The organism is Cellulomonas sp. PhB150, assembly GCF_003755175.1.
In the GTDB taxonomy this organism is placed as follows: Bacteria; Actinomycetota; Actinomycetes; order Actinomycetales; family Cellulomonadaceae; genus Cellulomonas.
This window is the reverse complement of record NZ_RKHX01000003.1, coordinates 512,176-569,846: the sequence shown is the minus strand read 5'-3', so window position 1 is coordinate 569,846 and position 57,671 is coordinate 512,176. Positions and strand designations below refer to the sequence as shown.

The 57,671-nt window shown below is 70.6% G+C and carries 49 protein-coding genes and 2 tRNA genes (2 of these 51 only partly in view); 33 read left to right on the top strand and 18 right to left on the bottom strand.

The window, feature by feature from the left end; genetic code table 11:
• A protein-coding gene (locus EDF34_RS12930; RefSeq protein ID WP_123371870.1) for a cation-translocating P-type ATPase crosses the window boundary here: on the bottom strand, positions 1 to 1,238 show its 5' portion. The gene continues 730 nt to the left of window position 1, outside the view; the window shows 1,238 of its 1,968 coding nt (coding positions 1–1,238); its start codon is at positions 1,236 to 1,238; the stop codon falls past the left edge of the window.
• Complete coding sequence (locus tag EDF34_RS12925) at positions 1,235 to 1,636, bottom strand: helix-turn-helix transcriptional regulator (RefSeq protein ID WP_123371869.1); 402 nt, start codon at positions 1,634 to 1,636, stop codon at positions 1,235 to 1,237. The genes EDF34_RS12930 and EDF34_RS12925 overlap by 4 nt, the downstream gene beginning before the upstream one ends.
• A 71-nt stretch (positions 1,637 to 1,707) precedes the next feature.
• On the opposite strand from EDF34_RS12925, the gene EDF34_RS12920 reads away from it, so the two are divergent.
• The 3 genes from EDF34_RS12920 to EDF34_RS12910 are packed head-to-tail and all read left to right on the top strand — an operon-like array spanning position 1,708 to position 3,586.
• A complete protein-coding gene (locus EDF34_RS12920; protein ID WP_233575383.1) occupies positions 1,708 to 2,325 on the top strand; it encodes a class I SAM-dependent methyltransferase in 618 nt (205 codons plus the stop codon).
• A complete protein-coding gene (locus EDF34_RS12915; RefSeq protein ID WP_199737874.1) occupies positions 2,322 to 2,936 on the top strand; it encodes an isoprenylcysteine carboxylmethyltransferase family protein in 615 nt (204 codons plus the stop codon). Before EDF34_RS12920 ends, EDF34_RS12915 begins: the two co-directional genes overlap by 4 nt.
• 56 nt (positions 2,937 to 2,992) lie before the next feature.
• Positions 2,993 to 3,586: a cadmium resistance transporter gene (locus tag EDF34_RS12910; RefSeq protein ID WP_123371867.1), complete on the top strand. Its 594-nt coding sequence runs from the start codon at positions 2,993 to 2,995 to the stop codon at positions 3,584 to 3,586.
• 734 nt (positions 3,587 to 4,320) lie between these two features.
• Here EDF34_RS12910 and EDF34_RS17420 read toward each other — a convergent pair.
• Both EDF34_RS17420 and dnaB read right to left on the bottom strand, forming a co-directional pair.
• A complete protein-coding gene (locus EDF34_RS17420) occupies positions 4,321 to 4,545 on the bottom strand; it encodes a hypothetical protein (protein ID WP_148076626.1) in 225 nt (74 codons plus the stop codon).
• A 147-nt stretch (positions 4,546 to 4,692) separates the two neighbouring features.
• The gene (gene dnaB / locus EDF34_RS12905) at positions 4,693 to 7,011 is read right to left on the bottom strand and encodes a replicative DNA helicase (RefSeq protein ID WP_123371946.1); all 2,319 of its coding nucleotides are present in this window, start codon (positions 7,009 to 7,011) and stop codon (positions 4,693 to 4,695) included.
• A gap of 378 nt (positions 7,012 to 7,389) precedes the next feature.
• On the opposite strand from dnaB, the gene EDF34_RS12900 reads away from it, so the two are divergent.
• The 6 genes from EDF34_RS12900 (at position 7,390) to EDF34_RS12875 (ending at position 14,299) form a co-directional block, all read left to right on the top strand.
• A complete protein-coding gene (locus EDF34_RS12900) occupies positions 7,390 to 8,733 on the top strand; it encodes an MATE family efflux transporter (RefSeq protein WP_123371945.1) in 1,344 nt (447 codons plus the stop codon).
• 274 nt (positions 8,734 to 9,007) lie between these two features.
• The gene (locus EDF34_RS12895) at positions 9,008 to 10,246 is read left to right on the top strand and encodes a branched-chain amino acid ABC transporter substrate-binding protein (protein WP_233575372.1); all 1,239 of its coding nucleotides are present in this window, start codon (positions 9,008 to 9,010) and stop codon (positions 10,244 to 10,246) included.
• Between the two features lie 76 nt (positions 10,247 to 10,322).
• Positions 10,323 to 11,360, top strand: a complete 1,038-nt coding sequence (locus tag EDF34_RS12890; RefSeq protein ID WP_123371865.1) for a branched-chain amino acid ABC transporter permease — start codon at positions 10,323 to 10,325, stop codon at positions 11,358 to 11,360.
• Positions 11,357 to 12,601, top strand: coding sequence for a branched-chain amino acid ABC transporter permease (locus tag EDF34_RS12885; RefSeq protein WP_123371864.1), 1,245 nt, complete (start codon positions 11,357 to 11,359; stop codon positions 12,599 to 12,601). Before EDF34_RS12890 ends, EDF34_RS12885 begins: the two co-directional genes overlap by 4 nt.
• The gene (locus EDF34_RS12880) at positions 12,598 to 13,593 is read left to right on the top strand and encodes an ABC transporter ATP-binding protein (protein WP_123371863.1); all 996 of its coding nucleotides are present in this window, start codon (positions 12,598 to 12,600) and stop codon (positions 13,591 to 13,593) included. Before EDF34_RS12885 ends, EDF34_RS12880 begins: the two co-directional genes overlap by 4 nt.
• Positions 13,580 to 14,299, top strand: a complete 720-nt coding sequence (locus EDF34_RS12875) for an ABC transporter ATP-binding protein (protein ID WP_123371862.1) — start codon at positions 13,580 to 13,582, stop codon at positions 14,297 to 14,299. Before EDF34_RS12880 ends, EDF34_RS12875 begins: the two co-directional genes overlap by 14 nt.
• A gap of 76 nt (positions 14,300 to 14,375) precedes the next feature.
• Here the strand turns inward: EDF34_RS12875 and rplI are convergent, their stop codons facing one another.
• From rplI to EDF34_RS12850, 5 genes are all read right to left on the bottom strand, one after another.
• Positions 14,376 to 14,825 (bottom strand): 50S ribosomal protein L9, encoded by a 450-nt coding sequence (gene rplI / locus EDF34_RS12870; protein WP_123371861.1) that lies wholly within the window; start codon positions 14,823 to 14,825, stop codon positions 14,376 to 14,378.
• 14 nt (positions 14,826 to 14,839) lie between these two features.
• Positions 14,840 to 15,076, bottom strand: coding sequence for a 30S ribosomal protein S18 (rpsR, locus tag EDF34_RS12865; RefSeq protein WP_123371860.1), 237 nt, complete (start codon positions 15,074 to 15,076; stop codon positions 14,840 to 14,842).
• An 80-nt stretch (positions 15,077 to 15,156) separates the two neighbouring features.
• The gene (locus tag EDF34_RS12860) at positions 15,157 to 15,681 is read right to left on the bottom strand and encodes a single-stranded DNA-binding protein (protein WP_123371859.1); all 525 of its coding nucleotides are present in this window, start codon (positions 15,679 to 15,681) and stop codon (positions 15,157 to 15,159) included.
• Positions 15,682 to 15,771: 90 nt separating this feature from the next.
• Positions 15,772 to 16,065 (bottom strand): 30S ribosomal protein S6, encoded by a 294-nt coding sequence (gene rpsF, locus EDF34_RS12855; RefSeq protein ID WP_123371858.1) that lies wholly within the window; start codon positions 16,063 to 16,065, stop codon positions 15,772 to 15,774.
• A 178-nt stretch (positions 16,066 to 16,243) separates the two neighbouring features.
• Entirely contained in the window at positions 16,244 to 18,724 is a 2,481-nt protein-coding gene (locus tag EDF34_RS12850; protein WP_123371857.1) for a penicillin-binding protein, read from the bottom strand.
• Positions 18,725 to 19,088: 364 nt separating this feature from the next.
• On the opposite strand from EDF34_RS12850, the gene EDF34_RS12845 reads away from it, so the two are divergent.
• From EDF34_RS12845 to EDF34_RS12825, 5 genes are all read left to right on the top strand, one after another.
• Complete coding sequence (locus EDF34_RS12845; protein ID WP_123371856.1) at positions 19,089 to 19,736, top strand: PadR family transcriptional regulator; 648 nt, start codon at positions 19,089 to 19,091, stop codon at positions 19,734 to 19,736.
• Positions 19,733 to 20,824, top strand: coding sequence for an inositol-3-phosphate synthase (locus EDF34_RS12840; protein ID WP_123371855.1), 1,092 nt, complete (start codon positions 19,733 to 19,735; stop codon positions 20,822 to 20,824). Before EDF34_RS12845 ends, EDF34_RS12840 begins: the two co-directional genes overlap by 4 nt.
• A gap of 225 nt (positions 20,825 to 21,049) precedes the next feature.
• On the top strand, positions 21,050 to 22,045 hold the full coding sequence (locus EDF34_RS12835) for a type IV toxin-antitoxin system AbiEi family antitoxin domain-containing protein (protein WP_370450069.1): 996 nt from the start codon (positions 21,050 to 21,052) through the stop codon (positions 22,043 to 22,045).
• A gap of 100 nt (positions 22,046 to 22,145) precedes the next feature.
• Complete coding sequence (locus EDF34_RS12830; RefSeq protein ID WP_123371853.1) at positions 22,146 to 23,453, top strand: MFS transporter; 1,308 nt, start codon at positions 22,146 to 22,148, stop codon at positions 23,451 to 23,453.
• Positions 23,450 to 25,186, top strand: coding sequence for a SpoIIE family protein phosphatase (locus tag EDF34_RS12825; RefSeq protein WP_123371852.1), 1,737 nt, complete (start codon positions 23,450 to 23,452; stop codon positions 25,184 to 25,186). The genes EDF34_RS12830 and EDF34_RS12825 overlap by 4 nt, the downstream gene beginning before the upstream one ends.
• Here EDF34_RS12825 and EDF34_RS12820 read toward each other — a convergent pair.
• Positions 25,075 to 26,490, bottom strand: coding sequence for a CCA tRNA nucleotidyltransferase (locus tag EDF34_RS12820; RefSeq protein WP_233575382.1), 1,416 nt, complete (start codon positions 26,488 to 26,490; stop codon positions 25,075 to 25,077). The two genes, EDF34_RS12825 and EDF34_RS12820, sit on opposite strands and share 112 nt — an antisense overlap.
• A gap of 167 nt (positions 26,491 to 26,657) precedes the next feature.
• Between EDF34_RS12820 and EDF34_RS12815 the strand changes: the two genes are divergently transcribed.
• The 7 genes from EDF34_RS12815 (at position 26,658) to EDF34_RS12785 (ending at position 36,489) form a co-directional block, all read left to right on the top strand.
• A complete protein-coding gene (locus EDF34_RS12815; protein WP_123371850.1) occupies positions 26,658 to 27,212 on the top strand; it encodes an NUDIX hydrolase in 555 nt (184 codons plus the stop codon).
• Positions 27,209 to 29,254 (top strand): DUF6049 family protein, encoded by a 2,046-nt coding sequence (locus EDF34_RS12810; RefSeq protein WP_148076625.1) that lies wholly within the window; start codon positions 27,209 to 27,211, stop codon positions 29,252 to 29,254. Before EDF34_RS12815 ends, EDF34_RS12810 begins: the two co-directional genes overlap by 4 nt.
• Positions 29,251 to 32,739 carry a murein biosynthesis integral membrane protein MurJ gene (gene murJ, locus EDF34_RS17890; RefSeq protein ID WP_233575370.1) on the top strand — a complete coding sequence of 1,163 codons (3,489 nt, stop codon included), beginning with the start codon at positions 29,251 to 29,253 and terminating at the stop codon, positions 32,737 to 32,739. Before EDF34_RS12810 ends, murJ begins: the two co-directional genes overlap by 4 nt.
• 86 nt (positions 32,740 to 32,825) lie before the next feature.
• On the top strand, positions 32,826 to 33,827 hold the full coding sequence (gene trxB / locus EDF34_RS12800) for a thioredoxin-disulfide reductase (RefSeq protein WP_123371848.1): 1,002 nt from the start codon (positions 32,826 to 32,828) through the stop codon (positions 33,825 to 33,827).
• Positions 33,824 to 34,156: a thioredoxin gene (trxA, locus tag EDF34_RS12795; protein ID WP_123371847.1), complete on the top strand. Its 333-nt coding sequence runs from the start codon at positions 33,824 to 33,826 to the stop codon at positions 34,154 to 34,156. Before trxB ends, trxA begins: the two co-directional genes overlap by 4 nt.
• A gap of 42 nt (positions 34,157 to 34,198) precedes the next feature.
• Positions 34,199 to 35,542 carry a PLP-dependent aminotransferase family protein gene (locus tag EDF34_RS12790; protein ID WP_123371846.1) on the top strand — a complete coding sequence of 448 codons (1,344 nt, stop codon included), beginning with the start codon at positions 34,199 to 34,201 and terminating at the stop codon, positions 35,540 to 35,542.
• Complete coding sequence (locus EDF34_RS12785; protein ID WP_123371845.1) at positions 35,542 to 36,489, top strand: D-alanine--D-alanine ligase; 948 nt, start codon at positions 35,542 to 35,544, stop codon at positions 36,487 to 36,489. Before EDF34_RS12790 ends, EDF34_RS12785 begins: the two co-directional genes overlap by 1 nt.
• A 92-nt stretch (positions 36,490 to 36,581) precedes the next feature.
• Here the strand turns inward: EDF34_RS12785 and EDF34_RS12780 are convergent, their stop codons facing one another.
• From EDF34_RS12780 to rpmH, 8 genes are all read right to left on the bottom strand, one after another.
• Entirely contained in the window at positions 36,582 to 37,631 is a 1,050-nt protein-coding gene (locus tag EDF34_RS12780; protein ID WP_123371844.1) for a ParB/RepB/Spo0J family partition protein, read from the bottom strand.
• Positions 37,628 to 38,620, bottom strand: coding sequence for a ParA family protein (locus EDF34_RS12775; RefSeq protein ID WP_233575369.1), 993 nt, complete (start codon positions 38,618 to 38,620; stop codon positions 37,628 to 37,630). The genes EDF34_RS12780 and EDF34_RS12775 overlap by 4 nt, the downstream gene beginning before the upstream one ends.
• A 904-nt stretch (positions 38,621 to 39,524) precedes the next feature.
• Positions 39,525 to 40,091 carry a 16S rRNA (guanine(527)-N(7))-methyltransferase RsmG gene (rsmG, locus tag EDF34_RS12770; protein ID WP_233575381.1) on the bottom strand — a complete coding sequence of 189 codons (567 nt, stop codon included), beginning with the start codon at positions 40,089 to 40,091 and terminating at the stop codon, positions 39,525 to 39,527.
• Positions 40,092 to 41,889: 1,798 nt separating this feature from the next.
• Complete coding sequence (locus tag EDF34_RS12765; protein ID WP_123371841.1) at positions 41,890 to 42,399, bottom strand: R3H domain-containing nucleic acid-binding protein; 510 nt, start codon at positions 42,397 to 42,399, stop codon at positions 41,890 to 41,892.
• A gap of 31 nt (positions 42,400 to 42,430) precedes the next feature.
• The gene (yidC, locus tag EDF34_RS12760; RefSeq protein WP_123371840.1) at positions 42,431 to 43,507 is read right to left on the bottom strand and encodes a membrane protein insertase YidC; all 1,077 of its coding nucleotides are present in this window, start codon (positions 43,505 to 43,507) and stop codon (positions 42,431 to 42,433) included.
• 23 nt (positions 43,508 to 43,530) lie between these two features.
• On the bottom strand, positions 43,531 to 43,809 hold the full coding sequence (gene yidD / locus EDF34_RS12755; RefSeq protein ID WP_370450068.1) for a membrane protein insertion efficiency factor YidD: 279 nt from the start codon (positions 43,807 to 43,809) through the stop codon (positions 43,531 to 43,533).
• A gap of 17 nt (positions 43,810 to 43,826) precedes the next feature.
• The gene (gene rnpA, locus EDF34_RS12750; RefSeq protein WP_123371838.1) at positions 43,827 to 44,186 is read right to left on the bottom strand and encodes a ribonuclease P protein component; all 360 of its coding nucleotides are present in this window, start codon (positions 44,184 to 44,186) and stop codon (positions 43,827 to 43,829) included.
• An 11-nt stretch (positions 44,187 to 44,197) separates the two neighbouring features.
• Positions 44,198 to 44,335 carry a 50S ribosomal protein L34 gene (rpmH, locus tag EDF34_RS12745; protein WP_010849920.1) on the bottom strand — a complete coding sequence of 46 codons (138 nt, stop codon included), beginning with the start codon at positions 44,333 to 44,335 and terminating at the stop codon, positions 44,198 to 44,200.
• 492 nt (positions 44,336 to 44,827) lie between these two features.
• Between rpmH and dnaA the strand changes: the two genes are divergently transcribed.
• The 12 genes from dnaA to EDF34_RS12690 form a co-directional block, all read left to right on the top strand.
• Complete coding sequence (gene dnaA, locus EDF34_RS12740) at positions 44,828 to 46,261, top strand: chromosomal replication initiator protein DnaA (protein WP_123371837.1); 1,434 nt, start codon at positions 44,828 to 44,830, stop codon at positions 46,259 to 46,261.
• Between the two features lie 720 nt (positions 46,262 to 46,981).
• On the top strand, positions 46,982 to 48,112 hold the full coding sequence (gene dnaN / locus EDF34_RS12735) for a DNA polymerase III subunit beta (RefSeq protein ID WP_123371836.1): 1,131 nt from the start codon (positions 46,982 to 46,984) through the stop codon (positions 48,110 to 48,112).
• A gap of 106 nt (positions 48,113 to 48,218) precedes the next feature.
• On the top strand, positions 48,219 to 49,166 hold the full coding sequence (gene gnd, locus EDF34_RS12730) for a phosphogluconate dehydrogenase (NAD(+)-dependent, decarboxylating) (protein WP_123371835.1): 948 nt from the start codon (positions 48,219 to 48,221) through the stop codon (positions 49,164 to 49,166).
• A gap of 7 nt (positions 49,167 to 49,173) precedes the next feature.
• Positions 49,174 to 50,352 (top strand): DNA replication/repair protein RecF, encoded by a 1,179-nt coding sequence (gene recF / locus EDF34_RS12725; RefSeq protein WP_123371834.1) that lies wholly within the window; start codon positions 49,174 to 49,176, stop codon positions 50,350 to 50,352.
• Positions 50,342 to 50,902, top strand: coding sequence for a DUF721 domain-containing protein (locus EDF34_RS12720; RefSeq protein WP_123371833.1), 561 nt, complete (start codon positions 50,342 to 50,344; stop codon positions 50,900 to 50,902). Before recF ends, EDF34_RS12720 begins: the two co-directional genes overlap by 11 nt.
• A 183-nt stretch (positions 50,903 to 51,085) precedes the next feature.
• On the top strand, positions 51,086 to 53,098 hold the full coding sequence (gene gyrB, locus EDF34_RS12715; RefSeq protein WP_123371832.1) for a DNA topoisomerase (ATP-hydrolyzing) subunit B: 2,013 nt from the start codon (positions 51,086 to 51,088) through the stop codon (positions 53,096 to 53,098).
• A gap of 41 nt (positions 53,099 to 53,139) precedes the next feature.
• On the top strand, positions 53,140 to 55,716 hold the full coding sequence (gyrA, locus tag EDF34_RS12710) for a DNA gyrase subunit A (RefSeq protein WP_123371831.1): 2,577 nt from the start codon (positions 53,140 to 53,142) through the stop codon (positions 55,714 to 55,716).
• Complete coding sequence (locus EDF34_RS12705; protein WP_123371830.1) at positions 55,713 to 56,786, top strand: DUF3566 domain-containing protein; 1,074 nt, start codon at positions 55,713 to 55,715, stop codon at positions 56,784 to 56,786. Before gyrA ends, EDF34_RS12705 begins: the two co-directional genes overlap by 4 nt.
• Before the next feature lie 82 nt (positions 56,787 to 56,868).
• Positions 56,869 to 56,942 (top strand) — tRNA-Ile (locus tag EDF34_RS12700).
• Positions 56,943 to 56,954: 12 nt separating this feature from the next.
• Entirely contained in the window at positions 56,955 to 57,086 is a 132-nt protein-coding gene (locus tag EDF34_RS17885; RefSeq protein ID WP_370450066.1) for a DLW-39 family protein, read from the top strand.
• 33 nt (positions 57,087 to 57,119) lie between these two features.
• Positions 57,120 to 57,195: transfer RNA gene (locus EDF34_RS12695), tRNA-Ala, on the top strand.
• Between the two features lie 102 nt (positions 57,196 to 57,297).
• Positions 57,298 to 57,671: the 5' portion of a hypothetical protein gene (locus EDF34_RS12690; protein WP_123371829.1), read on the top strand. The gene runs 58 nt beyond the window's last position; the window shows 374 of its 432 coding nt (coding positions 1–374); it begins with the start codon at positions 57,298 to 57,300; its stop codon lies off the right edge, out of view.

Genomic DNA, 57,671 nt, shown 5'->3' with positions numbered 1-57,671 from the left:
GGCCGGCCCTCGAACGTTCCGGTGAGCCCGGCGCCGGGCACGGCCTCCACGTCGCTCGCCGGAGTGACCGCGGGCACCGCCGCCAGGATTGCCCTGGCCAGGGGGTGCTCGCTACGGGCCTCGAGGGCAGCAGCGACCTCCAGAACGTCCTCCCTGGTGCGTCCCGGGGCGGGGACGACAGCGACGACCTCGGGGTCGTTGCGGGTCAGCGTTCCGGTCTTGTCGAGGGCGACACCGCGGATCGCCCCGAGGGCCTCCATGGCCGCGCCGCCCTTGATGAGGACGCCCTGCTTGGAGGCGGCACCGATGGCGGCGACCACAGTCACGGGGACAGAGATCGCCAGGGCGCACGGCGAGGCAGCGACCAGCACGACCAGGGCGCGCTCGATCCATGTTCCGGGGTCGCCCAGCAGGCTGCCGGCCACGGCGATGAGTGCGGCGGCGATCATCACACCGGGCACCAGTGGCTTGGCGATGCGGTCCGCCAGGCGCTGGGCTTCGCCCTTGCGGGACTGCTCGGCCTCGACGATCCGCACGATGCGCGCCAGGGAGTTGTCCTCGGCCGTGGTGGTGACCTCGACCTCCAGGACCCCTGATCCGTTGATCGACCCCGCATAGATGCTCTGCCCGGGTCCGGCCTCCACGGGCACCGACTCACCGGTGATGGCCGAGACGTCCAGGGCGGTTCGACCGGTGCGGATGACGCCGTCGGTGGCGACCCGCTCGCCCGGCTTGACCAGCATCAGGTCCCCGATGCGGAGCTCATCGGGAGCCACGGTGTTCTCCGCGCCGTCGCGCAGCACCGTCGCCGTAGCGGGGACGAGGCTGAGTAGCGCCCGCAGGCCGCGGCGGGTGCGGGCCAGGGAGTACTCCTCCAGGCCCTCGCTGATCGAGTACAGGAATGCCAGGGCGGCCGCCTCGGCGACCTCACCCAGCAGCACCGCGCCGATCGCGGCGATGGTCATCAGCGTCCCGACGCCGATCTTGCCCTTGACGAGTCGCCGCAACGTGGTGGGCACGAACGTCCACGCGCCGACCAGCAGCGCCACCCAGTTCAGCAGCGTCGCGGCGGTGGACTGATCCATTGAGCCTGCGACCAAACCCGCCAGGAGCAGCGCGCCAGCGACGGCCGCGAAGCGCAGCTCACTGACCTCCCACAGCCGTTCGGGCTCGTGCTCCTCGGCGTCCTGGCCGGCAGGGGTGGTCTCGTCGTCGCTGCAGCCGCATGCGTCGCTCATCGTGCGTTCTCCTTCGTCATGGCGACCGCGGTCGGGTCAGTGGTGGTGGGGTCGGCGTAGGTGGGGCACAGGGCCACGGCGTTGCCGGTCGCCGCCAGCAGACCCTCGGCCACGGCGAGCAGGTCCATCAGCTCGGGCCGGGTCAGGTGGTAGACCGAGGCACGCCCCTGCGCGCGGTAGTCGACCAACCCGCACTCCCGCAGGCAGGCCAGATGCGAGGACACGGTGGACTGGCTCAAGCCCAGCTCGGTGCACAGGTCCACGACCCGGGCCTCGCCCGACGCCAGGCGGCGGACCAACGCCAGACGCGTCGGGTCGCCCAGCCCCCGGAACAACGCCCCGGCGGGAGCCAACTCGGACCGGCCACTCACATCGGGACTTGCGGCGATCATCGACATAGGTCGATGCTAGCGGCCCTGAGACGTGAAGGCGAACCAGGTCGAAGGATCCCAAGGAGGCTGCTGTGCTGATGAATCCCGTGGAGACGATGCTCGTCGACAGCGCGCCGCGAGCATGGCTGCAGCGCGCGTACGAGCTGCCGCTGCTGCACCGCCTCGGCGCGCGCATCTCCGGCCAACGCGTGGTGGAGGTGGGTTGCGGGCGTGGCGTCGGTGCCGAGCTGCTCCTGGACCGGTGGGATGCTGCGCACGTTTTGGCGGTCGACCTCGACCCGGCGATGGTCGAGCGCGCCCGGCGGCGCCTGGCCCGGTTCGGGCCGCGGGTGGAGGTGCTCGTCGCAGATGTCTGCGAGCTACCCCTGGACGACGGAGTCGTGGACGCCGTGGTCGACTTCGCCGTGATCCACCACGTCCCCGTCTGGCGCGACGCGGTGGCGGAGGCGGTGCGAGTGCTGCGCCCCGGCGGACAGCTCGTCTTCGAGGAGGTCACGCGCCATGCGCTGCAGCGCTGGTCCTACCGCACGTTCCTCGAGCACCCCGAGGTCGACCGGTTCAGCGCCGAGGAGTTCGCCGACGCGCTGGTGGATCACGGGATGCGGCTGCCCGTCCCGCCCGTGACCCGGTTCTTCGGCGACTTCGTCCTCGGCGTCGCCGTCAAGCCGGCGCCCACGGACCCGGTCCCGTCGTGAGCGCGTACTCCATCCTGGGCCTGATCCTGTTCGTGGCGTGGGCGCTGCTGGCAGGAGTGGGCCGCATGATCGTGCAGCGGCGGCGCACGGGCGACAGCGGGTTCCGCTTCGCGACCGCGGCGCCCGGCACCGTGCAGTGGTGGGCCAACCGCATCAACGCAGCGGGCTCGGTCGCGGTGGGCGTCGTCGGCCCGGTCGTCGAGATCCTCGGGCCCGATCCCGGCGCTTCGCCGTTCGGTTCGCCCGTCCTGCGCACGGCAGCGCTCGTGGTCGCCGCTGTCGGGGTGGCCTGCACCTACGCCGCGCAGCTGGCCATGGGCACCGCGTGGCGCATCGGCGTCGACCCCGCCGAGCGCACCACCCTGGTCACGTCAGGGCCGTTCGCGCTGGTCCGCAACCCGATCTTCACTGCCGCGCTGATCACGTTCGCCGGCCTGGCCATGGCTTCCCCGAACCTGGTGTCGCTGCTGGGGTTGGGCGCGGTCTACGCGGGCATCCAGATGCAGGTCCGCGGCGTCGAAGAACCTCACCTGCTCGCTACCCACGGGGTGACCTATGCCGCCTACGCCGCTCGCGTGGGCCGCTTCCTCCCTGGCATCGGCCGTCTCTGACCCCACGGCGAGCAACGCCGCCGCGCCTCGCCTCGCAACCAACCGGAAGGCCCTCGATGGACCTGGCAGTAGCCGCCCTTCAAGCCGTCGGTCTGTTCCTCGTGACCAACATCGACGACATCATCGTGCTCTCACTGTTCTTCGCCCGCGGCGCCGGCGCCCCGGGCACCACCGCCAAGATCATCGCCGGCCAGTACATCGGCTTCGGCGCCATCCTGGTCGCCTCCGTCCTGGTCACACTCGGCGCCAACGCCTTCCTGCCCGAAGACGCCATCGCCTACTTCGGCCTCATCCCCCTGCTCCTGGGCCTGTATGCCGCATGGCAGGCCTGGCGCAACCGCGACGACGATGATGACGACCCCGGCAAAGCCGTCGCCGTCTGGACCGTCGCCGCCGTCACCTTCGCCAACGGCGGAGACAACATCGGCGTCTACGTCCCCGTCTTCCTCACCGTCGGCCCCGCCGCGACCGCCGCCTACGCCGTGGTGTTCCTCGCCCTGGTCGCCGTCCTCGTGCTCGCCGCGCGCTTCGTCGCTACCCGACGACCAGTCGCCGAAGTCCTCGAACGCTGGGAACACGTCCTGTTCCCCCTCGTCCTCATCGGCCTTGGCATCGTCATCCTCATCGAAGGCGGCGCCTTCGGGCTGTAGAGCCAGGCGTCAACCACAAACCCACCGCGAAGCTCGCCTCTAAGGCCAGCTTCACGGCCGCACGCTGCACTGCCAGCCCGCCAAACTGAAGAGCTGGTCAGCCGCACGCTGAAGTGATGCCCGCCACCCGGGCCGGAGAGGAGCCCGCGTTGACCGACAAGTCGGGGACTGGGTACGGCTCGAGCCGGTGAATGCCGACGGGACGCCTACGCCACCCGGAGAGCAGTCGCACAGCGTGCTGCTCAGCAACCTCGCCAACCGCATCCAGCCGATCCTCCGCTACGACCTAAGCGACAGCGTCCTGCAGCACCCCGGTCAATGTGCCTGCGGGAATCGACTCCCCGCCATCCGGGTGCGTAGACGGGCGTCAGACGTGGTGACACTGACGGACGACACAGGTCGCCTCGTCTCCATCCCTCCCTCGCCTTCACTCTCGCCGTCGAACAAACACACGCCGTCGAACGGCATCAGATCGTGCAAACCTCCCCAGACACGTTCTCGGTCCAGCTCCAACCAACTCCCGGCCGCTCACCCGATCAAGCATGGGAAGACGTGCGATCCGCGCTCCAGCGGCTCTTCGAGGAACACGGCGCGTTGCACGTAACGCTTCGGCTGGACGAAACGGCCCCGCAGCCGGCCCGGGGCGGCAAGTTCCGTAGCGTCACACCACTACGTCGGTCAAGTGACTTGGTCGGCCAGCCATGCTGCGCCGTGACTCGGATCGCCAGATGCCCTCAGGCGACGGCGTCGTCCACGAGCCCAGGTCTGGCGCGCCGCAGATGGGACTCGTTGGTTTGCACCTCGAGCGCGCCATCCTTCCCGACACGCGGGTTCAGGGCGGCGCTGGTAGCCAGACCCTCCGGGTGTCCGCCCCACAGCCAGGCCGGAAAGTTCATCGATGCCGAACGAGAAACCGCCGCGCGACCTGCCGGCCGCGCCGACTCCGGCTTGGGCGCCACCGGAGCATCCTCCCCGGGGCCACGACGGCGAGCTGCCGTGCCCGACGACCGCTAGTTTGTAAGGACTCCGTATTTAATGTTTCCGGTGCGGATTTTTAAAGTAGGCCGCATCTCGACAGCCGCATCTCGACAGCAAGGGACGACGAGTCAGGCCTGCATGTCCACGAATCGCGAGTAGTGCCCCTGGAAGGCCACGACCAGCGTGTCCGTCGGCCCGTTTCGGTGCTTGGCCACGATCACGTCGGCCTCGCCGGCGCGCGGGGACTCCTTCTCGTAGGCGTCCTCGCGGTGCAGCAGGATGACGATGTCGGCGTCCTGCTCGATCGAGCCGGATTCGCGCAGGTCGCTCATCTGCGGGCGCTTGTCCGTGCGCTGCTCGGCGCCACGGTTCAGCTGCGAGATCGCGATCACGGGGACCTCGAGCTCCTTGGCCAGCAGCTTGAGCGCTCGGGAGAACTCCGAGACCTCCTGCTGGCGGGACTCGACGCGCTTGCCGGACGTCATCAGCTGGAGGTAGTCGATGACGACGAGCTTGAGGTCGTGGCGCTGCTTGAGACGGCGGCACTTGGCGCGGATCTCCATCAGCGACATGTTGGGCGAGTCGTCGATGAACAGCGGCGCCTCGGAGATCTTGCCCATGGTCGTGGCGATCTTGGCCCAGTCGTCCTCGCCCATCTGACCGTTGCGCAGCTTCTGCAGGTGCACACGCGCCTCGGCCGAAAGCAGACGCATCGCGATCTCGTTGCGGCTCATCTCGAGCGAGAACACCACGGACGTCAGACCGTGCTTGATCGAGGCCGACCGGGCGATGTCGATGCCCATCGTCGAGTTGTGCGTCGGGACCATGGACCGGCCGGCGAGGTAGAGGTGCGACGCGTGAGCGATCTCGACGCAGCGGACAGGCACGCTCTCGATCGGCTCGACGGTCACGATCAGACGCTGCGTCAGGCGAGGAGTCGACGGGCGGCGGCGCTCCTTGTGGACGAGGTTCTTGCGCTCGAGTGCGAAGACCGTGTCGTCCGTGGTGAAGGTCAAGGTGTATGCGGTCGACGAGGCCTCGGAGGGGCCCTGAACCCACTTCGTGGACCACCCCGTGCGGTAGCCCAGCGAGTGGACGAGCTCGCGCACGTCCTGCGCGAGCTGGTGGTTCGTGAGCGCGATCTGCACGCTGCCGGTCGGGTTGACCGTGCCGTCGGTGTCGAGCAGCCCCGCGAGCAGGTCGCGCCGCTGCTGCTCGCTCGCCCGCAGGTAGGACGCCGGGATGTGGCGGTCGTTCAGCACGCCCAGACCGCGAAGACTCGACTCGGCATCATGGTCCGCAAGCTCGTCGAGGCGGCCCTCGATCAGCATCGCGATCTCCGGGTCGGCGCTCGTGAACCGCGCGGAGGCGGAGTGGCCGTCGCCGAGCCAGACGCCGAGCGCGTACGCGTCGATCGGCAGGTCGGCCTCGGGCAGGTGCAGCGGCTGGGCGGTCGCGACGGAGTGGTTGGCGCGCGCGTCCGCGGTCGCGCAACGCACCGTGGCCGCGATCTCCTCGGTCGTGCGGATCGAGGAGTCCCCGCGGCGCAGGCGGCGCTCGGCACGCGTGCTCGTCGCCCACTGGTGCAGCGCATCGGCCACGATCTGCGTGCCGTCGTCGAACGTCACCCGGTAGGTCGGCCGGCCGGTGAGCACGGGGGTCGCGGCGACGACGGTGGTCGGAGTCCCGTCGGCGGCCATGAGCTGGTCGCCGACCTGGACCTCGCCCATGGTCGTCCAGCCGGTGGGGGTGGCCAGCGGGGTGTCGAGCGCGAGCGCCTTCCCGATGGCCGGCCGCGCGGCCAGGACGATCATCTGCCCCGGGTGCAGCCCGTTCGTGAGCCGGTCCAGGTCGGAGAACCCGGTCGGCACGCCGACCATCCCCTCGCCGCGGTGCCCGGCCGCCTCGATCTCGTCGACCGCGCCGCCGATGATGTCGCCGAGCACCAGGTAGTCCTCGGACGAGCGGCGCTCGGTGACGGCGTAGACCTCGGCCTGGGCGTTGTTGACCAGCTCGTCGACGTCGCCGCCGTCGGTGCCGTAGCCGAGCTGGACGATGCGGGTGCCCGCCTCGACGAGCTTGCGCAGGATGGAGCGCTCGCGCACGATCCGCGCGTAGTAGCCCGCGTTCGCGGCGGTGGGGACCGACGAGATGAGGGTGTGCAGGTAGGGGGCGCCGCCGATGCGGCCGATCTCGCCGCGCTTGGTCAGCTCGTCCGCGACCGTGATCGCGTCGGCCGGCTCGCCGCGGCCGTACAGGTCGAGGATGGCGTCGTAGACGACCTCGTGCGCCGGACGGTAGAAGTCGGTGCCCCGCAGCTGCTCGATGACGTCGGCGATCGCGTCCTTCGAGATCATCATGCCGCCGAGCACCGAGCGCTCCGCGTCGAGGTCCTGCGGCGGGGTGCGGTCGTAGCCGCCACCGCCGCGGCTCGCCTCAGAAGGCATGCCGTACTCGAGCTCTTCGATCGTCACCTGGGTCCCCTGTCGTCGCCGTTCGAACACATGTTCCCGAGAGGGTCTGACATCCCCAGCTCGCCGGTCCACAGGACGGCGCCTCGCGGACGCGACGCTAGGCGCCCGACGGCCCCTGACCAAACGTCGCACGCGGCCTGTGCAGGACCCGCGCCAGGCTGGGGAAAGGGACAGCCCACCCTGTGGACAACCGGGGGACTCGATGTGCGCGCGACTGTGGACGATGTCCGTTCTTGTCCACAGACCGTGGACAGTGATGTGGATACTGGTGGGCGCGGCAACCGGGAAAACGGCCCGCCACCCGTGCGTTCGTCATGCACCGGGTGTGGATCGACCGGAGAGTTCGGCCCCATTTCATCTGATGGACACCCGCGCGCGCGTTCGAGCGTCGTCGACCGGCAGATCCTCGCCCTCGCGGTGCCGGCGCTCGGCGCTCTCGTCGCCGAGCCGCTGTTCGTCCTGGTCGACTCGGCCGTCGTCGGGCACCTCGGCACGGCGCCCTTGGCGGGGCTCGCCCTCGCATCCACCATCCTCGTCTCCGCCGTCGGGCTCTGCGTCTTCCTCGCCTACGCGACGACCGCGGCGGTCTCACGACGGCTCGGGGCGGGGGACCGGGCGGGCGCGATGCAGATGGGCGTCGACGGCATGTGGCTCGCGCTCGGCGTCGGCGCGTTGCTCGCCGCCGCGCTGTGGGTAGGCGCGGGCTGGCTCGTCGGCGCGCTGGGTGCGCACGACGAGGTCGCGCGGCAGGCCGTCATCTACCTGCACTGGTCGGCGCCCGGGCTGCCCGGGATGCTCGTCGTCCTCGCCGCCACGGGCGCACTGCGCGGCCTGCAGGACACCCGCACGCCGCTCGGCGTCGCGGCTGGCGGCGCCGTCGTCAACGCGCTGCTCAACATCGCGCTCGTCTACGGCCTCGACCTCGGCATCGCCGGCTCCGGGGCGGGCACGGCCGCGACCCAGCTCGCGATGGGTGCGGTCCTCGCCGTCGTCGTCGCTCGCGGGGCGCGCGACGCCGGGGCGCGACTGACCCCGCACGCCCGGGGGATCGCGGCCAACGCGCGTGCGGGCGGGCCGCTCCTCGTGCGGACGCTGAGCCTGCGGGCCGCGATCCTCGTGACCGTCTGGGTCGCGACGGGCCTCGGCGCGGTCACCCTCGCGGGGCACCAGGTCGTCAACGCCGTCTGGGGGCTCGCGGCCTTCGCGCTCGACGCGTTGGCGATCGCCGCCCAGGCGCTCGTCGGGCACGCCCTTGGCTCGGGTGACGTCGCGCGGACCCGCGCCGTGCTGCGACGCACCCTGCAGTGGGGAGTCGCGGGTGGAGCGGCGCTCGGGCTAGTCGTCGGCGGCACGGCCTGGACGTACGTTCGTCTCTTCTCGCCCGACGACGACGTCCGGGCGGCCGCGATCGCGGCGCTGGTCGTCGCCGCGGTGACCATGCCGATGGCCGGGTGGGTGTTCGTGCTCGACGGCGTGCTGATCGGCGCCGGGGACGGACGCTTCCTCGCGTGGGCGGGAGTGCTGACCTTCGTCGTCTACCTGCCGGCGGCGCTGGCCGTGCGCGCGTGGGCGCCGGACGGAACCGCGGGACTCGTGTGGCTGTGGGTCGCGTTCGCCGGGGTGTTCATGGCGGCGCGTGCGGTCACGACCGGGTGGCGTGCTCGCGGCGGGACCTGGATGGTCACCGGGGCCTGAGCGGCGTGTCGCGGCCCACAGCGCGCGCTCAGCGGCGCGGGCCTGCAGAGTACGCACATGGCAGCGCAGCCAGGTGTCTCACGACCGTCCCGTCCACCTGGTGGCCGTGATGCATCCGTGATGTGGTCGATGCCCAATCGTCACGAACCTTGCGCAGAACGAAACTCACCGGTAACTCTGTCGCTCTACGGTGCGACCAGCCCTGGCACGCACGCGGCCGGGACACGGACGTCGGCAACGACGGATCGTGCTCATTCCACGGAGGTAGCAGCTCATGCGTAGTTCCACCCCCAAGATGGCGGGTACCGCTCTGGTGCTCGTCGCCGGCCTCATGCTGGCCGGCTGTTCGTCGAAGGACGACTCCGGCGACACGCCGACGGCATCGGGCAGCGAGTCGGCCGCAGCGTCCGGCGACCTCAGCATCCAGCCGGTCGTGCAGATCGACACCAAGGGCGAGGAGGTCCCCGCCGCGGACACCTCGAACGCCGCCGACCCGGCCGGTGACGGGTCCGCCAAGTGCGACCCCGTCACGATCGCCATGGCGGGCGCCCTGACCGGCCCCAACGCCGCCCTGGGCATCAACATCCTCAACGGCGCCAAGCTCGCCGTGGACGCGCACAACGCGGCGAACGCCGGCTGCCAGGTCACCGTCAAGGAGTTCGACACCGAGGGCGACCCGCAGAAGGCCACCCAGGTCGCGCCGTCGATCGTCGGCGACAAGAGCGTCATCGGCCTGCTCGGCCCGGCGTTCTCGGGTGAGACCGCGGCCGTCGGCCAGGTGTTCTCCGACGCCGGCCTGCTCTCGCTGACGGCCTCGGCCACCAACCCGGACCTGGTCAAGAACGGCTGGACGAACTTCTACCGCGGCCTCGCCAACGACGCCGTCCAGGGGCCGTCGGTCGCCGCCTACCTCGTCAACACGCTGAAGTTCGCCAAGGTCTGCGTCGTCCAGGACGACTCCGACTACGGCGTGGGCCTGGCCGCCCAGATCACGTCGGGCCTCGGCGACGCCGCGGACTCGTCCTGCGCCGCCAAGGTCAAGGCCGGTGACAAGGACTTCTCCGCCACCGTCCAGATCATCAAGACCGCGGCGCCCGACGCCGTCTTCTACGCCGGCTACTACGCCGAGGGCGCGCCGTTCGCGTCGCAGCTCAAGGAGGCCGGCGTCACGGCGGCCTTCGTCTCGGCCGACGGCACGAACGACCCGCAGTTCGTCAAGCAGGCCGGTTCGGCTGCCAAGGACGCCTACCTCAGCTGCCCCTGCGGCCCGGCGCCCGAGAAGTTCGCCGCGGACTACAAGGCCAAGTTCAACATCGACTCGGGTGTCTACTCGGTCGAGGCCTACGACCTCGCGACGATCATGCTCAAGGGCATCGACTCGGGCGTGAAGGACCGCGCCGGTCTGGTCGACTTCGTCAAGAGCTACGACGGTGACGGCCTGGCCCGCCACTACAAGTGGGACGCCACGGGCGAGCTCGCCTCGGCCCTGATCTGGATCTACCAGGTCAAGTGACGACGACACGGCGGCCGGGTTCCTTCGGGGCCCGGCCGCCGTGCTGCACTGCCCCTCCCACCCACCTAGGAGCACCATGAGCGCCGTCATGTCGGCCGGCCAAGTCCTCGCCGACGGGGTGATCGACTTCAACGTCCAGTCCCTCGTCGACAACTTCTGGGCCCTGACCATCGACGGACTCACCTACGGGTCCATCTACGCACTGGTCGCCGTCGGCTACACCCTCGTGTACGGCGTCCTGCGGCTCATCAACTTCGCCCACTCCGAGATCTTCATGCTCGGCATGTTCGGGCAGTACGCGATGCTCATGCTGCTCGGCTTCACGCCTCGCGGAGACGCGTACACGCAGGGCACGATCATGACGGTCACGTACCTCCTGCTCGCCATGATCGGCGGCATGATCGTCTCCGGCGGCGCCGCCGTCGGGCTCGAGCGGGTCGCCTACAGACCGCTGCGCAAGCGCGGCGCACCGTCGCTGGTCTTCCTCATCACCGCGATCGGCGCCTCGTTCGTCATCCAGGAGTTCGTGCACTTCGTCCTCCCGAAGCTGACCAACAACGAGCTCGGCGGATCGATCGCCCAGCAGCCCATCCGGCTCGTCGTGCCCTCCGTGCAGTTCAGCGTCTTCGGCGCCGAGGTCACGAACGTCGAGATCGTCATCGTCATCGCCGCGCTCCTGCTGGCCTTCGCGACAGAGCGGTTCGTGACGCTGACCAAGTTCGGGCGCGGCATCCGAGCCGTGGCGCAGGACCCCGTGACCGCGACGCTCATGGGCGTCTCGCGCGAGCGCGTCATCATGCTGACGTTCCTCATCGGCGGCCTGCTGGCCGGCGCCGCGGCGATGCTCTACACACTGCGGGTACCCAGCGGCGTCATCTACTCCGGGGGGTTCATCCTCGGGATCAAGGCCTTCAGCGCCGCCGTCCTCGGTGGCATCGGCAACCTGCGCGGCGCCCTGCTCGGTGGCCTGCTGCTCGGCGTGATGGAGCTGTACGGCCAAGCGCTGTTCGGCACGGAGTGGCGTGACGTGGTCGCGTTCGTCGTGCTGATCCTGGTGCTGATGATCCGACCTACCGGCATCCTGGGTGAGTCCCTCGGGAGGGCACGAGCATGAGCACCGAGACCACCAGACCCACGCTGCAGCTCAGCTTCAGCGACAAGCTCCGCCTGTGGTGGGATGCACTCGCCCGCCCCACTCAGTGGCTGATCGGCGTGCCGTTCATTGTCTTCATCGCCCTTCTGCCGGTGATCCGGCCGCCCGTTCTGACCACGGTCGGCACCGACTTCGGTGGCGTCCTGGCGCAGTTCGGCATGTACGCCCTGCTGGCGATCGGCCTCAACGTCGTCGTCGGCCAGACGGGTCTTCTCGACCTCGGCTACGTCGGCTTCTACGCGATCGGCGCCTACACGGTCGGCCTGCTGACCAGCCCCGACAGCCCGTGGAACCTCACCGACGACTGGCTCTCGCGCGACTGGGCGTGGCTGTTCGCCCTCCCGATCGCCATCGCCATCACCGCGATATCCGGGCTCATCCTCGGCACACCGACCCTGCGGCTGCGCGGCGATTACCTGGCCATCGTCACGCTCGGCTTCGGCGAGATCGTCCGCCTCCTGGCCGACAACCTCACCAACCTCACGCGCGGCGGCCAGGGCCTGACCAAGATCGCCTACCCGGTCGCCGGCGTGTCCGAGTCGCGACCCAACGGCGTCTTCTCCGCGGGCAACAGCACGGCACCGTTCAACTCCGGGACCTGGTGGTTCTGGGTGAGCATCGTCTTCATCATCATCGTGCTGCTCATCGTCGGGAACCTCGAGCGGTCCCGCGTGGGCCGCGCGTGGGTGGCGATCCGTGAGGACGAGGACGCGGCCGAGATCATGGGCGTGCCGACGTTCAAGTTCAAGCTCTGGGCGTTCATCATCGGCGCCTCGATCGGCGGGCTCTCCGGCGCGCTGTACGCCGGCCAGGTGCAGTTCGTGGTCCCGACGACGTTCAACGTCATCAACTCGATGCTGTTCCTGTGCGCCGTCGTCCTGGGCGGCCAGGGGAACAAGCTCGGCGTGATCCTGGGCGCGTTCGTCATCGTCTACCTGCCGAACTTCTTCCTCGGGCGCACCGAGCTGCTCGGCATCCCGATCGACGGCAATGAGATCGCCAACTACAAGTACCTGTTCTTCGGCGTCGCGCTCGTCGTGCTGATGATCTTCCGGCCACAAGGGTTGATCCCGGCGCGGCAGAAGCTCCTGGCGTACGGGAGAGCGATCTACGTCGCCACCCGCAAGGCCGCCCTCGCCCTGAACCGCAAGCCCGCGCCCGCTCCCGCGGCCGCCACCGACACCGAGGGAGGTGCCCGATGAGCAGCCCCGGAGGCATCGGAGCAGGCTCCGAGCACGACGAGGAGTTCCGCGGCACCGACGAGATGGTCGGCGGATCCACCCCCGAGGAGTACCTGCCGGACGGCGGGGTCGAGGAAGCGGTCGAGATCGACCTGTCCGCGGTCGACCCGGAGCTGGCCGACGAGTCGCACGTAGCGGAGGTCGTGGCCTCGGACCGGGACATCCACGCGTCAGTCGGCGAGCCGCTGCTGCAGATGAAGGACGTGACCGTGAAGTTCGGCGGCCTCACGGCCCTCGACGGGGTCACGTTCGACATCCGCCGCGGCGAGATCCTCGGGCTGATCGGCCCGAACGGCGCGGGCAAGACGACGTGCTTCAACACGATGTCGGGCATCTACCGGCCGACGTCGGGGGCGGTTATGTTCGACGGCAACCCCATCGGGACGATCAAGCGCAACCAGATCACCCGGCTCGGCATCGCCCGGACGTTCCAGAACATCCGGCTGTTCTCCGACATGACGGCGCTCGAGAACGTCGTCGTGGGCACGGACGCCCGGCACCGCACGTCGGTCCCGGGCGCGGTCTTCCGCAGCCGGCGTCACCGGCACGAGGAGCACGACGCGCTCGAGCGGGCCATGGCCCTGCTGGAGTTCGTCGGGATCGGCAACCGCGCCACCGAGAAGTCGCGCAACCTCTCCTACGGCGACCAGCGCCGCCTGGAGATCGCCCGGGCCCTGGCCACGCAGCCCAAGCTGCTGTGCCTCGACGAGCCCGCCGCCGGGTTCAACCCGGCGGAGAAGCAGTCGCTGATGGACCTGATCCGCAAGATCCGCGACGACGGCTACACCGTCCTGCTGATCGAGCATGACATGCGCCTGGTCATGGGAGTGACCGACCGCGTCGTCGTGCTGGAGTTCGGCCGCAAGATCGCCGACGGCCTGCCGGCGGAGGTCTCCTCCGACCCCGCCGTCATCGCCGCCTACCTGGGGGTGCCCGACGATGCCACTGCTTGAGCTCAAGGACCTGACGGTCTCCTACGACCGCATCGAGGCCGTCCGCGGCATCTCGCTCACCGTCGAGGACGGCGAGCTCGTGACGCTGATCGGCGCCAACGGCGCGGGCAAGACCACGACCATGCGTGCCGTCTCGGGCATCCGCCCGGTGGCGCGCGGGTCGGTCTGGTTCGACGGCAAGGACATCACGCGGATGAAGGCGCACGAGCGCGTCACCGCCGGCATCGTCCAGGCGCCCGAGGGCCGCGGGGTGTTCCCGGGCATGACGGTCGTCGAGAACCTGGAGATGGGCGCCTACGCCCGGACGTTCAAGACGAAGGCGGAGCACGACAAGACCGTCGACCGCGTCTTCGAGCTGTTCCCGCGCCTGCTCGAGCGGCGCACGCAGGTCGGCGGCACGCTGTCCGGCGGTGAGCAGCAGATGCTCGCCATCGGCCGCGCGCTCATGGCCCGCCCGCGGCTCCTGCTGCTCGACGAGCCGTCGATGGGACTCGCCCCGCTGGTGATCCAGCAGATCTTCCGCATCATCACGGAGATCAACACGGAGGGGACCACGATCCTGCTCGTCGAGCAGAACGCGCAGCAGGCGCTGTCCCGGTCCGACCGGGCCTACATCCTGGAGACCGGTGAGGTGACGACCTCAGGCAAGGGGGCGGACCTGCTCGCCGACCCGGCGGTCAAGCAGGCCTACCTCGGCGTCGCCTGATCTCTCCCGTACGACGACAGCGCCCCGCTCCCGATCTCTCGGGGGCGGGGCGCTCTCGTCGTTCTCGAACCTGAGGTCAGGCAGCGACGACCTTGACGGTCACCGTGGCGGAGACGTCCGAGTGCAGACGGACCGACACCTTGTACTCGCCCAGGGACTTGATCGGCTGACCGATCTCGACCTTGCGCTTGTCGATCTGCGGGGCGCCGGAGGCCTTGACGGCCTCGGCGATCTCCGCGGTGGTGACGGCGCCGAACAGGCGACCGGCCTCGCCGGCCTTGGCGGTGACCACGACAGGCTTGGACTGCAGCGAGTCGCGGATCGCCTTGGCGTCGTCGAGCGTGGCGATCTCGCGGGCCTTGCGGGCCTTGCGGATCGCGGTGACGTCCTTCTCCGCACCCTTGGTCCACGGCGTGGCCAGGCTGCGGGGGATGAGGTAGTTCCGGGCGTACCCGTCCTTCACCTCGACGACGTCACCCGGGGCACCGAGTCCGGTGACCTCGTGGGTCAGGATGATCTTGGCCATGAGTGTCTCCTTTCTCAGCGAGCCGACGACGAGTACGGCAGCAGGGCCATCTCGCGGGCGTTCTTGACGGCGCGTGCGATCGCACGCTGCTCCTGGGTGGACACACCGGTCACACGGCGAGCACGGATCTTTCCGCGGTCGGAGATGAACTTGCGCAGCAGCGCGGTGTCCTTGTAGTCGACGACATCGATCTTCGCCGCCTTGAGGGGGTTCTGCTTCTTCTTGGGCTTGCGGACCACGGCCTTAGCCATCGTGGTGCTCCTCCTTGGTGGAGTGGAGCCCCGAGCGTTGCCGTTGCTCGGGGATGGGGGTCTTGTCTGGGAGGGCTAGATCAGAACGGGGGCTCGTCGGAGTAGCCGCCGCCGCCGGAGCCACCTGCGGGCGTGGCCCACGGGTCCTCCTGCTGGCTGCTGCCACCGCCGGCGTTGCCGCCGCCCTGGCCGCCGCTGTAGCCGCCGCCCCCGCCGCCGCCGAAGCTGCCGCCACCCGAACGCTGAGTCCGGGTGACCTTGGCCGTGGCGTAGCGGAGGGACGGGCCGACCTCGTCGACCTGCAGCTCGACCACCGTGCGCTTCTCACCCTCACGGGTTTCGTACGAACGCTGGATGAGCCGGCCGGTCACGATGACGCGGGTGCCCTTGGTGAGCGACTCGGCGACCGACTCGGCCGCCTCCCGCCAGATCGAGCAGCGCATGAACAGCGTGTCGCCGTCCTTCCACTCGTTGCTCTGGCGGTCGAACGTGCGGGGGGTGGATGCGACGGTGAAGTTGGCCACCGCTGCCCCAGACGGGGTGAAGCGCAGCTCGGGGTCCCCCGTGAGGTTCCCGATCACCGTGATGACGGTCTCGCCGGCCATGCCATCTCCTCGTTCGTTCGATGTACGTCGTATGTGGTCAGGCGCACGCTATCCGCATGCAGTGACATGCGTCAGCGGATACGCACAGACTCAGGCGTCGGCGCGAAGGACCTTGGTCCGCAGGACGACCTCGTTGAGGCCGAGCTGACGGTCGAGCTCCTTGGCAGTGGCGGGCGTCGCCTTGAAGTCGACGACGGCGTAGATGCCCTCGGACTTCTTCTTGATGTCGTACGCCAGGCGGCGACGACCCCAGATGTCGACCTTGTCGACGGAGCCACCGTCGGTCGTGATGACCGACAGGTACTTGTCGAGCGAGGGAGCGACGGTGCGCTCCTCGATCTCGGGGTCGAGGATGATCATGATCTCGTACGGACGCAGGCTCATACCCACCTCCTCTGGTCTCGGCGGTCACGGTCGATCCGTGACAGGAGGGTTCTCGTGCGTCGCTGCGGGACGAGGAGACCTCGTCGGGCTCCCGCGTCTCGACCGATGGCGGGCGAGAGGTGCGGGCACAGCAGTGTTCCAGCCTACCGGGCGAGCCCGGTCAGCCTGAAATCGTGGGTCAGCCGCCGGCAGAGTCCTCCGTCGGCTGAGGGTCGGGGGACTCCGTCGGCTTGGGCGGCGTGGTCTTCGTCGGCGCCGGCGTCTGGGTGGGCTTGGGCGTCTGCGTCGGAGCCGGCTTGGGACCGCTCGAGATGACGAGCGTGACGCTCGCACCCGCGTCGACCTTCTTGCCGGGGCCGGGGCTCGCGCTGATCACGCGGCCGACGACGACCGTGTCCGAGTACGCCGACTCGATGACGGGGACCAGGCCGACGGCGTACAGCGCGCTGGTCGCGTCCGCCTGCAGCTTGCCGACGAGGCCGTCGGGGACGACCGCAGTCGTGGGCGCCTCCGTCTTGGTCTCCGTCGGCGAGGGCTTCGGCGTCGCGCTCTTCGTCGGCCGGGCCGTGGGCTTGGGGCCGACGTTCGCGCGGTCGGGGAACTGCTCGATCTTCTTGTAGTCGTCGAGCTCGAAGACCTTGCCCATCGTGGTGGACCAGATCTGCGCGGGAAGCGTCGCGCCGGTGACCTCGGTCAGCGGCAGGCTGGACCCGAACTTGTTGCCGATCGGCGTGATCGTGACCTGCGCCTTGCCGTCCGGGCCGACCTGGCTCATCGCGACAGCGGTGGCGATCTGCGGCGTGAAGCCGACGAACCATGCCGCGCGGTTGTCCTGCGTCGTGCCGGTCTTGCCGGCGATCGGACGGCCGAGCGGCTTGACCCAGTTCTCGCCGGACCCCTCCTCGACGACCTTCGTCATGGCGTAGGTGCTGTCGGCGATGACGTCCTTGTCGAAGACGCGCTTGCCCTCGGACCCGCCGGTCAGGGCCGTCGAGCCGGTCGAGTTCAGGACCGACGCGACGATGTACGGGTCGTGGTGGATGCCGCCCGCAGCCATGGTCGCGTAGGCGCTCGCCATGTCGAGCGGGTGGACGGTCGCGGTGCCGAGCACGTTCGACGGGACCTCGGGGATCGTCGTCGTCACGCCGGCGCGGTCGGCGACGTCGACGGTCTTGTCGGCGCCCACGTCGATGTTCAGCTGGGCGTACACCGTGTTCACGGACTGCGCGGTGGCGGTGACGAGATCGATGTAGCCGAACTGCTCGTCGCCGAAGTTCCGGACCGCCTTGGTCCCGTTCTCCCACTCGGGGAAGGTCTGCGGGGAGTAGCCGGCGTAGCGCGTGTTGAGCGTCTTGCCGTTCTCGAGGCCGGCGATCAGCGTGAACGGCTTGAAGGTCGAGCCCGCCTGGATCGCGTCGACCGTCGCCCGGTTGATCTGGTCGTCGATGAAGTCTCGCCCGCCGTACATCGCCACGATCGCGCCGGTCGCGGGGTCGATCGACGCCATCGCGACCTTGGTGCGCTTGTCCGGCTTGTCGCCGTCGACGAGCTTGCCCTTGAAGAAGTCGCTCGCCGTGGCGTTCATGTCCTTCTGCACGGGCTTCTTGATCGTCGTGATGATCGAGTAGCCGCCTCGCATCAGCTCGTCCTTGGTGAGCTGGAGCGGACCGGCGGCCAGCTCCTTCTCGACGGTCGTCAGCAGGTACCCCTGCGGGCCGCGGTAGAGCTCGGAGCGCTTGTAGTCGATGGTCTCCGGGAAGGTCAGGTCGGCGCGCTCGGCGGCCGGGACCCAGCCCTCCTCCTGCATCGCGTCGAGGATGATGTTCCACCGCTGCTCGGACTTGGCCGCGTCCACCGCGGGGTCCCAGTTGTTGGGGGAGGGGATGACGGCGGCGAGCAGGGCAGCCTGCGAGATCGTCAGGTCCTTGGCGTCGACGCCGAAGTAAGCCTGCGAGGCGGCCTGGACGCCGTAGGAGTCGCGGCCGAAGTAGATCGTGTTGAGGTACCGGCCGAGGATCTCGTCCTTGGACTCCGTCTGCGCGATCTTGATCGCCATCAGCGCCTCGCGGGCCTTGCCCACGTAGTCCGTCGTCGTCTTGTCGACGTAGTACCGCTCCACGTACTGCTGCGTGAGGGTCGAGCCGCCCTGCGTCGTCCCGTCGCTCGCGGTCGCGTTGTGGAAGAACGCGCGCGCCATGCCGGTGACGGAGATGCCGGACTTGCTCTCGAAGAACGAGCGGTCCTCGCCTGCCGCCACGGCCTTGCCGACGTAGTCCGGCAGCGTGTCGTAGTCGACGATCGTGCGCTTCTGAACCGCGTAGGTCCCCATCACGGGGCCGCGGCTGCCGTCGGCGTTGTTCGCGTAGTAGACGGTCGAGGTCTGCGCGCTCGTGTCCTGGCCGCCGGTCGCGGGGATGTCGATCGTCGCGTACGCGGCGACGATCGCACCGAGGCCGAGGAAGCCGGCGCCGAGGATCGTGCCGAGCACGACGCGCCACGACGGCAGCCAGCGGTGCAGACCGTGGTAGCCGGTGCGGGGGTAGTCGAAGAAGCCCTTCTTGCCGTTCTTCCCGCGCGCGGGGGTCGCCGCGCGGGTGCCACGGGAAGAGCCGCGACGGGCCCGCGGGGGAGCGGACCTCGGGTTCGACGTGCCTGCCAACGTGCTGCCTTCCTGACGACGACCTCGGGGGGCGGCCCGCGTCACGGAGGGGTGTCCGGGTACGAGCAGGGCTGCCGCGACCCCAAGTATGGGGGACCGTCCTGCGCCTCTCCCGGGACGGAGGCGGTCTGCGGCGAGCCTTCACACGATCGGCACCGGGCCGACGAGGGGCGGACGCAGATGGGGCCGATCGAGTGATCTGGGCCACGCGAGAACACCCTCGGGCACACGTCACAGCGCGGCGGACTTGTCCCGAGGCACGCATTCGACATACTGTGCGGATGTATCGAGTTGATACATCGACTCGTCTCGCATCGCCCTCCCGGGCTTCGCCAGACTCTAGCCCCACCCGAGGAGGTGCCCCGTGCGCGGTCGTTCCGACGTGCTCGAGCCGGCGATCCTCGGCCTGCTGCACGAGTCGCCCATGCACGGGTACGAGCTGCGCAAGCGCCTCAACCTCGTGCTCGGCTCGTTCCGCGCCCTGTCGTACGGCTCGCTGTACCCGTGCCTGAAGTCGCTCGTCGAGCGGCACTGGATCGTCGGGACCGAGTCGGGCGCGGACAGCGGGCACGGCGTCAGCAAGCGGGCACGCATCGTCTACCAGCTGACGGCCGACGGCAAGGAGCACCTCCAGCAGGTGCTCGCGCAGTCCGGCCCGTCCACCTGGGAGGACGAGAACTTCGACGTCCGGTTCGCGTTCTTCGCGCAGACCGACGCCGAGACCAGGCTTCGGATCCTCGAGGGTCGGCGCACGCGCCTGACCGAACGACTCGACACGATCCGACAGTCCTTCGCCCGCACCCGCGAGCGCATGGACGAGTACACGCTCGAGCTGCAGCGCCATGGCCTCGAACAGGTCGAGCGTGAAGTCCGTTGGCTCGACGGGCTCATCGACAACGAGCGCGGCCGCCGCCGCGTGCGTCCCACAGGCACCGGCCAGCCGGCCGATGCTGCTTCCACCGTCGCGGACGACACCGTCCCGGCGCGAACCACCGAGAAGGAGCGAGGATGACCTCCATCCGCGTCGCCATCGTCGGCGTCGGCAACTGCGCCGCGTCGCTCGTCCAGGGCGTCCACTACTACGCCGACGCCGACCCGAGCGGGACCGTTCCCGGTCTCATGCACGTGCAGTTCGGTGACTACCACGTGCGTGACATCGAGTTCGTCGCCGCGTTCGACGTCGACGCCAAGAAGGTCGGCTTCGACCTCTCGGAGGCCATCGTCGCCTCGGAGAACAACACCATCAAGATCGCGGACGTCCCGCCGCTCGGCGTGACCGTGCAGCGTGGCGTGACCAACGACGGTCTCGGCAAGTACTACCGCGAGACCATCGAGGAGTCGGACGCCGAGCCGGTCGACATCGTCGCCGCCCTGCGCGAGGCCCGTGTCGACGTCCTCATCTGCTACCTGCCCGTCGGCTCCGAGGTCGCGGCGAAGTACTACGCGCAGTGCGCCATCGACGCCGGTGTGGCGTTCGTCAACGCCCTGCCCGTGTTCATCGCGTCCGACCCCGAGTGGGCCGCGAAGTTCGAGGCTGCCGGCGTCCCGATCGTCGGCGACGACATCAAGTCGCAGGTCGGCGCGACCATCACGCACCGTGTCCTCGCGAAGCTCTTCGAGGACCGCGGCGTCGTCCTGGACCGCACGTACCAGCTGAACGTCGGCGGCAACATGGACTTCAAGAACATGCTCGAGCGCGAGCGCCTGGAGTCCAAGAAGCTCTCCAAGACGCAGGCCGTGACCTCCAACCTGACCGGCCCCCTGGGCGGCAAGAAGGAGGACCGCAACGTCCACATCGGCCCGTCGGACTACGTCGCCTGGCTCGACGACCGCAAGTGGGCCTACGTCCGCCTCGAGGGTCGCGCGTTCGGCGAGGTGCCCCTGAACCTCGAGTACAAGCTCGAGGTCTGGGACTCGCCCAACTCGGCCGGCATCATCATCGACGCCCTGCGCGCCGCGAAGATCGCCAAGGACCGTGGCGTCGGTGGCCCGATCCTGTCGGCCTCGACGTACTTCATGAAGTCCCCGCCGGTCCAGATGGAGGACACCCTGGGCCGCGCCCAGCTGGAGGCCTTCATCGCCGGCGAGAACGAGCGCTGACCCAGCACCACCTGCGAAGGGCCCCCGGGATCTCCCGGGGGCCCTTCGCCGTCCCGGCCCGCGCCCGCCCGCCCGCGCCGCGCCCGCCCGCTCGCGCCCCGCCCGCTCGCGCCCGCTCGCGACTGGTTGAAGAGTTGGTCGCGTCAGGCGTGACGAAGTCTTCAACCTCCGCGCTATCCACACCCCCACCCACGGCTGCGGGGATGGTGCGGGACGATCCAGCGCGTGGATGACGTTCGAGCGGGGCGCCCGTTGCCGGGTCGGGTGCCGACCGCACTCGATGCGCGGGCTCGCGCGGTGCTCGCGCGGCAGGACGCCGTGGCGACCACCGCCCAGCTCCAACAGTGGGGCATGACCAGGGCCGCCATCGCCCGACGCGCGGCATCGGGTGAGTGGACCCGCTTGTTCCGAGGCGTGGTCCTGCTCAGCTCCGGTGCCGCCACCTGGCGGCAGCGCGCGCGGGGCGCCCTCCTCTACGCGGGAGATGGCGCGGCCCTCTCGCACCGCTCCGCCGGGTTCGTCCACGGGTTCGTCTCGACGCCCGGGCCGATCGTCGTCATCAGCATCCCCTGCGCGCGCAGCGTCGCCCCGCAGCCCGGCATCCACGTCCGCAGGCGTCGGCCGATGCCTGTCGCAGGCGGTGCGCTCCGTGCGGTCGGCGAGGACAGGACGGTCCTCGATCTCGTCGCCGAGGCCCGATCGACCGACGACGCGATCGGGATCGTCGCCGAGGCCGTCCGCGCCGGCGTGCTCCCGGGTCGCGTCCTCCTCCATGCCGAGGCGAGCACTCGCCTCCCGAACCGGCGGCTCGTGATCGACCTGCTGGGCGAGGCACGTGCCGGTGTCGAGTCGGCCCTCGAGCACCGGTACCTGCACGACGTCGAGCGGGCGCACGCCCTCCCACCGGCGCAGGCGCAGGTACGTGAGGTGATCGACCACCGCTGGATCCGCGCGGACCGCGTGTACCGGGGGTACGACACACGCGTCGAGCTGGACGGTCAGCTCGCACACCCGTACGGCCGGACCGACGAGGACGTGTGGCGCGACAACGCGGTCATCCTCGCCCACCGCGAGCTGACCTTGCGGTACCGGTGGCTCCACGTTGCCGCGCGACCGTGCCGGACGGCGGCCCAGGTGGCCGATGCCCTCCGCGCAGGCGGCTGGCAAGGCACTCCGCGCCGGTGTTCGGACGCATGCGAGGTGATGCTCGGCCGAGCGTGAAGACTTCGTCACGCCACGCGAAACGAAGTCTTCACGCTCGGCACAAGACCTCGTCGGCAGACCGCGTGGATCGGCGGCGCCGGGGTGCGAGGATGGCGCCGTGCAGGTGATCGCGGACCTCAAGGCGCTCGCGCCGGTGCGGGACTTCCGCCGCCTGCTCACCGTCCGGCTCGTGAGCCAGACCGCCGACGGCACCTTCCAGGCCGGCCTGGCCACCCTGTTCTTCTTCTCCCCCGAGCACGCGAGCACCGCCGCGGGCGTCGCGACGGCTTTCGCGGTCCTGCTGCTGCCGTTCACGATCGTCGGACCGTGGGCCGGGGTGCTGCTCGACCGGTGGCGCCGCCGGCAGGTGCTCGTCTACGGCAATGCCCTGCGGGTGCTGCTCACGCTGGCGGTCGGGGTGATCCTCGTGGTCGACGGCGTCGGCCCCGCGGTCTACGTCCTGGCGCTCGTGACCCTGTCCGTGAACCGGTTCCTGCTCGCGGCGATGTCGGCCTCCCTGCCGCAGGTCGTCGACGGGCCGCTGCTGCTCACCGCGAACTCGGTCACGCCGACCCTGGGCACCGCGGCCGCGGGCGTCGGGGCGGGGATCGGCCTGGTCGTCGGGCTCGTGCTCCCGGCGGGCCGCGCGCACGACGGGGGCTCCCTGGCGCTGGCCGCCCTGCTCATGGCGGCCGCGAGCGCGCTGGCCACACGCCTGGGCCGCGATCGGCTCGGGCCCGACGAGAAGGCCGACGCGACGAGGCTCCGCGCCGAGCTGGGCATGCTCGCGCGCGGGCTCGTCGACGGGGCCCGCTACCTCGTCGCCCGCCGGACCCCGGCGCGTGCCCTGGGGATCATGGCGTGGCACCGGTTCCTCTACGGCGTGGTGTTCGTCGCGAGCCTGCTGATCTCCCGCAACCTGCTCAACGACCCGCTCGACACCGACGCCGGCCTCAAGACGTTCGGCACCGTGCTCGCCGCGACGGTCGTCGGCTTCGCGCTGGCCGTCGTCGCGACGCCCGTGATCACACCGCTGATCGGCGCCAACGCGTGGATCGTCGTGTGCCTCGGCATCGCGGCGGCGAGCCAGCTGCTGCTCGTCGCGACGTACGCGCTGCCCGCCGTCATCGTCGCCGCCGTGACGCTCGGGCTCGCCGCGCAGGGCGCGAAGATCGCCGTCGACACCATCGTCCAGCGGGACACCGCCGACGCCTACCGCGGGCGGGCGTTCGCCCTGTACGACGTCCTCTACAACGCGGCGTTCGTCGGCGCGGCGGCCCTCGCCGCGGTGAGCCTGCCGGACACCGGCTACTCGCGTGGCCTGTTCGCGCTGGTCGCGCTCGGCTACGTGGGGGGCGCGGTGGTCTACGGCACGGCCGCCCGACGAGTGCCGGAGCCCCGACCGGTCGAGGTGGTGGTCGCATGACGAGCGACGACCTGCAGGGCCGCGCGGTGCGGGCCAGCGACGTGGCGTTCAGCATCTCCGACGCGACCGCGCCGGACCACCCGCTCATCTGGGTCAACCCTGCGTTCACCGCACTCACCGGCTACACCCCCGAGCAGGTGCTCGGCCGCAACTGCCGGCTCCTGCAGGGGCCCGCCACGGACCCGGCGACGGCCGCGGAGATGCGCGACGCGGTGGACACCGGCAAGACGGTCGCCACCGTCGTCCTCAACTACCGCCGCGACGGGACCCCGTTCTGGAACCAGGTCGTCATCAGCCCGGTGATCGGGCGCGACGGCACGATCACCCACCACGTCGGCGTCCAGGCGGACGTCACGGCCCGGGTCGAGGCGGACCACGCCCGCGACTCCGACCTCAGCTCCCAGCGCCAGGCGACCGCGCGCCTCGACCTGCTGGCCCGCGTCACCGACGAGATGGTCGCCCACCTCGACTACGCCGCGGCGGTCGACTCGCTCGCCGACATCGCCGTGCCCGCGCTCGCCACCTGGGGCTACGTGGCCGTGACCGACGACCGCGGCCGCTTCGAGCACGTGCACGTCGTCGCCTCCGACCACTCCCGCTCGGCGGCGGCGGCCTTCCTGGAGAGCCACGGCGTCGAGTGGCTCCGCCGGTCACCGCGGATGGCGGAGGCGCTCGCCAGCCAGCCGGGGTTCGTGCCCGCGCCCTACGCGATCGACGTGGCCGCACTCCCGGAGCGGTCGACCGACACCCAGCTCGGCGCGCTGCAGGCGCTCGGCCTCGGCAGTGCGCTCGTCGTCCCGCTGCGCGCGCGCGACCGCGTGATCGGCGTGATGTGCCTGGTCCACGAGGAGGTGGGTGGCTTCAGCCCCGACGTCGTCGTCACCGCCGCGCACCTGGGCCGCCGCGCGGGCCTGGCCCTGGACAACGTGCGCCTGTTCCTCGCCGCGCGCGACGCCGCCCTCACGCTCCAGCACAGCCTGCTGCCGGACATCCCCGACGTCCCCGGGCTCGACATCGCCGCGGCGTACATCGCCTCGACGCGCCTGGCCGAGGTCGGCGGCGACTGGTTCGACGTGCTGCAGCTGCCCGACGGCTCCGTCGGGCTGGCCGTCGGCGACGTGGTGGGCCACGACATGCACGCCGCGGCCGCGATGGGCCAGCTCCGGTCGCTGCTGCGCTCGACGGCGTGGGACTGCACGGAGCCGGCGACCGCGCTCGCACGGGTCGACGCGATGGTCCGCGGCATCCCGATCGCCGACATCGCGACCTGCGCGTACGTCCGCTGGGAGACGTCCGGGACCGGCGCGACGCTGACCTACGCGCGAGCCGGGCACCCCCCGCCGCTGCTGCGCCTGCCGGGCGGCGAGGTCGTCCCGCTCGACGACGCGGCGACGACCCCGCTCGGCATCGCCGACCCCGCCGGCCACGCGACGAGCGGCAAGGTCACGATCCCGGCCGGTGCGACGCTGGTCCTGTTCACCGACGGGCTCATCGAGCGCCGGGACCGCGGCCTGCGCGAGGGCATCGCCGGCCTCGTCGCCACGCTGTCAGCGCAGCCCGACGACCTCGACGCGACCGGCGTGCGCGACGCGCTCATCGACGCGTTGCTAACCGGCGACCGTCAGGAGGACGACGTCTGCGTGCTCGTCGTCCGGGCCCACCACGAGAGCAGCTCCTCGCGCGCGGTGTCGGGGCCGAGCGGGCCGCGCTCCATCCGCAGCTCGAGCAGGTAGCGGTAGGCCGTCCCGACCTCGCGCCCCGGGCGCAGCCCGAGGATCTCCATGATCTGCGTGCCGTCCAGGTCCGGCCTGACCGAGTCGAGCTCCTCCTGCTCCTTGAGCCGGGCGATCCGCACCTCGAGGTCGTCGTACGCCGCCGAGAGCCGCGCCGCCTTGCGCGCGTTGCGCGTGGTGCAGTCGGAGCGCGTCAGGCGGTGCAGCCGCTCGAGCAGCGGCCCCGCGTCCGTGACGTACCGGCGCACGGCGGAGTCGGTCCACTCGCCCTCGCCGTACCCGTGGAACCGCAAGTGCAGCTCGGTGAGGCGCGCGACCGCCTGGACGGTCGCCTTGTCGAAGCGCAGCTCGCGCAGCCGCTTCGCGACGAGCTTCGCCCCGACCATCTCGTGGTGGTGGAAGCTGACGCCCCCGCCCTCCTCGTGCCGCTTGGTGCGGGGCTTGCCGATGTCATGCAGCAGGGCCGCGAGACGCAGCACCAGGTCCGGGCCGGGCACGGGACCGTCCGGGCCGGTCTCCAGCGCGATCGCGTTCTCGAGCACGGTCAGCGAGTGCTCGTAGACGTCCTTGTGCCGGTGGTGCTCGTCGATCTCCAGGCGCAGCGCCGGCAGCTCGGGCAGCACGTGGCCCGCCAGCCCGGTCTCCACGAGCACCTGCAGCCCGAGTCGCGGCTGCGCGGCGACGAGCAGCTTGGACAGCTCGTCGCGCACGCGCTCGGCGGACACGATCGCGATCCGCTCCGCCATGTCGACGGTCGCGGCCTCCGCGGCCGGGTCGAGCGTGAAGCCCAGCTGAGCGGCGAACCGTGCGCCGCGCATCATCCGCAGCGGGTCGTCGTCGAACGACTGGCGCGGGTCGACCGGCGTGCGCAGGACGCCGCGCGCGAGGTCCGCCAGGCCGTCGAACGGGTCGACGAAGGTCAGCTCCGGCACCCGGACCGCCATCGAGTTGACCGTGAAGTCGCGCCGCGACAGGTCACCCTCCAGGGAGTCGCCGAACGCGACCTCGGGCTTGCGCGACGTGGGGTCGTACGCGTCGGTGCGATACGTCGTGACCTCGACGACGACGTCCTGCCCGGACCCGCGACGCGACCCGAACCGCCGCGCACCGATCGTGCCGAACTCCCGGCCGATGTCCCAGTGCGCGTCGCCCCACCGCGCGAGGATCGCCTCGGTCTGGTCCGGCGTGGCGTTCGTCGTGAAGTCGAGGTCCGCGCTCAGCCGGCCCAGGAACGCGTCCCGCACGGGCCCCCCGACGAGCGACAGCTCGTGGCCGGCAGCGCGGAACAGCTCGCCCAGCTCCATCGCGTCGGCAGGCAGGCCCGCGAGGACGGCGATCGCCCGCTTCTGCAGGGCGATCAGCGAGGTGGGGTTCGTGGGCTCGACGGGCACTCGTCCGAGTCTAGTTGCGCGAGGACTCCACCCGTCGCGCCGGTTCGAGCCCTGTGGAAGCAGTAGATACAGTGGCCTGCATGTCCAGCCCGGCCCACCCCTCGCCATCGCGGGGTGTCCCGGCGCCTCCAGGGGGTCATGCGCTGCGCATCGACCCCCGGCCCCCGGCTCCGCGGCCGACCGTCGCACACCTGCCCGTCGTCGACGAGACCAGCGCCGGCGGGCTCGTCGTCCGCCAGCGTGACGGCTCGTTCCACGCCGCCGTGATCGCCCGCCGCAACCGCGCGGGCCGCCTCGAGTGGTGCCTGCCCAAGGGGCACCTCGAGGGCGACGAGACGCCCGAGGAGGCCGCGGTCCGCGAGATCGCCGAGGAGACGGGCATCGTGGGTCAGGTGCTGCGCCGCCTGGGCGTCATCGACTACTGGTTCAGCGGCGACGACCGGCGCGTGCACAAGGTCGTCCACCACTTCCTGCTGGGCGCTGTCGGCGGCACCATCTCGGTCGAGGGCGACCCCGACGGCGAGGCCGAGGACGCCGAGTGGGTCGCCGTCGCCGACCTGCCGCAGCGCCTCGCGTACCCGAACGAACGACGACTCGCCGAGGCCGCCCTCGTGGTGCTCGTCGGCGAGGCATGAGCGGGCGCCTGGCACGCAGGGTGCTGAGCGCGACGCTCGCCCTGGTCGCCGGCCTGATCCTGGTCCCCGCCCTGCCCGCGAGCGCCGCGGACGAGCCGCTGCCCGTCCGCGTCGAGATCACGTCGATCTCGCCGGTCGTGCTCCGGCCGGGCGACGACCTCACGGTGCGCGCGACGCTGCACAACGACGGCGCCACCGAGCTGAAGAACGTCGCGGCCGACCTGCGCATCAACTACTTCCGGATGGGCTCGCGCGACGAGGTGGCGGCGTGGACCGACCGCGCGGACTCGGACCTCGCGGGGCAGATCGCGGTGGCACAGGCGCTCGGCGACCCGCTCGCGCCGGGCGCCTCCGCGGACGTGACGCTCACCGTGCCGGCGGCGCGCATGTACTTCACGAACCTCCCCGGCGTCTGGGGCCCGCGGGGCCTCGCGGTCGAGGCCACGGACGGCGGCACCCGTGCGGGGCTCGCTCGGTCGTACGCGCTCTGGTATCCCGAGCAGTCCGTCACGCCGGTCCCCGTCTCGGTGCTGCTGCCCGTCGCCGGGCCCGCCACCAACCCGCTGGCGACGACGCCGGTCACCGGGCTCGACCAGCTCACGGCGCCGACGGGGCGCCTGGGGCGCACCCTCGCCGCCGTGCAGGTCGACGACGCCATCGGGATCGCCGCGGACCCCGCACTGGTCGAGCAGGCACTCTCCGGCGGGACCGGGTCGAAGGCCTGGGCGCAGGCGATGACCGCCGCGTCGACCCGGCACGCCACGTTCACGCTGCCGTGGTCCGACCCCGACGCCGCCGCGGTCGCGCACGCGGACGCCGGCTCGTTGTTCCAGGTCGCCGCCGACCACGCCCGTCGCTCGGACGTGCTGGGGGCCGGGCGGCGCACGGTGGTGTGGGCGGCCCCCGGGCAGAACCTCGACGAGGAGACCGCGACGATGGCCGCCGGCGCGGACGTCGTCGCGGCCGTCACCCGCACGCCCGCGGTCGGCGCGAGCTCCGCGGTCACGCACGCACGGATGAGCACCGACGAGGGCTCCCTCGATCGCCTCGCCCCGGACGGGACGCTGTCCGCCCTCCTGTCCGACCCGAAGGCCGTCGACCCGGACGCCACCGACGCCACGACCGCGCAGCGCACCCTCGCGGAGCTCGCCCTCGTCGCACGCGAGAACGAGAGCTCGCCCGGCCCGGTGCTCCTCGCTCCCGCGCGTGACCAGGTCCCCGACCCGGCCGCGGTGCGCGTCGTCATGACGGCGCTCCGCTCCGCGCCGTGGGTCCAGGTCGACCCTGTCTCCACGCTCCTGGTCGGGACCGCCTCGCAGGTGGACGTCCCGGCGAACGGCAAGGCCGCCGACGACGAGATCCCGCCCGCCGAGGTGGAGACGCTGGCCGCGGCGCGCGACCACGCGGTCGGCTTCTCGGCCGTCACGGCCGACCCCGCCACGCTGCTCTCCGGGGTCGACGCGGAGACGCTCGCCCCGCTCGCCCTCGCCTGGCGCGCCGACCTTGCCGGCCGCACCGACCTGGCCGGCAACGTGGTCAAGGAGGTCGCCGCGCGCACGGTCGGCCTGTCGATCGCGCCGCTGAGCGACATCAACGTCATCAGCGCTGAAGCCCCCATCCGCCCGGTCGTGCGCAACGACCTCGCCGTCCCGGCGACGGTGCAGCTCGTGATGACCCCGCGCAAGGCGTGCCTGCAGGTCGATCCCATCGACCCGGTGACGATCGACGCCGGGTCCAGCGCGACCGTCGTCGTCCACCTCGAGGCGACCGCCAACTGCGACGTCACCGTCACGGCGACCCTCGAGTCGCCCGCGGGTGACGTCGTCGCCGCGCCCCGCGAGTTCACGGCCCGGGTGTCGCCGACGATCGAGAGCGTCGGGACGTACGTGGTCGGCGCGCTGCTCGTCGTCGGGCTGATCCTCGGCATCGTCCGTACCGTCCGGCGCGGCCAGAGTGCCCGGCGGGGAGCGCGCAGCGCCTCCGGCCCCGTCCCGCCACTGCCCGTGCTCGGCGGCGTCCCGGACGAGGACCAGGGGACGTGAGCGAGACCAGCTCGGGGGGTGTGCGTCGCGGTGCCGCGCTCATGGCGTCCGGCACGGCGACCTCCCGCATGCTGGGGCTGCTGCGCCAGATGGTGCTCGCGAGCGCGATCGGTGCCACGGGTCAGGCGGCCGACGCGTTCTCGGTCGCCAACAAGCTGCCGAACATCCTGTACATGCTGCTCGCGGGTGGCGTCCTCAACGCCGTGCTCGTGCCGCAGGTCGTCCAGGCCTACCGACGCAAGGCCGGGCAGGAGTACGTCGACCGGCTGCTGACCTTCGGCTTCGCGGTGCTGGCCGGCGTGACCCTCGTGCTGACGCTGTGCGCGCCCCTCCTGGTCCACCTGTACGCCAAGGGGTTCACCAGCGCGCAGCTCGACCTGGCGACGGCGTTCGCGTTCTGGTGCGTCCCACAGATGTTCTTCTACGGGATGTACGCGCTGCTCGGCCAGGTGCTCAACGCGCGCAGCTCGTTCGGCCCGTACATGTGGGCCCCGGTGGTCAACAACATCGTGTCGATCGCCGGCTTCGCCGTGTTCATCGCGATGTTCGGCGCCGCGAAGGCGGGCCCCGGCGGCATCGAGGTCGCGGCGAACTGGACCACGGGGCAGACGACGCTGCTCGCCGGCTCGGCGACGCTCGGCGTCATCGCGCAGGCCGTGGTCCTCATCCCGGCGCTGCGGGCCTCGGGCGTGCGCGCCCGGGTCCGCTGGGGGCTGCGCGGCTCGGGGCTCGGCCGCGCGGGCAAGGTCGCGAGCTGGACGCTCGTCGGCCTCACGATCGGCCAGCTCGGGTACATCGTCGTCTCGAACGTCGCCGCGGACGCGCCCGGCGCGGCCGGCGGGGGTGTGGTCGCCGGCAACGCCGCGTACGACTGGGCCTTCCTCATCTTCATGCTGCCGCACTCGCTCGTGACGGTCTCGCTGGCCACGGCCCTGTTCACCCGGCTGTCCGGCCAGGCGCACGAGAAGGACGTCGACGGCGTCCGGGCGACGCTGTCCAGCGGCCTGCGCGTCGTCGGGCTCTTCACCGTGCTCGCGACGGCGGTCGTCGCGGTGCTGGCGGTCCCGATCACGCAGATCCTGCTGTGGACCTCGTCCGACGCGCAGGTGCACGCCGTCTCCCCGGTCGTCGTGACGATGATCGTCGGGCTGCCCGCGTTCGGGGCCTGGTCGATGTGCCAGCGCGTCTACTACGCGTACGAGGACGCGCGCGGCATGGTGCCGATCCAGATCGTCATGGCCGTGGTCGTCGTCGGCGGGACGCTGCTGGGCCGCAACCTGCTCGAGCCGCGCTCCTGGGTGGCCGGTGCCGGGCTGGCGATGAGCGTCTCCTACCTCGTCGGCGCCGTGCTCGGCCTGTGGATGCTGCGCGGCAGGCTCCGGACGCTCGACGGCCCGCGCGTGCTGCGCGTCCACGTCCAGGCGCTGCTGGCCGGCGCCGTCGCGGCAGGGTTCGGCCTGGTGGCGCTCGTCGTGCTGCGGGCCGTCCTGTCCGGCGGGAACATCGCCGCGATCATCGAGTGCGTCGTCGTCGGCACCGTGATGGGACTCGCCTACCTGGCTGCGCTGCGGCTCATGCGCGTCTCCGAGCTCGACACCCTGATGGGTCCGCTCCTCGCGAAGGTGCGCGGTCGCGCGTCTAGGCTGCACACAGGGAACCGTCCGCCGGGCGGTCCCGTCGATGCTGGAGGTGCCGTGAGCGAGGTCGTCGGGCGGGGCGCCGTGCTCTCGGGCCGCTACCGGGTCGTCCAGCCCGCCGAGTCCGACCTGCCCGGGGCGACCGCGTGGCAGGCCACCGACCAGATCCTCGACCGACCGGTGCGTGTCCACGTCCTCTCGTCGGGCCACATCTCGCAGGGGCTCGACGGCGCGCGCCGCGCCGCCCTCGTCACCGACGCGCGCCTCGTGCGGGTGCTGGACGTCGGCACGCACGAGGGCCACGGCTACGTCGTCTCCGAGCAGGTCACCGGTCCCTCCCTCGCCGACCTGCTGGCGCGCGGCCCGCTGACGGCCGACCAGGCCCGCGCGATCGCCGGCGAGGCTGCGGCCGCGCTCGAGGTCGCCCGGCGACGCGGCGTCCACCACCTGGCGCTGCGCCCCTCCTCGCTGCACGTCACCGACGACGGCCGCATCGTCGTCTCCGGCCTCGGCCTGGACGCCGGCCTCCTGGGCATCGTCGCGCGCGACGCCCACACGACCACGCGCGCGGACACCGTCGGCCTCGTCCGTGTGCTGTACGCCGCGCTCACCGGCCACTGGCCCGCCGATCCGTCGCTGCCGTCCTTCGGCGTCGACCTGCCCGAGGCGCCGACCGTCGACGGGCTGCCGGTCCCGCCGGCCGAGCTCGTCGCGGACGTCCCGGGCGACCTGGACACCCTCTGCGCGGTGACGCTCGGCCCGAACGACGACGGTCCCCACAGCCCCGGCGAGCTCGTGCGCGAGCTCGAGCCGTGGGGCGCGATCCGGGCCGTGCAGGTCGCGACCGGGCCGGTCCCGGTGGTGGCCGCTCCCGAGGCGCCTGCGGTGCCGGCCGACGACGACTTCGACGTCGACGACATGGAGGACACCGCCCCGATCGCCGTGCAGCGCGAGTCGATCCGCACGTCGTACGACGCGCAGCCGCCGCCCGCCGGGGTCAACCGGCCGGGCACGCCGCCGCCCGCCGCCCCCACGCGCACGTCAGCGTTCGGGGCCGCCGGTGCGGTGGGCGCCGCGGCGACCGCTCGGGCGTGGAACGACGAGCCGCCGGGTGACCCCTCTCCTGCGCCCGAGCCCGCACCGACGCTCGTCGGCGGCTTCGACTTCGACCGCATCGTCGAGGAGCAGGAGTACGACACCGAGCCGCGCCGGCGCTTCAACCCGACCGCGCTCGTCCTGGTCCTGGTCGGGATCGCGGTCGTCATCGGCGTGGTCTTCGCGTTCAAGGCACTCTTCAGCTCGCTCGACACCGGCGCGCCGGCTCCCAGCCCGTCGACGTCGACCTCGGCCAGCCCGGAGCCGACCTCTGACGAGCCCAGCAGCCCGTCGCCGGAGCCGTCGTCTCCCGCGGAGTCGACCGTCCCACCGGTGATCGGCTCGGCGACCTCCGTGGACCCGTCCGACGACGACGGCGAGCACGAGGAGGCCGTCGACCGCGCGTTCGACGGCGACCCGTCGACGTACTGGTACACGATGACGTACAAGCGGGCGGACTTCGCCGGCTTCAAGAACGGCGTCGGATACGTCATGAAGCTCGAGGACCCGACCACGGTCCACACGGTCACGCTGCACGCGAACGGGTCGGGTGGGCACGTCGAGATCCGGGCCACGGGCAAGTCCGACCCGAGCGGCGGCAAGCTGCTCGCCGAGGGCGAGTTCGGCTCTGAGGTCACGTTCACGCTCGACCCCGCCACCGAGACCGAGGAGCTGACGCTGTGGATCACCGAGCTACCGACGGCGAGCGACGGCTCCTTCCGGCTCGAGCTCAACGAGATCGAGCTGTCCTGACGGCTCGCGGAACAGATCCCGCCTAGGATCGGTTGACTGCGACAGCCCCACCGACTCGATCGTTCGCCACACAGAAGGACCATCTCGTGACTCAGGACAGCACCGTGCGCGACCTCGTGATCGTCGGTTCGGGCCCTGCCGGCTACACCGCGGCCATCTACGCAGCACGTGCCGGGCTCGCCCCGCTGATCGTCGCCGGCTCGGTGACCGCGGGCGGCGCCTTGATGAACACGACCGAGGTCGAGAACTTCCCGGGCTTCCCCGACGGCATCCAGGGCCCCGAGCTCATGGAGAACCTGCAGAAGCAGGCCGAGCGCTTCGGTGCCGAGGTGCTGTGGGACGACGCGACGTCGCTCGAGCTCGACGGCCCGGTCAAGAAGATCGTCGTCTCCGGTGGAGAGACCTACCTGGCCCGGTCGGTGATCTTGTCGACCGGGTCGGCGTACCGCGAGCTGGGTCTGGACGACGAGAAGCGTCTGTCCGGTCGCGGCGTGTCCTGGTGCGCGACCTGCGACGGGTTCTTCTTCAAGGACCAGGAGATCATCGTCGTCGGCGGCGGTGACTCCGCGGTCGAGGAGGCCACGTTCCTGACCCGGTTCGGCAAGCGCGTCACGATGGTCCACCGCCGCAACCAGCTGCGCGCCTCGAAGATCATGGCCGACCGCGCCGCGAACGACCCGAAGATCGAGTTCGCGTGGAACTCCGAGATCGTCGGTATCGCCGGCGACGCCAAGGTCACCGGAGTGACGCTGCGCGACACGGTGACGGGCGAGACCCGCGAGCACCCCGCCACGGGCGTGTTCGTCGCGATCGGCCACGTGCCGCGCTCCGAGCTGCTCGTCGGGCAGATCGAGCTCGACGACGCCGGCTACGTCAAGGTCGTGGGCCGCACCACCGCGACCAACCTGCCCGGCGTGTTCGCGTGCGGCGACCTCGTCGACCACACCTACCGCCAGGCCATCACCGCGGCCGGCTCCGGCTGCTCCGCCGCCCTGGACGCCCAGCACTTCCTCGCGGCGCTCGAGGACGGGCTGGCCGACCCGGTCCCCGACCTGGGCCCCGCGCCCGTCCTGGAGGAGGCACGATGAGCTCCGTCACCGAAGTCACCGACGACACGTTCGCCGCGGAGGTGCTCGGCTCCGACATCCCCGTGGTCGTCGACTTCTGGGCGCCGTGGTGCGGCCCGTGCCGCATGGTGGCGCCCGTGCTCGAGGAGCTGTCCAAGACGTACGACGGCCGGGTGAAGATCGTCAAGATCAACTCCGACGAGAACCCCCGCGTGGTCGGCGACTACGGGATCGTGTCGATCCCGACGCTCAACTTCTACGCGGGCGGCGAGCTCGTGCAGTCGGTCATCGGCGCGCGCCCCAAGGCGAGCATCACCGAACAGATCGAGGGCGTGCTCGCCACGGTGTGAGCCTCCGGCCGGTGCGCTCGCCGTGCGTGCGACACTGCACGGATGATCGAGCGCATCGTGCCCGCCGGCGAGACGGCGGGCCCCCCCACGTCCTCCGCTGCCGCCGGCACCCGCCTCGACCCCTGGCTCGGTGCGTACGCCCAGCGCACGCACGGCATGCGTGCCTCGGAGATCCGCGCCCTGTTCGCGGTGGCCAACCGCCCCGAGGTGGTCTCGCTCGCAGGCGGCATGCCCTATCTCGACGGTCTCCCGCTCGACGTGCTGTCCGACGTCGCCTCGCGCGTCGTCTCGCAGCGCGGGCTGCAGGCGCTGCAGTACGGCTCCGGGCAGGGCGACGTCACGCTGCGTGAGCAGATCCTCGACGTCATGCGCCTCGAGGGCATCGACGCCCATCCCGACGACGTGGTCGTCACGACCGGGTCTCAGCAGGCGTTGGACCTGGTCACACGCATCTTCATCGACCCGGGTGACGTCGTCGTCGCGGAGGCGCCGTCCTACGTCGGCGCCCTCGGGGTCTTCCGCGCCTACCAGGCCGACGTCGTGCACACCCCGATCGACGAGCACGGCCTCGTGCCCGCCGCGCTCGAGGAGACGCTCGCCTCCCTCGCCGCAGCCGGCCGGCGCGTCAAGTTCCTCTACACGGTGCCCAACTTCCACAACCCCGCCGGCGTCTCCCTGTCGACCGAGCGCCGCCCCGCCGTCCTGGCGATCGCGCGCAGGTACGGCATGCTCGTCCTGGAGGACAACCCGTACGGCCTGCTCGGCTTCGAGGGCGAGCCGCGCCCGGCGATCCGGTCGATGGACGACGAGGGCGTGCTCTACCTGGGCTCGTTCTCCAAGACCTTCGCGCCGGGCTACCGCGTCGGCTGGGTCGTGGCGCCCCACGCCGTGCGCGAGAAGCTGGTCCTCGCCTCGGAGTCCGCGATCCTGTGCCCGTCGTCGGCGTCGCAGATCGCCATCTCGACCTACCTCTCCACCTGCGACTGGCAGGGTCAGATCAAGTCGTACCGCGAGCTCTACCGTGAACGACGCGACGCGACGGTCTCGGCGCTGGCCGAGCACCTGCCCGAGGCGTCATGGAACGTGCCCGACGGCGGGTTCTACGTCTGGGTCAAGCTGCCCGACGGACTCGACTCCAAGGACATGCTCCCCCGCGCCGTGACCGCCCGGGTGGCGTATGTCCCGGGCACGGCGTTCTACTACGACGGCGGCGGTGCGTCCCACATGCGGTTGTCGTACTGCTTCCCGACGCCCGAACGCATCCGCGAGGGCGTCCGCCGGCTGGCTTCGGTCGTCGCCGGTGAGCGCGAGCTCGTCGAGCTGTTCGGCACGACGTCCTCGATCCCGGACGGTGTCGTGGACGCACCCGGCCCGGACATCTCCTGATGGGCGCTGCTTCCCCGCGGGTCGTCATCCTGGCCGGCGGTCTCTCGCACGAACGCGACGTCTCGTTGCGCTCGGGACGTCGCGTCGCCGAGGCGCTGCGCTCGGTCGGTGTCGACGTCTCGATCCACGACGTCGACGCCGACCTCGTCCCGGCTCTGACGGAGCTGCGGCCGGACCTGGTCTGGCCACTCCTGCACGGCACGTCGGGCGAGGACGGTTCCGTCCGCGACGTCGTCCAGCTGCTCGGCCTGCCACTGCTCGGCACCGGACCGCGCGAGAGCCGGGTGGCGTGGTCCAAGCCGATCGCCAAGACCGTCGTCTCGCGGGCGGGGCTGCGCACGCCGGACTTCGTGACGCTCCCCCAGTCCTTGTTCCGGGAGCTCGGCGCGTCCCGGGTGCTCGCCGCCCTCGTCGCCCGCCTGGGTCTGCCGCTCGTCGTGAAGCCGTCGCGTGGTGGTTCGGCGCTCGGCGTCAACCTCGTCACGTCCGCCGACGAGCTGCCGCGGGCCATGGTCGACTGCTTCGCGTACAGCGACACCGCCCTCATCGAGCGCGCCGTCATCGGCACCGAGGTCGCGGTCTCCGTCGTCGACACCGGCTCCGGACCGACCGCCCTCCCCGCGGTCGAGATCGTGACCGACGGCCCGTACGACTACGACGCCCGGTACAACCCCGGGCGGACCGAGTACTTCGCGCCGGCGCGACTGTCCGCGGCACTCGCCGCCGAGGTGGCGGCGGTCGCCGTCACCGCACACCAGGCCCTGGGACTGGTGCGCATCTCGCGGACCGATCTGATCGTGACGGCCTCCGGCGAGGTGCAGTTCCTCGAGGTCAACGTCGCCCCAGGCATGACCGAAACGTCACTTTTGCCCCAGGCCGCAGAGGCCGCTGGGCACAATCTTGGAGACTTGTACCGATCCCTGGTGCGGGCTTCTCTCGCTGCCTGACGCGACTCGTACACGACGCTTCTGGCGACCGGTACGTCCCGATTTGTCGGCTCTGACCTCACTGTCCTCGCGCACCGGTCCCGGCACCCGCGTCAGCCCTTGAGGAGGCCCGGGTCCTCAGGTGCGAGGCTGCCCAGGATCCGGTTGAGATCCTGGACGGACGCGAACTCGACCGTCAGTCGTCCGCGCGACTTGCCGAGGCTGACCTTCACCCGCGTCTCGAACTTGTCCGAGAGCCTCGAGGCGAGATCATCGAGAGCCTCGTTGCGGATGCCCGCCCGCGGCGCGGGACGCCGACGCGGAGCGTCGTCGGTGCCCATCGCGACGATCTCCTCGACCGCTCGGACGGACAGGCCCTCGGCGACGATGCGCTGAGCGAGCCGCTCGATGGCTGCTCCATCGTTCAGGCCGAGCAGCGCGCGGGCGTGACCCGCGCTCAGGACGCCGGCGGCAACCCGGCGCTGGACCAGCGGCGGCAGCTTCAGCAGCCGCAGCGTGTTCGAGATCTGCGGCCTCGACCGGTGGATCCGGCTCGCGAGCTGCTCGTGGGTGCAGCCGAAGTCGTCGAGCAGCTGCTGGTAGGCCGCGGCCTCCTCGAGCACGTTGAGCTGCGAGCGGTGGAGGTTCTCGAGCAGCGCGTCGCGCAGCAGGTCGCCGTCCTCGGTCTCCCGGACGATCGCCGGGATGGTGTCGAGGCCGGCCTCCTGCGTCGCGCGCCAGCGGCGCTCGCCCATGATCAGCTCGTAGCCGTCGGCGACCTGGCGGACGACGACCGGCTGCAGGACGCCGATCTCCTTGATCGAACCGACCAGCTCGGCGAGCGCATCCTCGTCGAAGACGGTGCGCGGCTGGCGCGGGTTGGGGCGGATCTCCCCGACCGGGAGCTCGGCGAAGCGCGCACCCGGCACGGGTAGCAGGTCGTGCTCGGAGGCCGCTGCGGGAGCGGCGGCAGGCGCTTCGGGAGCAGCGGTCTCGGCGACCTCGCTCTCCGACGATGTGGCTGCCGCAGCGCCATTGCTGCGCGGCTCACCGAAGAACAGGTCGGCCGGTCGGTCTCCGCCGGTCGGACGCTGGTCCCCCTCGGGTGCCGTCGGGATCAGCGCGCCGAGCCCTCGGCCCAGCCCACGTCGCTTCTCGCTCATCGTTCCTCCTGGCCGTCCTGCGTGGCGTCCTGTGAAGCGGTCGCGGCGGCAGCGCCGCGGTCCGCGAGCTCACGGGCAGCCTCGAGGTACGCGAGCGCACCCGAGGATCCCGCGTCGTACGTGATGACCGTCTGGCCGTAGCTCGGCGCTTCCGAGATCCTGACCGAGCGCGGCACGGTCGTCCGCAGGGTCCGCTCCGGGAAGTGCGTGCGCACCTCCTGCGCGACCTGCTGAGCGAGGTTCGTCCGTGCGTCGTACATGGTCAGCAGGATCGTCGAGACGTGCAGGCCCTGGTTCAGGTGCGCCTGGATCAGCTCGATCGTCTTGAGGAGCTGGCTGAGGCCCTCGAGCGCGTAGTACTCGCACTGGATGGGGATGAGCACCTCGCGTCCGACGACGAAGGCGTTGACCGTGAGCAACCCCAGGCTGGGCGGGCAGTCGACGAACACGTAGTCCAGTCGCGCCTGGCCGTTGGCCTCTCGCCAGTCGAGGTACGCGTCGAGCGCGACCCGGAGGCGAGTCTCGCGGGCCACCATCGAGACGAGCTCGATCTCCGCACCCGACAGGTCGATCGTCGCCGGCAGGCACCACAGGGTGGGGATGTCCGGGCAGACCTGCACCGCCTCGTGCATCGGCTTGCTCTCGACGAGGACCTCGTAGATCGACGGCGTTCCGGCACGGTGCTCGATGCCCAGGGCGGTCGACGCGTTGCCCTGCGGGTCGTTGTCCAGCACGAGGACGTTGAGTCCGGACTGCGCGAGGGCGGCCGCGAGGTTGACGGTCGTGGTGGTCTTGCCGACGCCGCCCTTCTGGTTCGCGACGGTGATCACGCGCGTCTCGGGCGGGCTAGGGAATCGCCGGCCGCGGAGCTCGATGCGTCGCTGGGCATCCTGCTTGAGCTCCGCCATCAGCGGCGTGTCATCGCTCACCGACGGCAGGCTCTCGACGAGTGCGGCACGGCGGCGCTCGTCGGGATCGGTCTCATTCACGAGGGCGTGGGCTCCGTCAGGCTGGTTCGTCCGGGGTGGCAACGGTGTTGCCGCGCTCACTGTTTCACGTGAAACGACGTCGGCGGAACTCGTCTCGGGCGCCGGCCCCCGACCGTGCTCGATCGGGTTCCGTGACCCGGGAACCTCGCGATCGTTCGTCCCCTCGCCCACAGCACCCGCGAGCGACACTGTTGCATTTCCACCGTCGTCCCCCGCGTGCGGAGGAACGGTATGAGGGCGGCTCTCCGAGCCGTCCTCGCCCGCCTCGCTGACCCCGCTGAGGCTGCCGGTGTCCGATGACGCGCGCCCCTCTGTTTCACGTGAAACTGGATCGTCGTCGCGAGCATCCCGCAGCGGCGAGCGGTAGGGCTCCGTCCCGCCGGTGTTCGCGTCCTCGACGCCTCGCCCATCGAGGCGGCCGGGAGCTGTTTCACGTGAAACCACCTCCCCATCGCGTGCATCCTCATGCAGGGCGTGGACGGAAGGCGCTGACCTGGCTTCATCGCCGACCGTGCGGGCGGCTCGCTCCTCCACCTTGCGCGTCGTTTCACGTGAAACACGCTCGTGCTCGATCACACCGTCCTGCGCTGGGTGGACCGAGCCGCCAGCAACGGACACGTCATCGCCGCGATCTGGTCCGACGGACTTCTCGGGCCCAGAAGCTGTTGGCGGAAGGGACAACTCGGGAGCCGCGTCCGGTGAGTAGATCGTCGGTTCGACTGACGACACGGCGTCGGGCGCCTGAGCGGCCGACGAGGTTGAGCCTGCTGGCGGGGACCAGGTGCCCGGCTGTGCCGCCGTGGCATCACGGTTCGCCGACGTGGCGGTCTGCGTGCTCGAGGGCTCGGCCTGCGACTCAACGGGCGCTCCCGTCGTGGTCGACGCTTCGCCACCACGCTTCTTCCTACCGAACACGCCGGACGTCCTCTCGGACGACGCGGACGACGCGCGTGATCTCGACGCCGTCCAGTGTCGAAGCCATCAGCACCTCAGCGGGACCTGCGCCGAGCCGGCGGCCGACGTCCCCGGCAGCGTCGACCTCCTCCTGGGCCTTCTCGCCCTTGAGGGCCAGCAGGGCCCCGCCGCGACCGAGCAACGGCAGCGCCCAGCGGTAGAGCTTGTCCAGGGATGCGACCGCGCGAGACGTCACGGCGTCCGCCGTGAGGTCGCCGTGGACGTCCTGAGCGCGCCCACGCCGGACGACGACGTTGTCGAGGTGCAGGCGGTCGGCGACCTCGGTGAGCCAGTCCGTCCGACGCTCCATGGGCTCCAGCAGCACGACCTCGGTGTCAGGCAGCATCGCCGCCACCACGACCCCAGGCAGGCCCGCTCCGCTCCCCAGGTCGACGACCCTCCCGGACGTAGGCAGGTACGGCGTGACGGCCGCGGAGTTCAACAGGTGACGCGTCCACAGACGACCCACCTCACGCGGACCGATCAGGCCTCGAAGGACCCCGTCACTCACGAGCATGTCGCGGAATGCACTGACTGTCCCCCACGCGTCCCCGAAGTAGGCCGGCAGTCTCGGATCACCGTCGAGAGGGTCGATGTCGACCTGCTCGACGTTGCCGTTCTCTCCCACCTGCGCACACTCCCTGTTTCACGTGAAACGACGCGTCCAGAGCTTCCCCAGATCAGGAACGACCGGTCTCGGCCCGCGCGAACGCCCTACCGTATCGCGCCCTTCCCACCCTGATCGGGCCCTCCACAGACGCTGCCCAGACGTCCCCGGTTTGCCACCCCGACGCCGGGGGTGGCATCAAGGATTGGCACTCGCGCAGGGCCGAGGCCCTCGGAGAGCTCAGCCTCGCGAAGTACCCGGCCCTCGCGCACCCAACGAGCCGGCACGTCGACAAAGCGCCACATCGACGCGTGGGCATATCGGCCCAGCGGCAGCCGACTCATCGAACGCGCGAAGCCTTCCGGGACCCGGCCCTTGGCAGGGAGCGGTGAGCTGAGTGAGCAACGTGCCGCGGGTCCCGCGGCAGAACACGTGCCTGAGCAGTGGCGGATGTCATGTCTCGCGATCACCTCCTCCGCGCAGGACCTACGCCAGGGTCTGCCCGCCGAGACCGCCGATCCCGAGGAGCCAGGGAGTCGAGGACCACGGTTCATCCATCGACGCACCCGTGAATGAGGGAGCAGGTGGTACCCGTTGGTGTCTCGGAAACTGCACGTCGGCAAAACCCATCCCGCTGTCCTCGTCCACGTCGAAGGAGCTCACCGGCGTACGCGCAAGCGCCCACAGGGCATCCTCGCCAGTCATCCGTGGAGCACCCATCCGGGCCACCCGCCCTCCCCTCCCGCCACGGCCCCAGCTCCACCCTCGCCTGTCGCCGCACCAGCGCCTGCGTTCCCCGCTCGAGAGTCATCCGTGGCCTACGCGCCCGAGTCACCGGCCCGCCAGGCTTCCCCCCGCCAGGGTCCGAGCTACCCGCTCGCCCATCGCGCCGCCAACGCCTACGTTCTCCGCTCGAGCGCCACCGTGGCCTACCCGCCCGGATCACCGGCGGTCCAGCCCACGCCGACACCACAGCCCGGGCTGCTTCCCACTCGCCCGGGCTGCCACCGCTCCAGCGCCTCGGGCCCCCGTTCGCTCATCCCCGTGGACGCGTGTCGCTCATCGCCGGCTCGCCAAGATTCCATGGCGTCAGGACGTGAGTGCTACCCGGTGATCCGTTTCCCTCGGATGTCAGCCACCCGGGTCCCGCCCCACCGACTCTCACCGCCGCTCGGTGCCAACTGCAAGTGATTCGCTCCGCGCGGTCCGGACCTCACATGTTTCACGTGAAACGGCGCCACCTCTGCCGCGGTGACGACACCTCAAGCGGGCACCTGCCGGCGAGGCACGCTCGGCAAGGACCTCACTGCGGACGGCGAGCCGCACACGGATCGGCACCGTCGAGTGCACCAAGCCATGCGGAGCGCGCAGACCACGGTCCCGCCAGGGCATGCGTGCCTGATCCGCCACGACGCTAGACCGCCGCATGACCAGTGTCGGTAGCGCTGGCCCGCGCGTACCGGCATCGCCGTCCCCTCAGCGCCGTCACCTCCGGAGGGGTCGATCTCCCTGACGCAGCCACGCGACGACCCGGGACAATCCTGGGCCGAGTCGAGCACGCGCCGGTCTGTGTTTCACGTGAAACACGTGCCCGACGCCCCCGTTGAGGCAGTGCACCGGAACAATAAGGACGACGAGCAAGCCGGGTACGAAAGAGCGGGGCGACGGGCCGTAGCCCATCGCCCCGCTCGAGGACAGCACCTACCCGTCAGGCGGGCCGGATCACCACGTGCCGGTTCGGCTCGACGCCGTCGGAGTCGCTCGTCAGGCCGGCGGTCGCCACGGTGTCGTGGACGACCTTGCGCTCGAACGGGTTCATCGCTCCCAGCGCGACGGACGCACCCGACTCGCGCACGCGAGCGATCGCCTCCTCGGCGACAGTGACGAGCTCGGCGCGACGGCCCGCTCGGTAACCAGCGACATCGAGCATCAGCCGGCTGCGCTCACCAGTCTTGGTCTGCACGGCGAGGCGCGTGAGCTCCTGGAGTGCGTCGACGACCTCGCCGTCACGCCCGGCCAGCCGGCGCAGAGAGGTGTCCTTCGGGTCCTCCGAGAGGATCTCGAGGGCGGCCCGGCCGTGGTCGATGTCGATGTCGATGTCTCCGTCGAGGTCCGCGATGTCGAGGAGCTCCTCGAGGTAGTCGGCGGCGATCTCGCCCTCCTCTTCGAGGCGCGAGGTCGTCGGCTCAGCGGGGGCGTCGGGCAAGGGTGACGTCATGGTGGTCTCCGATCAACGAGCGCTGAGCGCTCTACTTCTTCGGCTTCGGCGTGGACTTCCCCGTGCTGCTCCCGGATGCCGGCGGCGTGCTGTCCGCGGGCGGGTCGGGAACGACGGCAGGTGTGGTGGGCTCGGCGAGAGGACGCGGCTTGGCGCGGTCCTTGCGCTTCGGCTGCGTGCGCTGCCCGCGCGGCTTCTCCTCGATGACCTCGACGGGGGCGCTCTCCTCGAGAGCTCCTCCGCCGCGGTGCGCAGCCTTGCGTGCCTTGCGCTCGAGGGCCGCCTTCTCCGCTGCGGAGCCGGGCGCGGGCATGCGTCGGATCGTGTAGAACTGCTGCCCCATCGACCAGAGGTTGGTCGTGGTCCAGTAGATGAGGACACCGATCGGGAAGTTGACGCCCGAGAACGCGAAGATCAGCGGCAGGACGTACAGCAGGACCTTCTGCTGCTGCGCCATGGGCCCCTCGAGGGCGGACGGCGGCATGTTCTTCATGGTCAGCTGGCGCTGCGTGAGGAACGTCGTCGCCGACATCGCGATGATGAGCACGGCGCTGACGATCTGGATGTGGACGTTTCCGTCCGCCCGCATGAACGTGCCCGACAGCGGCGCACCGAAGATCGACGCATTCTCCGCGGAGCTGGCGAGCTCCTGGGTCATCGGGCCAATGTGGTCCTGGTCGCCCCGGTAGATGCCGTCGGCGATCGCCGGCAGCGAGTTCAGCACCCGGAAGAGCGCGAAGAAGATGGGGGACTGCAGCAGGATCGGCAGGCACGACGCGAACGGGTTCGTCCCGTGCTTGCGGTAGAGCGCCATCGTCTCGCGGCTCATCGCCTCGCGGGAGGCGGGGTCAGTCTTGCCCTTGTACTTCTTCTGGATCGCCTTCATCTCCGGCGCCAAGAGCTGCATCCCGCGGGAGGCCTTGATCTGCTTGAAGAAGAGCGGGATCAGCAGGATGCGGATGACGATCACGAGGCCGACGATGGACAGCGTCCAGGCCGCGCCGCCGTCGGGGTCGAGACCGATGCCGGTCCAGACCTTGTGCCACATGACCATGATCCAGGCGACCACGACCATGATCGGGTGAAGCAGGCTATCGAACCAGCCCATGAGCAAAGCTCCTCAGTCGGGTGTCAGTGCGTGGGCTGAGCCACAGAAGCAGGGTGGTGCACGTGATGTCCTGCACGCGCAGGTGGAACGTCGTCGATACCCCCGGGGTTCCAGGGGTGGCACCGCAGCAGGCGGCGGGCCGCGAGCCAGGTGCCGTACGCAGCGCCATGACGCCGGACGGCGATCACCGCGTACTGCGAGCACGACGGGTAGAACCGGCAGGTCGGCGGACGCATCGGCGAGATGAACCGCTGGTAGCCGCGAAGCAGGAGCAGCAGGGCCAGCGCCGGCAGACGCAGCACGAACCGGAGAACGCCCACTAGCCGGCGCTCCGAGCCAGGCGGCGCTGCGCGGTTGCCAGGGCACCGTCCAGGTCGGCTTCGAGCGACCCGTAGGACGCCGCCGCGGATGCGGGCAGTGCGCGGACCACGAGGGACGCCGACGCCGGCACGACAGCGAGCCGTGCGTGCACCAGTGCCCGCAGCCGCCGCTTGACGAGATTGCGCGTCACGGCGTTGCCGACACCCTTGGACACGACGAAACCGACCACCGGGCCAGGCCCGGGGTCGGTCCGTTGCGTCAGGTGCACCACCACCGTGTCGCGTCCGCCACGCGCACCGCGGCGCACCGCCTGCTCGAAATCGGCAGGACGGCGCATCCGGTGCGCGGCAGGCAGCACCGACGCTGGTGTCAGGCCGAGAGCTCCGCGCGGCCCTTACGGCGACGCGCGGCGAGGATCGCGCGACCAGCGCGGGTGCGCATACGCAGACGGAAGCCGTGCGTCTTGGCGCGGCGCCGGTTGTTCGGCTGGAACGTGCGCTTGCTCACGAGGTATCTCCTACTGCTCCATCGGGATGCCGCGCGTATGCGCGCGACCAGGTCTGACTGCCGAGTTCGACCACTCCACGAGCACGTACGAGTACATGTTGGCGTCTGGGCGCGCCGGAAGGAGCCATCGGAAGGCTTCACCACGGTACGCCGCCGTCCAGAGGCGGTCAAATGCCGAGCCGCCGGACAGTACGGGATGTCGGTCACAGCCCGTCGCAACGACACGCCCGATCGAGGTGTACCTCACCCGCTCGGGCCCTCCCCTGGACCAGGAGGCACCACTAGCATCGTGCCACGCCGCGCGCCGCCCACAGCTGTGGATCGTCGCCGTCCGAAGCGTGTCGAGCAGTACACGCCGACCAGCCTCAGCACGCATTCTCGTCGGCCACGCAGCCGTTCTCCGCTCCGCTCACAGGTGTGGACAACTGTGTGGACAACCCGAGCCGTGCGAGACTCGTCGCTCCACGCGATCAAGACAACCCGAGGTAGGACGTGCCGCAGGACGAAGAGCTGACCCGGGTCTGGGGACACGTCGTGACGACCCTCGAGGCCAGCCCCGACATCACGCCGCGACAGCTGGCGTTCGTCCGGCTGGCCAAGCCGCTCGGCCTCCTCGACGGGACCCTCCTGCTCGCCGTCGGCAACGACCTGACCAAGGACTACCTCGAGTCGCGCGTGCGGCCGGAGGTCAGCGACGCCCTGAGCACCGCACTCGGCCGGGACGCGCGGTTCGCGATCACCGTGGATCCCGACCTGGCCGACGACGCCCCTCCGACGCTGCGAGTGGTCCAGCAGACGGAAGCGGTCGTCGAGGAGGCCCAGGAGCCCCCGCGTTCCCAGGCCGTCAGCGACCGGGCGAGCACCGGTGGTGGCCGCCGGCAGCAGGCCGAGCCCGCGCGGCTCAACCCGAAGTACCTGTTCGAGACGTTCGTCATCGGCTCGTCCAACCGGTTCGCGCACGCCGCGGCGGTCGCCGTGGCCGAGGCGCCGGCGAAGGCGTACAACCCGCTGTTCATCTACGGCGATTCGGGCCTGGGCAAGACGCACCTGCTGCACGCCATCGGCCACTACGCGCAGAACCTCTACCCGAGCGTGCGCGTGCGCTACGTGAACTCGGAGGAGTTCACCAACGACTTCATCAACTCGATCTCCGAGGGCAAGGCCGGCGCCTTCCAGCGCCGCTACCGCGAGGTCGACGTGCTCCTCATCGACGACATCCAGTTCCTGCAGGGCAAGGAACAGACGATGGAGGAGTTCTTCCACACCTTCAACACGCTGCACAACGCGAACAAGCAGGTCGTGATCACCTCCGACCTGCCGCCCAAGCAGCTGAACGGCTTCGAGGACCGGATGCGCTCCCGCTTCGAGTGGGGCCTCATCACGGACGTCCAGCCCCCCGACCTCGAGACGCGCATCGCGATCCTGCGGAAGAAGGCCGCGAGCGAGCGCCTCGAGGCGCCGCCGGACGTCCTGGAGTACATCGCCTCGAAGATCTCGACCAACATCCGCGAGCTCGAGGGCGCCCTCATCCGCGTCACGGCGTTCGCGAACCTCAACCGGCAGCAGGTCGACCTGTCGCTCGCGGAGATCGTTCTCAAGGACCTCATCACCGACGACGAGACCGCGGAGATCACCGCCACGCAGATCATCGGCCAGACCGCCGCCTACTTCGGGCTGTCCATCGACGACCTGTGCGGATCCAGCCGCTCCCGCGTCCTCGTCACCGCCCGGCAGATCGCGATGTACCTGTGCCGCGAGCTGACGGACCTCTCGCTGCCCAAGATCGGGCAGGCGTTCGGCGGCCGGGACCACACCACCGTCATGCACGCGAACCGCAAGATCCGCGAGCTGATGGCCGAGCGGCGCTCGATCTACAACCAGGTGACCGAGCTCACCAACCGGATCAAGCAGCAGAGCCGGGGCTGACTTTCCCCAGGTTTATCCACACCCTCGGACATCGACCTGGGGATGTTGTGAAAGTTGTCACCCGTTCGGGGGTGCACCTCACCGTGCACCGCCGTGACCTGCGCATCTACGCGAGATGTGACAAATCGCCCACGTCTGTGCGTCCGCCGTGCGCCGCGATGTCCGCGCTCACATCCTCGCCGCGGAACATTCATCCCCAACCTGAAAGAACCATGGGACGAATGTTCACACCTGTGCACAGCCCTGTGGACGACGGTGGACGACAGCCGATCCTGTGTGGACACGACGGGTACCGCCGGTGGACGGACAGTGGCGCCAGGACGGCCGTCCCCACTCGTCCACCGGAAGTCCGGATCGGGACACACGCCGTGTCCACACGTGAAACGTTTCGTGACCTGCACAGGGACCTGTCATCCACAGTTTCCACACCACCGATGACGACGACGACACTTCTCTGCTGTGCTTGATCCACACACCGCCGTTAGGCCGGCGGGTGGACGACGCAGGCCCAGCCCGGACGACGAACCACATTCGTCCCTCCGGCTGTACCGGCTGTCTGACCACTCGCGTAGTCTTCGCTTGACGTCGCCTGGCCACATCCATGTGATTCGCACCCCGCCTCCCGAGACGGGCGCGCAGGCAGCGTCGGGACAACGGGTCGGCGCCGACGAGCGGTTCCGACCAGCAGCACGACACATGTGCATGACGAGAGGTGAGTCGATGAGGTTCCGGGTCGAACGTGACGTTCTCGCAGACGCCGTCACGTGGACGGCTCGCAGCCTGCCGACACGTCCGCCGGTGCCTGTGCTCGCCGGTGTGCGCATCGAGGCGGACGCGGCCGGCTCCATCCAGCTCTCCAGTTTCGACTACGAGGTCTCGGCCCGCTCCCAGATCCCCGCGGACGTCAGCGAGTCCGGGACGGTCCTCGTCTCCGGCCGACTGCTCGCCGAGATCTCCCGTGCGCTGCCCGCCAAGCCCGTCGACGTGGTGCTCGAGGGCACCAAGGTGGTCGTCACGTGCGGCGCGAGCCGCTTCACGCTCCTGACGATGCCGGTCGAGGACTACCCGAACCTGCCCGCCATGCCCCCGGTGAGCGGAACCGTCGACGGCGAGGAGCTCACCCACGCCGTCGCGCAGGTGTCCGTCGCCGCGAGCCGGGACGACACCCTCCCCCTGCTGACCGGCGTGCGCGTCGAGATCGAGGGCGAGAAGGTCACGCTCCTGGCGACGGACCGCTACCGACTCGCTCTGCGTGAGCTCACGTGGAAGCCCACGAGCCCCGACATCTCGACGGTCGCCCTCGTGCGCGCTCGCACCCTGTCGGATGCCGCGAAGTCCCTCGGCGGGGCGGGCGAGGTCACGGTCGCGCTCTCCACGGGCGGCGGCGTGGACCTCATCGGCTTCGAGGCGGCCGGCCGGCACACCACGAGCCTCCTCGTCGACGGGGACTACCCTGCCGTGCGCCGGCTGTTCCCCGACGAGACCCCCATCCACGCCGTCGTCGGGACCCAGCAGCTCGCCGACGCCGCCAAGCGTGTCGCGCTCGTCGCGGAGCGGAACACCCCGATCCGCCTGTCGTTCACCGAGGGCCAGGTCGTCCTCGACGCCGGCCAGGGTGACGACGCGCAGGCGTCGGAGGCGCTCGAGTCGACGCTCGTCGGCGACGAGATCTCGGTCGCGTTCAACCCGCAGTTCCTGCTCGACGGCCTGGGCGCCCTCGACACCCCGTTCGTGCGCCTGTCGTTCACGCACCCCAACAAGCCCGTGGAGTTCACGGGCCAGGGTTCGCTCGAGGGCGACGACGAGAAGAACTACCGGTACCTGCTCGTGCCGATCCGGTTCGCGAGCTGATCCGGGCCCGTCTCGAACGACGCGGGTGCACGCACGCCCGCACGGGGGCACAGTGAGTCCTGCAGATGCGCCGCACCGGCGCACACGGAACGGAAGAGGCAACGGCATGCACATCGGTCTGGTCGGGCTGGGCAAGATGGGCGCCAACATGCGCGAGCGCATCCGTGCGGCCGGCATCGAGGTCACCGGGTACGACCGCAACCAGGACGTGAGCGACTCCACGAGCCTCGCCGACCTGGTCAGCAAGCTCCCCGAGGGCGAGCGTGTCATCTGGGTCATGGTGCCGTCCGGTGACATCACCGACGGCGTGATCCACGAGCTCGCGGACCTGCTGGCGCCGGGCGACGTCGTCATCGACGGTGGCAACTCGTACTACCAGGACGACCAGCCCCACGCGGACCTGCTGTCCGCCAAGGGCATCGGTTTCCTGGACGCGGGCGTCTCGGGCGGTGTCTGGGGTCTCAAGAACGGCTACGGCCTCATGGTCGGCGGCGAGGCGGACCTCGTCGAGAAGGTCCTGCCTGTCTTCGACGCACTGCGTCCCGAGGGTCCACGCGAGAACGGCTTCGTGCACGCGGGAGCGGTGGGCGCGGGGCACTTCGCCAAGATGGTGCACAACGGCATCGAGTACGGCCTCATGCAGGCCTACGCCGAGGGCTACGAGCTGCTCGCCGCGAAGGACCTGGTCACCGACGTGCACGGCACGATGCGGGCATGGACGAACGGCACGGTCGTGCGGTCCTGGCTCCTCGAGCTCCTCGTCGCCGCGCTCGAGCAGGACCCGGGTCTCGGCGCGATCGACGACTGGGTCGAGGACTCGGGCGAGGGCCGCTGGACGGTCGACGAGGCCATCGACCTCGCCGTCCCGGCGCCGGTCATCTCGGCCGCGCTCTTCGCGCGGTTCGCCAGCCGCCAGGGCGAGTCGCCGGCGATGAAGGCCGTCGCGGCGCTGCGCCAGCAGTTCGGCGGTCACGCGGTGAAGCCCGCCGGGACCACCGGTCCCGTCACGAGCACGACGCCTGCGGCGGGGGCCGCCGTGCCGCCGTCCGCCTGACCGCTCGATGTACGTCGCCCACCTCAACCTGACGGACTTCCGCTCCTACGCGCAGGTCGACCTCGCGCTGGATCCGGGGATCACCGCGCTGGTGGGTCCGAACGGTCAGGGCAAGACGAACCTCGTCGAGGCCATCGGGTACGCCGCGACGCTCGGCAGCCACCGCGTGCCGAGCGACGCGGCGCTCGTCCGGGCGGGCACCAGCCGGGCCGTCGTGCGTGCGCGGGTGATCCGTGAGCTAGACGCCGGAAACCCGCGGGCGACGCTCGTCGAGATCGAGGTCACGCCCGGCAAGGCCAACCGCGCGCGGGTCAACGGCGGGAACCCGGTGCGTGCGCGCGACGTGCTGGGCATCCTGCGCACCGTGCTGTTCGCCCCCGAGGACCTCGCGCTCGTCAAGGGCGACCCGGACGGCCGCCGTCGTTTCCTCGACGACCTGCTCGTGCAGCTCACGCCGAGGATCGCGTCGGTCATCCAGGACTACGACCGGGTGCTGCGTCAGCGGTCCGCGCTGCTGAAGTCCGCAGGTGCCGCGCGCCGCGGCGGGGGCTCGGACCTGCGCACGCTCGACGTGTGGGACGCGAAGCTCGCGCAGGTCGGCGCTCGCCTCGTCGTCGAGCGCCGGCGCCTGGTCGACACCCTCGCGCCGCACGTCGCGCGCGCGTACGAGCAGGTCAGCTCGGGGCAGGGCGCCGCGGTCGTGAGCTACAAGGCGTCCCTCGACGCCGCGTTGGAGGTCGAGGGATCCACCGACGACTCGGTCGAGCTCGTCGAAGCTCAGCTGCTCGAGGCCATGGGACGGTTGCGCGGCAAGGAGCTCGACCGGGGTGTGTGCCTCGTCGGGCCGCACCGCGACGACCTCGTCCTGACCCTGGGTGGCCTGCCGGCCAAGGGGTACGCGAGCCATGGGGAGTCGTGGTCGTTCGCTCTCGCCCTGCGCCTGGCGAGCTACACGGTCCTGTCCGACGGGGGCGACGCCGCGGACTGGGGGCCCGACGGCGAGCCGGTCCTGATCCTCGACGACGTGTTCGCCGAGCTGGACGTCCGCCGGCGCGAGCGCCTGGCCGAGCTCGTCGCCCCCGCACGCCAGGTGCTCATCACGGCGGCGGTGGCGGGCGACGTGCCCGAGCCGCTGAGCGGAGCGCGGGTGGACGTGATGGGCGGCGAGGTCGCTCGTGTCCTTTGAGGGCCTGCCTCCCGAGCGCCCCGCCGAGGGTGCGCCGCTGCGCACGATCGTCGAGCTCGTCCCCGAGCGCCAGGTCGCGGCCGCGGCGCTGAGTCGGGCGCGGGCCGCGGCCGCCAAGCGTGGCATCCGGCCCGGTGACCCGGTCCGCGCGCGGCGACCGCTCGAGACCCAGATGAGCGGCTCGGCTGCCGGTGGACGTGACCCGCTGACACTGTCCACCACGCTCGGTGCCGTCGTCGGCCAGTTCGGGTGGGCGGCCGGGGTGACCGGCGGGACCATGCAGGCGCGGTGGGCGCAGATCCTCGGTGAGCAGGTCGCCGAGCACTCGACCTACGTGTCCTTCGAGCGCGGGGTGCTCACGATGCGTGCCTCGTCGACCGCGTGGGCCACCAACCTCACGTGGAGCGTGCCGGCCATGCTGCGGAACTTCGCCGAGGAGCTGGGAGAGGGAGCGGTCGCCGAGATCGTCGTCCTGGGACCCGGCGGACCAGGCTTCGGCAGGGGTCCGAAGCGGGTCAAGGGCCGCGGTGAGCGGGACACGTTCGGATGATGTGAACGGACCGTCCACAAGTGCCCTCAACAGGGGGGTCTAGCACGTTCTGCCAGGTAGACTGACAAGGTCATTCCTGGCGCCCTGGTGCCCGGAAGTCCAGCGTCATGGAGTGATCCGCCATCCCACCGGCTCGGCGGCGCGCTCGATGGCGTGCGATCTCTTTGAGGAGTACCACCGCCCGTGGCAGAGCAGAGCACCCCGAAGCCTGACATCAACGGCGGTTACGACGCCAGCGCCATCACCGTCCTCGAGGGCCTCGAGGCGGTGCGCAAGCGTCCCGGCATGTACATCGGGTCGACCGGCGAGCGCGGCCTGCACCACCTGGTCTACGAGGTCGTCGACAACTCCGTCGACGAGGCCCTCGCCGGGTACTGCGACCACATCGAGGTGACGCTGCTGGACGACGGCGGAGTGCGTGTCGTCGACAACGGTCGCGGCATCCCCGTGGCGATCCACCCCACCGAGGGCAAGCCCACCGTCGAGGTCGTCATGACGATCCTGCACGCGGGCGGCAAGTTCGGCGGCGCCGGCTACGCGGTCTCGGGCGGACTGCACGGCGTCGGCATCTCGGTCGTCAACGCGCTGTCCAAGCGGGTCGAGACGATCGTCAAGCGCGACGGCTCCGTGTGGGAGATGGACTTCGAGGACGGCGGCAAGCCGGTCGGCGGGCTGCAGCAGCGCGAGGCGACCGAAGAGACCGGCACCCAGCAGACGTTCTGGGCCGACGACACGATCTTCGAGACCGTCCAGTACGACTTCGAGACGCTCCGCGCCCGGTTCCAGCAGATGGCGTTCCTCAACAAGGGCCTGCAGATCACGCTGACCGACGAGCGGAGTGCGCACCTCGGCACCGAGGACGAGGTCGCGGGCGACGAGGACCAGCCGGCGGCACGCGTCGTGACCTACAAGTACGACGACGGCCTGCTCGACTACGTCAAGCACCTCAACTCCGCCAAGAAGGTCGAGCTCGTCCACCCGAGCGTCATCGCGTTCGAGTCGGAGGACACCACGCTGCGGATCTCCGTCGAGATCGCCCTGCAGTGGACCAACGCCTACTCGGAGTCGGTGCACACCTACGCCAACACGATCTCCACGACCGAGGGTGGGACGCACGAGGAGGGCTTCCGTGCGGCCATGACGTCCCTGATCAACCGCTACGCGCGGGACAAGGGCATCCTCAAGGAGAAGGACGAGAACCTCACGGGCGACGACATCCGCGAGGGGCTGACCGCGGTCATCTCGGTCAAGCTCGGCGAGCCTCAGTTCGAGGGCCAGACCAAGACCAAGCTCGGCAACACCATCGCGAAGACGTTCGTCCAGAAGGTCGTCAACGACCAGCTCGGCGACTGGCTCGACTCGCACCCGAACGAGTCGCGCGACGTGATCCGCAAGTCGATCCAGGCGGCCGCGGCGCGCATGGCCGCCCGCAAGGCGCGCGAGGCGACCCGGCGCAAGGGCCTGCTCGAGTCGGGCGGCATGCCCGGCAAGCTCAAGGACTGCCAGTCGAACAACCCCGCCGAGTGCGAGGTGTTCATCGTCGAGGGTGACTCGGCCGGCGGCTCGGCCGTGCGGGGCCGCAACCCCAAGACGCAGGCGATCCTGCCGATCCGAGGCAAGATCCTCAACGTCGAGCGCGCCCGGCTGGACAAGGCCCTGGGCAACCAGGAGGTCCAGGCGCTGATCACCGCGTTCGGCACCGGCATCGGCGAGGACTTCGACATCGCCAAGCTCCGGTACCACAAGATCGTCCTCATGGCGGATGCCGACGTCGACGGCCAGCACATCACGACGCTGCTGCTCACGCTGCTGTTCCGGTACATGCCGGACCTGATCACGCACGGCCATGTGTACCTCGCGCAGCCGCCGCTGTACCGGATCAAGTGGTCGAACGCGTCGCACGACTACGTGTACTCGGACCGTGAGCGGGACGCGGTGATCAAGGACGGCATCGCCGGAGGCAAGCGCCTGCCCAAGGAGAACGGCATCCAGCGCTACAAGGGTCTCGGCGAGATGGACTACCAGGAGCTGTGGGAGACCACGATGTCGCCCGAGCACCGCACCCTGCTGCAGATCACGCTCGACGAGGCCGCCGCGGCCGACGAGATCTTCTCGGTGCTCATGGGCGAGGACGTCGAGTCCCGCCGCTCGTTCATCCAGCGGAACGCGAAGGACGTGCGCTTCCTCGACATCTGAGGACGCATGACCCGAGTCCGTAGCGAACTCAAAGGAACCAAGTGACTGAGACGACTGGCCCCGACGGCATCGAGCACGGCCGCATCGACCAGGTGGACCTGCAGCTCGAGATGCAGCGGTCCTACCTGGACTACGCGATGTCCGTCATCGTCGGACGCGCCCTGCCGGACGTGCGTGACGGGCTCAAGCCCGTGCACAAGCGCGTCCTCTACGCCATGTACGACGGCGGCTACCGGCCCGACCGGCAGTTCTCCAAGTGCAGCCGCGTCGTCGGCGACGTCATGGGCAAGTTCCACCCGCACGGTGACACGGCGATCTACGACGCGCTCGTCCGCCTGGTCCAGGACTGGTCGATGCGCTACCCGCTGGTGTCCGGGCAGGGCAACTTCGGCTCCCCGGGCGACGACCCGGCCGCCGCGCCCCGGTACACCGAGTGCAAGATGGCGCCGCTGGCCATGGAGATGGTCCGGGACATCGACGAGGAGACCGTCGACTTCCAGGACAACTACGACGGCCGCACCCAGGAGCCCGTCGTCCTGCCCTCGCGCTTCCCGAACCTGCTGGTCAACGGCTCGTCGGGCATCGCCGTCGGCATGGCGACCAACATCCCGCCGCACAACCTGCGCGAGGTCGCGGCCGGCGTGCAGTGGCACCTGGCGCACCCCGAGGCGTCCAGCGAGGAGCTGCTCACCGAGCTGCTCACGCGGATCGCGGGACCCGACTTCCCCACCGGGGCGACGATCCTGGGCCACCGCGGCATCGAGGACGCGTACCGCACGGGCCGCGGCTCGATCACGATGCGCGCCGTCGTCGAGGTCGAGGAGATCCAGGGCCGGATCTGCCTCGTCGTCACCGAGCTCCCGTACCAGGTGAACCCGGACACGCTGGCGAAGAAGATCGCGGACCTGGTGCGCGAGAACCGGGTCACCGGCATCGCGGACATCCGTGACGAGACGTCGGGCCGCACGGGCCAGCGCCTGGTGATCGTGCTCAAGCGCGACGCCGTGGCCAAGGTCGTGCTGAACAACCTCTACAAGCACACGCAGCTGCAGGACACGTTCGGCGCCAACATGCTCGCGCTCGTCGACGGGGTGCCGCGCACGCTGTCGATCGACGCCTTCGTCCGGCACTGGACCGCCCACCAGCTCGAGGTCATCCAGCGCCGCACCCGCTTCCGCCTGCGCAAGGCCGAGGAAGCGATCCACATCTTCCGTGGGTACCTGAAGGCGCTCGACGCGCTCGACGAGGTCATCGCGCTGATCCGCCGGTCGCCCGACGTCGACGAGGCCCGCGCCGGCCTGATCGCCCTGCTCGACATCGACGAGGTCCAGGCCAACGCGATCCTGGCGCTGCAGCTGCGCCGGCTCGCGGCCCTCGAGCGCGACAAGATCATGCGCGACCACGCCGAGCTCGAGGAGAAGATCACCGAGCTCAACGCGATCCTCGCCTCCGAGCAGCGGCAGCGGGACATCGTCTCGACCGAGCTCGAGGAGATCGTCGACAAATACGGCGACGAGCGCCGCACCAGGATCCTGCCCTTCGACGGCGAGGTCTCGATCGAGGATCTCATCGCCGAGGAGGAGATGGTCGTCACGATCACCCGCGGCGGCTACGCCAAGCGGACCCGGTCGGACAACTACCGCGCGCAGCGTCGTGGCGGCAAGGGCGTGCGTGGCGCGCAGCTGCGCGAGGACGACCTCGTCGACCACTTCTTCGTCACGACGACGCACCACTGGCTGCTGTTCTTCACGAACCTGGGCCGCGTCTACCGCGCCAAGGCGTACGAGCTGCCCGAGGGCGGCCGTGACGCGAAGGGCCAGCACGTCGCGAACCTGCTCGCGTTCCAGCCGGGCGAGAAGATCGCCCAGGTCCTCGACATCCGCGACTACGAGCAGGCCGAGCACCTGGTGCTCGCGACCAAGCGCGGCCTGGTGAAGAAGACGCGCCTGGCGGAGTACGACTCCAACCGGTCCGGCGGCGTCATCGCGATCAACCTGCGCGAGGACGACGAGGGCCGCGCGGACGAGCTCGTCTCGGCGCGACTCGTCGACTCCGACCAGGACCTCGTGCTCGTCTCGCGCAAGGGGCAGTCGGTGCGGTTCACCGCGTCCGACGAGGCGCTGCGCCCGATGGGCCGCGCCACGTCCGGGGTCACGGGCATGCGGTTCCGCGGGGACGACGAGCTGCTCGCGGCGGACGTCGTGCGCGAGGGCTCGTTCCTGTTCACCGTGACGCAGGGTGGCATCGCCAAGCGCACCGAGCTGTCGATCGACAACTACGCGGTCAAGGGCCGCGGCATCCTCGGCGTCCGGGTGGCGAACCTGCCCGAGGCGAACGGCGACCTCGTGGGAGCCCTCGTCGTGGACGTCGACGACGAGGTCCTGGTGATCATGGAGCGCGGAAAGATCGTGCGCTCGGCGGTCTCCGAGGTCAACGCGACCGGTCGCACGACGCAGGGTGTCATCTTCGCGAAGCCCGACAACGGCGACCGGATCATCGCTGTGGCGCGCAACACTGAGCGACACCTGGCAGACGATGCAGGTACCGTGGGCGACACTGCCGGGACAGATCCGGCACCTGAGACCACCGACGCCGACCCGTCTGCGGAGGATGCATGACCGACTCCACGCCACCGTCGATCCCCCCTCGCCAGCGACCCACCCCGCCGACCACCTCCGGGCGGTCGACGACGTCGTCGCGCGCGAACCCGACGAGCGCGTGGACCGTCACCCCCGTCGAGGCCGGTGCTCCGGCCACCTCGGGACGGTCGACGACCTCGTCGGCCACGTCGAGCGCGAGCACGAGCACCGACGAGACGACGCGCACGGTCACCAAGGCCGCGTCGAACGGCTCGAGCTCCTCGAGCGACCGCGCCAAGCCGCCCGTGCGCTCGTCGTCGAAGGCGCCCGTCGAGACCAAGCCGTCGGAGCCCAGGGCCGCAGAGTCCAAGCCTGCTCAGCCCAACGCGGCAGAGTCGAAGCCGGCGGGTCCGAAGCCCGAGCGCAAGCCGGCCGAGGCGAAGGTCGCCGAGCGCGAGCCGCGCGGCGACGACGGTTCCCTGGACGACGACGAGGACCAGCCCTCCCCCCTGATGGTGGCGGTCGACTCGACCACCTCCTGGCTCAAGAAGGTCGCGGCGTCCACCTCCGCCGCGATCACCACGGCCGCCCGGCCCCGTCCCGAGGACACGCCCATGACCAGCATCCCGGTCGCGACCCCGCCTGCCACCGCGGGCGCCCCTCGCCCGGTCGCCGGCGCGAACCCCGCGGGAGCCGCAGCCCGTCCCAGCACGGGCCGTATCCCCACCGTCCAGTCGAGCTCGGGTCCGCGGCGCGTGCGTCTGGCGATCTCCCGGCTCGACCCCTGGTCGGTCATGAAGCTGTCGTTCCTGCTCTCCGTGGCGATCGGCATCATGCTCGTCGTCGGCGTGGCCGTCGGCTGGTTCACGCTCAACGAGCTGCACGTCTTCACCAAGGTCGACGACCTGGTCACGCAGGTGACGGGCCAGGAGGCCGGCGGGCCGGACATCCTGCAGTACGTCGAGTTCCAGAAGGTCATCTCCGCGGCGACGCTGCTCGCGGTCGTCGACGTCTTCCTGCTGACCGCGCTGTCGACGATCGGCGCGTTCCTCTACAACATCGTGGCGGCGCTCGTCGGCGGCGTGCACGTGACGATGACGGACGAGTGACCAGCGTCTCCTGACCTGCTGAACCGCCGGTTTGGGTGCTGCCCTGCCGCTGGGGTAGTCTCGACCGGCGCGCAGCGCACTCGGGCCTATAGCTCAGACGGTTAGAGCGCTTCCCTGATAAGGAAGAGGTCACAGGTTCAAGTCCTGTTAGGCCCACTCCCGACTCCCGTGGGGGACACGTTGAAGAAGATCCTGCTCCTGGCAGCCGTGGCTGCCGCCGGATACGTCGTGTACACCAAGTTCATCCAGGACCGCGACGAGCGGGACCTGTGGGCAGAGGTCACCGACACCTTCGAGTGACCCGCTCGGGCCCTGTGCCCGCGGGAGCGCCTCGGGGCCATGGCGCAATTGGTAGCGCACCTGCTTTGCAAGCAGGGGGTTAGGGGTTCGAGTCCCCTTGGCTCCACCAACCGGCTTCACGAAGACCCCCGACCAGAGCCCTGGTCGGGGGTCTTCGTCGCCCTGTGCGCGGAGCGGGACGTCAGTGGTGGCCCGCTGCTAGCGTCCGACCATGATGCGACTGGCGCCAGATCCGGGGTCTGCTCCGCCCGAGCTCTGGACCGACGACTGGTGGTCGACGTTCCTCACCTCTCCCGCGGTTGCGGGATTTGCTGCTCTGCTGGCCGCGGTGATCGGCATCTACGTCGCGCGCGGACGAGCGCGTACGGACAGTGACCTGGCTCGGGACCAGCGCACCGAGTCGCAGCGTGCGGCGCTCGACGCTCGACGGGCCGCCGTCGACGACGCGCGCGCCGCACGGTGGTGGCAGATGTACCAGTGGACCCTGGACCGCATCGACGTGCTCGACCCCGATCGCGTGCAGATCCTCCTCGAGGCGCTCGAGAAGCAAGCTCCCGGGGATCCCGAGCGGGCGCTAGTCTCGGT

Coding starts and splice junctions, on each gene's coding strand:
- EDF34_RS12925 (WP_123371869.1), bottom strand. CDS start 1,636: ATGTCGATGATCGCCGCAAGTCCCGATGTGAGTGGCCGGTCCGAGTTG.
- EDF34_RS12920 (WP_233575383.1), top strand. CDS start 1,708: ATGAATCCCGTGGAGACGATGCTCGTCGACAGCGCGCCGCGAGCATGG.
- EDF34_RS12910 (WP_123371867.1), top strand. CDS start 2,993: ATGGACCTGGCAGTAGCCGCCCTTCAAGCCGTCGGTCTGTTCCTCGTG.
- dnaB (WP_123371946.1), bottom strand. CDS start 7,011: ATGCCTTCTGAGGCGAGCCGCGGCGGTGGCGGCTACGACCGCACCCCG.
- EDF34_RS12895 (WP_233575372.1), top strand. CDS start 9,008: ATGCGTAGTTCCACCCCCAAGATGGCGGGTACCGCTCTGGTGCTCGTC.
- EDF34_RS12890 (WP_123371865.1), top strand. CDS start 10,323: ATGAGCGCCGTCATGTCGGCCGGCCAAGTCCTCGCCGACGGGGTGATC.
- EDF34_RS12885 (WP_123371864.1), top strand. CDS start 11,357: ATGAGCACCGAGACCACCAGACCCACGCTGCAGCTCAGCTTCAGCGAC.
- EDF34_RS12880 (WP_123371863.1), top strand. CDS start 12,598: ATGAGCAGCCCCGGAGGCATCGGAGCAGGCTCCGAGCACGACGAGGAG.
- EDF34_RS12875 (WP_123371862.1), top strand. CDS start 13,580: ATGCCACTGCTTGAGCTCAAGGACCTGACGGTCTCCTACGACCGCATC.
- rplI (WP_123371861.1), bottom strand. CDS start 14,825: ATGGCCAAGATCATCCTGACCCACGAGGTCACCGGACTCGGTGCCCCG.
- rpsR (WP_123371860.1), bottom strand. CDS start 15,076: ATGGCTAAGGCCGTGGTCCGCAAGCCCAAGAAGAAGCAGAACCCCCTC.
- EDF34_RS12860 (WP_123371859.1), bottom strand. CDS start 15,681: ATGGCCGGCGAGACCGTCATCACGGTGATCGGGAACCTCACGGGGGAC.
- rpsF (WP_123371858.1), bottom strand. CDS start 16,065: ATGAGCCTGCGTCCGTACGAGATCATGATCATCCTCGACCCCGAGATC.
- EDF34_RS12840 (WP_123371855.1), top strand. CDS start 19,733: ATGACCTCCATCCGCGTCGCCATCGTCGGCGTCGGCAACTGCGCCGCG.
- EDF34_RS12825 (WP_123371852.1), top strand. CDS start 23,450: ATGACGAGCGACGACCTGCAGGGCCGCGCGGTGCGGGCCAGCGACGTG.
- EDF34_RS12820 (WP_233575382.1), bottom strand. CDS start 26,490: ATGGAGCTGGGCGAGCTGTTCCGCGCTGCCGGCCACGAGCTGTCGCTC.
- EDF34_RS12815 (WP_123371850.1), top strand. CDS start 26,658: ATGTCCAGCCCGGCCCACCCCTCGCCATCGCGGGGTGTCCCGGCGCCT.
- EDF34_RS12810 (WP_148076625.1), top strand. CDS start 27,209: ATGAGCGGGCGCCTGGCACGCAGGGTGCTGAGCGCGACGCTCGCCCTG.
- trxA (WP_123371847.1), top strand. CDS start 33,824: ATGAGCTCCGTCACCGAAGTCACCGACGACACGTTCGCCGCGGAGGTG.
- EDF34_RS12790 (WP_123371846.1), top strand. CDS start 34,199: ATGATCGAGCGCATCGTGCCCGCCGGCGAGACGGCGGGCCCCCCCACG.
- EDF34_RS12785 (WP_123371845.1), top strand. CDS start 35,542: ATGGGCGCTGCTTCCCCGCGGGTCGTCATCCTGGCCGGCGGTCTCTCG.
- EDF34_RS12780 (WP_123371844.1), bottom strand. CDS start 37,631: ATGAGCGAGAAGCGACGTGGGCTGGGCCGAGGGCTCGGCGCGCTGATC.
- rsmG (WP_233575381.1), bottom strand. CDS start 40,091: ATGCTCGTGAGTGACGGGGTCCTTCGAGGCCTGATCGGTCCGCGTGAG.
- EDF34_RS12765 (WP_123371841.1), bottom strand. CDS start 42,399: ATGACGTCACCCTTGCCCGACGCCCCCGCTGAGCCGACGACCTCGCGC.
- yidC (WP_123371840.1), bottom strand. CDS start 43,507: ATGGGCTGGTTCGATAGCCTGCTTCACCCGATCATGGTCGTGGTCGCC.
- dnaN (WP_123371836.1), top strand. CDS start 46,982: ATGAGGTTCCGGGTCGAACGTGACGTTCTCGCAGACGCCGTCACGTGG.
- gnd (WP_123371835.1), top strand. CDS start 48,219: ATGCACATCGGTCTGGTCGGGCTGGGCAAGATGGGCGCCAACATGCGC.
- recF (WP_123371834.1), top strand. CDS start 49,174: ATGTACGTCGCCCACCTCAACCTGACGGACTTCCGCTCCTACGCGCAG.
- EDF34_RS12705 (WP_123371830.1), top strand. CDS start 55,713: ATGACCGACTCCACGCCACCGTCGATCCCCCCTCGCCAGCGACCCACC.